General features: G+C 63.0%; 50 protein-coding genes (1 of these 50 running past the window's edge). 16 read left to right on the top strand and 34 right to left on the bottom strand.

What is annotated here, in order from left to right:
- From BTH42_RS24350 to BTH42_RS24315, 8 genes are all read left to right on the top strand, one after another.
- Nucleotides 1–289 carry the final stretch of a serine hydrolase gene (locus BTH42_RS24350; protein WP_075303725.1) on the top strand. Its footprint begins 767 nt before the window's first position, so the window shows 289 of its 1,056 coding nt (coding positions 768–1,056); its start codon lies off the left edge, out of view; the stop codon is at nucleotides 287–289.
- 689 nt (nucleotides 290–978) lie between these two features.
- Nucleotides 979–3,384: a type VI secretion system tip protein VgrG gene (locus BTH42_RS24345; protein ID WP_083654891.1), complete on the top strand. Its 2,406-nt coding sequence runs from the start codon at nucleotides 979–981 to the stop codon at nucleotides 3,382–3,384.
- A gap of 4 nt (nucleotides 3,385–3,388) precedes the next feature.
- Complete coding sequence (locus BTH42_RS24340; protein ID WP_075303723.1) at nucleotides 3,389–5,356, top strand: DUF3274 domain-containing protein; 1,968 nt, start codon at nucleotides 3,389–3,391, stop codon at nucleotides 5,354–5,356.
- On the top strand, nucleotides 5,346–6,077 hold the full coding sequence (locus tag BTH42_RS24335; protein ID WP_075303722.1) for a hypothetical protein: 732 nt from the start codon (nucleotides 5,346–5,348) through the stop codon (nucleotides 6,075–6,077). Before BTH42_RS24340 ends, BTH42_RS24335 begins: the two co-directional genes overlap by 11 nt.
- A 15-nt stretch (nucleotides 6,078–6,092) precedes the next feature.
- Nucleotides 6,093–6,824, top strand: coding sequence for a hypothetical protein (locus tag BTH42_RS24330; protein WP_083654890.1), 732 nt, complete (start codon nucleotides 6,093–6,095; stop codon nucleotides 6,822–6,824).
- Nucleotides 6,821–7,078, top strand: coding sequence for a PAAR domain-containing protein (locus BTH42_RS24325; RefSeq protein WP_075303721.1), 258 nt, complete (start codon nucleotides 6,821–6,823; stop codon nucleotides 7,076–7,078). The genes BTH42_RS24330 and BTH42_RS24325 overlap by 4 nt, the downstream gene beginning before the upstream one ends.
- Nucleotides 7,075–8,502: a hypothetical protein gene (locus tag BTH42_RS24320; RefSeq protein ID WP_075303720.1), complete on the top strand. Its 1,428-nt coding sequence runs from the start codon at nucleotides 7,075–7,077 to the stop codon at nucleotides 8,500–8,502. Before BTH42_RS24325 ends, BTH42_RS24320 begins: the two co-directional genes overlap by 4 nt.
- A 490-nt stretch (nucleotides 8,503–8,992) precedes the next feature.
- Nucleotides 8,993–11,077, top strand: coding sequence for a translation initiation factor IF-2 associated domain-containing protein (locus BTH42_RS24315; RefSeq protein ID WP_075303763.1), 2,085 nt, complete (start codon nucleotides 8,993–8,995; stop codon nucleotides 11,075–11,077).
- Between the two features lie 426 nt (nucleotides 11,078–11,503).
- Here the strand turns inward: BTH42_RS24315 and BTH42_RS24310 are convergent, their stop codons facing one another.
- Nucleotides 11,504–12,379, bottom strand: a complete 876-nt coding sequence (locus BTH42_RS24310) for a LysR family transcriptional regulator (RefSeq protein WP_075303719.1) — start codon at nucleotides 12,377–12,379, stop codon at nucleotides 11,504–11,506.
- Nucleotides 12,380–12,468: 89 nt separating this feature from the next.
- Here BTH42_RS24310 and BTH42_RS24305 point away from each other — a divergent pair, with 89 nt between their 5' ends.
- Complete coding sequence (locus BTH42_RS24305) at nucleotides 12,469–12,762, top strand: YciI family protein (protein WP_075303718.1); 294 nt, start codon at nucleotides 12,469–12,471, stop codon at nucleotides 12,760–12,762.
- A gap of 158 nt (nucleotides 12,763–12,920) precedes the next feature.
- Here the strand turns inward: BTH42_RS24305 and BTH42_RS24300 are convergent, their stop codons facing one another.
- Nucleotides 12,921–13,931 carry a quinone oxidoreductase gene (locus BTH42_RS24300; RefSeq protein WP_075303717.1) on the bottom strand — a complete coding sequence of 337 codons (1,011 nt, stop codon included), beginning with the start codon at nucleotides 13,929–13,931 and terminating at the stop codon, nucleotides 12,921–12,923.
- A 78-nt stretch (nucleotides 13,932–14,009) separates the two neighbouring features.
- Here BTH42_RS24300 and BTH42_RS24295 point away from each other — a divergent pair, with 78 nt between their 5' ends.
- Nucleotides 14,010–14,939 carry a LysR family transcriptional regulator gene (locus BTH42_RS24295; protein ID WP_075303716.1) on the top strand — a complete coding sequence of 310 codons (930 nt, stop codon included), beginning with the start codon at nucleotides 14,010–14,012 and terminating at the stop codon, nucleotides 14,937–14,939.
- Between the two features lie 158 nt (nucleotides 14,940–15,097).
- On the opposite strand, the gene BTH42_RS24290 is transcribed toward BTH42_RS24295, so the two are convergent.
- The 13 genes from BTH42_RS24290 to BTH42_RS24230 form a co-directional block, all read right to left on the bottom strand.
- The gene (locus tag BTH42_RS24290; protein WP_075303762.1) at nucleotides 15,098–15,634 is read right to left on the bottom strand and encodes a DNA-binding protein; all 537 of its coding nucleotides are present in this window, start codon (nucleotides 15,632–15,634) and stop codon (nucleotides 15,098–15,100) included.
- 219 nt (nucleotides 15,635–15,853) lie between these two features.
- Nucleotides 15,854–16,507 carry a methyl-accepting chemotaxis protein gene (locus BTH42_RS36480; RefSeq protein ID WP_372237285.1) on the bottom strand — a complete coding sequence of 218 codons (654 nt, stop codon included), beginning with the start codon at nucleotides 16,505–16,507 and terminating at the stop codon, nucleotides 15,854–15,856.
- A gap of 979 nt (nucleotides 16,508–17,486) precedes the next feature.
- On the bottom strand, nucleotides 17,487–19,220 hold the full coding sequence (locus BTH42_RS24280; RefSeq protein ID WP_075303714.1) for an IlvD/Edd family dehydratase: 1,734 nt from the start codon (nucleotides 19,218–19,220) through the stop codon (nucleotides 17,487–17,489).
- Nucleotides 19,221–19,514: 294 nt separating this feature from the next.
- Nucleotides 19,515–19,952, bottom strand: a complete 438-nt coding sequence (locus BTH42_RS24275; protein ID WP_075303713.1) for a DUF1801 domain-containing protein — start codon at nucleotides 19,950–19,952, stop codon at nucleotides 19,515–19,517.
- 122 nt (nucleotides 19,953–20,074) lie between these two features.
- Nucleotides 20,075–20,446 carry a BON domain-containing protein gene (locus BTH42_RS24270; RefSeq protein ID WP_075303712.1) on the bottom strand — a complete coding sequence of 124 codons (372 nt, stop codon included), beginning with the start codon at nucleotides 20,444–20,446 and terminating at the stop codon, nucleotides 20,075–20,077.
- 29 nt (nucleotides 20,447–20,475) lie between these two features.
- Nucleotides 20,476–21,621, bottom strand: a complete 1,146-nt coding sequence (locus BTH42_RS24265; protein ID WP_075303711.1) for a porin — start codon at nucleotides 21,619–21,621, stop codon at nucleotides 20,476–20,478.
- Nucleotides 21,622–21,765: 144 nt separating this feature from the next.
- The gene (locus BTH42_RS24260) at nucleotides 21,766–23,394 is read right to left on the bottom strand and encodes a 3-(methylthio)propionyl-CoA ligase (protein ID WP_075303710.1); all 1,629 of its coding nucleotides are present in this window, start codon (nucleotides 23,392–23,394) and stop codon (nucleotides 21,766–21,768) included.
- A gap of 39 nt (nucleotides 23,395–23,433) precedes the next feature.
- Entirely contained in the window at nucleotides 23,434–23,790 is a 357-nt protein-coding gene (locus BTH42_RS24255; RefSeq protein ID WP_075303709.1) for a Rieske 2Fe-2S domain-containing protein, read from the bottom strand.
- Complete coding sequence (locus BTH42_RS24250) at nucleotides 23,756–24,403, bottom strand: alpha/beta hydrolase (protein ID WP_083654889.1); 648 nt, start codon at nucleotides 24,401–24,403, stop codon at nucleotides 23,756–23,758. Before BTH42_RS24250 ends, BTH42_RS24255 begins: the two co-directional genes overlap by 35 nt.
- Before the next feature lie 11 nt (nucleotides 24,404–24,414).
- Nucleotides 24,415–25,263, bottom strand: a complete 849-nt coding sequence (locus BTH42_RS24245; protein WP_075303708.1) for a TauD/TfdA family dioxygenase — start codon at nucleotides 25,261–25,263, stop codon at nucleotides 24,415–24,417.
- Nucleotides 25,264–25,273: 10 nt separating this feature from the next.
- Nucleotides 25,274–26,254 carry a quinone oxidoreductase gene (locus BTH42_RS24240; RefSeq protein ID WP_075303707.1) on the bottom strand — a complete coding sequence of 327 codons (981 nt, stop codon included), beginning with the start codon at nucleotides 26,252–26,254 and terminating at the stop codon, nucleotides 25,274–25,276.
- 97 nt (nucleotides 26,255–26,351) lie between these two features.
- Entirely contained in the window at nucleotides 26,352–27,674 is a 1,323-nt protein-coding gene (locus tag BTH42_RS24235) for an MFS transporter (RefSeq protein WP_075303706.1), read from the bottom strand.
- 24 nt (nucleotides 27,675–27,698) lie between these two features.
- Nucleotides 27,699–28,754, bottom strand: a complete 1,056-nt coding sequence (locus BTH42_RS24230; RefSeq protein ID WP_075303705.1) for a 3-keto-5-aminohexanoate cleavage protein — start codon at nucleotides 28,752–28,754, stop codon at nucleotides 27,699–27,701.
- Between the two features lie 234 nt (nucleotides 28,755–28,988).
- On the opposite strand from BTH42_RS24230, the gene BTH42_RS24225 reads away from it, so the two are divergent.
- Nucleotides 28,989–29,990, top strand: a complete 1,002-nt coding sequence (locus BTH42_RS24225; protein WP_075303704.1) for an AraC family transcriptional regulator — start codon at nucleotides 28,989–28,991, stop codon at nucleotides 29,988–29,990.
- A 112-nt stretch (nucleotides 29,991–30,102) separates the two neighbouring features.
- Here BTH42_RS24225 and BTH42_RS24220 read toward each other — a convergent pair whose 3' ends face one another.
- From BTH42_RS24220 to BTH42_RS24195, 6 genes are all read right to left on the bottom strand, one after another.
- A complete protein-coding gene (locus BTH42_RS24220) occupies nucleotides 30,103–31,842 on the bottom strand; it encodes an alpha/beta hydrolase (RefSeq protein ID WP_075303703.1) in 1,740 nt (579 codons plus the stop codon).
- 15 nt (nucleotides 31,843–31,857) lie between these two features.
- A complete protein-coding gene (locus tag BTH42_RS24215) occupies nucleotides 31,858–32,328 on the bottom strand; it encodes a MaoC family dehydratase (RefSeq protein ID WP_075303702.1) in 471 nt (156 codons plus the stop codon).
- Between the two features lie 83 nt (nucleotides 32,329–32,411).
- Entirely contained in the window at nucleotides 32,412–33,347 is a 936-nt protein-coding gene (locus BTH42_RS24210) for an electron transfer flavoprotein subunit alpha/FixB family protein (RefSeq protein WP_075303761.1), read from the bottom strand.
- A 22-nt stretch (nucleotides 33,348–33,369) separates the two neighbouring features.
- Nucleotides 33,370–34,119, bottom strand: a complete 750-nt coding sequence (locus tag BTH42_RS24205; protein WP_075303701.1) for an electron transfer flavoprotein subunit beta/FixA family protein — start codon at nucleotides 34,117–34,119, stop codon at nucleotides 33,370–33,372.
- Between the two features lie 73 nt (nucleotides 34,120–34,192).
- Complete coding sequence (locus BTH42_RS24200; RefSeq protein WP_075303700.1) at nucleotides 34,193–35,995, bottom strand: acyl-CoA dehydrogenase; 1,803 nt, start codon at nucleotides 35,993–35,995, stop codon at nucleotides 34,193–34,195.
- A 230-nt stretch (nucleotides 35,996–36,225) separates the two neighbouring features.
- Nucleotides 36,226–37,230 carry an AraC family transcriptional regulator gene (locus tag BTH42_RS24195; protein ID WP_075303699.1) on the bottom strand — a complete coding sequence of 335 codons (1,005 nt, stop codon included), beginning with the start codon at nucleotides 37,228–37,230 and terminating at the stop codon, nucleotides 36,226–36,228.
- A gap of 147 nt (nucleotides 37,231–37,377) precedes the next feature.
- Between BTH42_RS24195 and BTH42_RS24190 the strand changes: the two genes are divergently transcribed.
- Together BTH42_RS24190 and BTH42_RS24185 are read left to right on the top strand one after the other, a co-directional pair.
- The gene (locus BTH42_RS24190) at nucleotides 37,378–37,821 is read left to right on the top strand and encodes a glyoxalase/bleomycin resistance/extradiol dioxygenase family protein (protein WP_075303698.1); all 444 of its coding nucleotides are present in this window, start codon (nucleotides 37,378–37,380) and stop codon (nucleotides 37,819–37,821) included.
- A 304-nt stretch (nucleotides 37,822–38,125) separates the two neighbouring features.
- Nucleotides 38,126–40,345, top strand: coding sequence for a phosphocholine-specific phospholipase C (locus BTH42_RS24185; protein WP_075303697.1), 2,220 nt, complete (start codon nucleotides 38,126–38,128; stop codon nucleotides 40,343–40,345).
- A 48-nt stretch (nucleotides 40,346–40,393) separates the two neighbouring features.
- Here the strand turns inward: BTH42_RS24185 and BTH42_RS24180 are convergent, their stop codons facing one another.
- From BTH42_RS24180 to gltS, 4 genes are read right to left on the bottom strand one after another with little or no spacing between them, the layout of a single operon-like run.
- Nucleotides 40,394–40,855, bottom strand: coding sequence for a hypothetical protein (locus BTH42_RS24180; protein ID WP_075303696.1), 462 nt, complete (start codon nucleotides 40,853–40,855; stop codon nucleotides 40,394–40,396).
- Between the two features lie 36 nt (nucleotides 40,856–40,891).
- Complete coding sequence (locus BTH42_RS24175; protein ID WP_075303695.1) at nucleotides 40,892–41,752, bottom strand: class I SAM-dependent methyltransferase; 861 nt, start codon at nucleotides 41,750–41,752, stop codon at nucleotides 40,892–40,894.
- A 48-nt stretch (nucleotides 41,753–41,800) separates the two neighbouring features.
- A complete protein-coding gene (locus tag BTH42_RS24170; protein WP_075303694.1) occupies nucleotides 41,801–43,504 on the bottom strand; it encodes a dihydroxy-acid dehydratase in 1,704 nt (567 codons plus the stop codon).
- A 54-nt stretch (nucleotides 43,505–43,558) separates the two neighbouring features.
- The gene (gltS, locus tag BTH42_RS24165; protein ID WP_075303760.1) at nucleotides 43,559–44,761 is read right to left on the bottom strand and encodes a sodium/glutamate symporter; all 1,203 of its coding nucleotides are present in this window, start codon (nucleotides 44,759–44,761) and stop codon (nucleotides 43,559–43,561) included.
- A 168-nt stretch (nucleotides 44,762–44,929) separates the two neighbouring features.
- Between gltS and BTH42_RS24160 the strand changes: the two genes are divergently transcribed.
- Nucleotides 44,930–45,349 carry a DUF6232 family protein gene (locus BTH42_RS24160; RefSeq protein WP_075303693.1) on the top strand — a complete coding sequence of 140 codons (420 nt, stop codon included), beginning with the start codon at nucleotides 44,930–44,932 and terminating at the stop codon, nucleotides 45,347–45,349.
- Nucleotides 45,350–45,359: 10 nt separating this feature from the next.
- Here BTH42_RS24160 and BTH42_RS24155 read toward each other — a convergent pair whose 3' ends face one another.
- Nucleotides 45,360–47,819 carry a glycogen/starch/alpha-glucan phosphorylase gene (locus tag BTH42_RS24155; protein WP_075303692.1) on the bottom strand — a complete coding sequence of 820 codons (2,460 nt, stop codon included), beginning with the start codon at nucleotides 47,817–47,819 and terminating at the stop codon, nucleotides 45,360–45,362.
- Between the two features lie 814 nt (nucleotides 47,820–48,633).
- On the opposite strand from BTH42_RS24155, the gene BTH42_RS24150 reads away from it, so the two are divergent.
- Entirely contained in the window at nucleotides 48,634–49,992 is a 1,359-nt protein-coding gene (locus BTH42_RS24150; RefSeq protein WP_178392232.1) for an MFS transporter, read from the top strand.
- 96 nt (nucleotides 49,993–50,088) lie between these two features.
- On the opposite strand, the gene ltaE is transcribed toward BTH42_RS24150, so the two are convergent.
- From ltaE to BTH42_RS24135, 3 genes are all read right to left on the bottom strand, one after another.
- Nucleotides 50,089–51,096 (bottom strand): low-specificity L-threonine aldolase, encoded by a 1,008-nt coding sequence (gene ltaE, locus BTH42_RS24145; protein WP_075303690.1) that lies wholly within the window; start codon nucleotides 51,094–51,096, stop codon nucleotides 50,089–50,091.
- Nucleotides 51,097–51,280: 184 nt separating this feature from the next.
- Nucleotides 51,281–52,066, bottom strand: a complete 786-nt coding sequence (locus BTH42_RS24140; RefSeq protein WP_075303689.1) for a peptidoglycan DD-metalloendopeptidase family protein — start codon at nucleotides 52,064–52,066, stop codon at nucleotides 51,281–51,283.
- A gap of 170 nt (nucleotides 52,067–52,236) precedes the next feature.
- Nucleotides 52,237–52,548, bottom strand: a complete 312-nt coding sequence (locus tag BTH42_RS24135; protein ID WP_075303688.1) for a cupin — start codon at nucleotides 52,546–52,548, stop codon at nucleotides 52,237–52,239.
- Nucleotides 52,549–52,776: 228 nt separating this feature from the next.
- Between BTH42_RS24135 and BTH42_RS24130 the strand changes: the two genes are divergently transcribed.
- Nucleotides 52,777–53,097 (top strand): hypothetical protein, encoded by a 321-nt coding sequence (locus BTH42_RS24130; protein ID WP_075303687.1) that lies wholly within the window; start codon nucleotides 52,777–52,779, stop codon nucleotides 53,095–53,097.
- A 222-nt stretch (nucleotides 53,098–53,319) separates the two neighbouring features.
- On the opposite strand, the gene BTH42_RS24125 is transcribed toward BTH42_RS24130, so the two are convergent.
- The 5 genes from BTH42_RS24125 to BTH42_RS24105 form a co-directional block, all read right to left on the bottom strand.
- Complete coding sequence (locus tag BTH42_RS24125; RefSeq protein ID WP_075303686.1) at nucleotides 53,320–53,661, bottom strand: DUF4148 domain-containing protein; 342 nt, start codon at nucleotides 53,659–53,661, stop codon at nucleotides 53,320–53,322.
- A gap of 299 nt (nucleotides 53,662–53,960) precedes the next feature.
- Nucleotides 53,961–55,370, bottom strand: coding sequence for an NADP-dependent phosphogluconate dehydrogenase (gene gndA, locus BTH42_RS24120; protein WP_075303685.1), 1,410 nt, complete (start codon nucleotides 55,368–55,370; stop codon nucleotides 53,961–53,963).
- A 110-nt stretch (nucleotides 55,371–55,480) separates the two neighbouring features.
- Nucleotides 55,481–56,089: a DUF938 domain-containing protein gene (locus BTH42_RS24115; protein WP_075303684.1), complete on the bottom strand. Its 609-nt coding sequence runs from the start codon at nucleotides 56,087–56,089 to the stop codon at nucleotides 55,481–55,483.
- A 32-nt stretch (nucleotides 56,090–56,121) separates the two neighbouring features.
- Nucleotides 56,122–56,739 (bottom strand): pyridoxamine 5'-phosphate oxidase family protein, encoded by a 618-nt coding sequence (locus tag BTH42_RS24110; RefSeq protein WP_075303683.1) that lies wholly within the window; start codon nucleotides 56,737–56,739, stop codon nucleotides 56,122–56,124.
- Between the two features lie 76 nt (nucleotides 56,740–56,815).
- On the bottom strand, nucleotides 56,816–57,671 hold an 856-nt coding region (locus BTH42_RS24105), incomplete at its 5' end, for an NAD-dependent protein deacetylase (protein ID WP_372237281.1).

The raw sequence follows: 57,671 nt of genomic DNA, 5'->3' as shown, positions 1-57,671 counted from the left end.
CGATGGTGTCGCGAATGGGCGGCGGGTGTTGTCGTCCGAGTGGATTGCGCGGATGCGCACGCCGTGCGGGATCGCGCCGTTTTATGGGTATCTCGTGTGGCTCAATACGGAGCGCAAGGTGTTTCCCAATGTGCCGGAGTCGAGTTATTTCGGGATCGGCGCGGGGAGTTCGTTTACCTGGATCGAGCCGCAGCGGCGGATGACGGTGGTCGTGCGTTGGCTCGATCCGGCGGCGGCGAATGAGTTTTTTGGGTTGGTGATTGGGGCGGTGGATGGGGGGCTGCGGTAGTGGGTCGGGTTTTATCTCGATAAGCATGAGCGAGCCCGTCATGCCGGGTAGATCACTACCCGGCGTTCCTGATAGACCCATATTCCCGACTGTCTGCGCGGGTTTGCCAGATCCCCTCCTCTACGCGTGTTCACTGGAGGAGGCCCCTGCTCGTTGATCCATTCGTCGATTGCGAGCAACTTAGTTCATCATTTTTAACAAGTACTTTCGGGACCTTGATTCCCGAAAGACTCAGCGACATCGCACGGCGATGCGATGCGCCACATCCCTCCAGGAAATCCCTCCGTTTAGCCCGGTCAAGGGCGTCCATAGCGCATTTGCGCTAAATCTCCACCACCCGATTCGAGCATTTCTGCGCAAATCTCGGCCGTGCTTTCCGGCTCGCGACACTCACTACAACCCCTCAAAAATCGCGGCATCGCAGGCAGGTCCAGGAATAGTCCGCTTGCACTGCGCGCCCCACTCGCCATACCGTGTTTCGCTGCGATGGCGAGATTGTTGACGATGTGTCGCGCGCCAAGGCTTAGCTTGAACCGAACGAACGGGCGTTGCTGGTCTTCATGAGAATGGTCCGGTAACGGGCTTTGCCGCCGACGCTTTATCACTGGTCTTTTTTCAGGGGAGCAGGAGTGGCAGAGTTTGATCCGTTCAGCCGGACTATCACGGGGCGCCAGGCGTGCTGTCTGACGGTGCCCGGCACTGATAGCGCGGCAGCGTTATCGGTCGTGTCTTTCGACGCAACCGAAAAGATGGGTGCACCGACCGAAGTGCGGATCAGGTTGACCCACCCGCAGCAGCTTCGCCGTACTGACTATCTGAATTTCGATGCGGTTTTCAGCGTTGAGGCCGAGGAGGGAAGCGTGCGAAAGTTCTCGGGCTACATCGAGCGACTTTCAACGGTACAAACGACGAAGGATTTCGTCGCTTATGAAATCGTTCTGAAGTCGCACTTTGGACGGCTTGAGGCCGTCACGAATACCCGGCCCTATCAGCACCAGACGACACCGCAGATCATTCAGGCCATTCTGCGCCGGCACGGCATACCGGATCACCTGATTGCACTTCGCCTGAGACGCCCGTATCCGGTTCATGCGTGGCGCTTCCAGTATCAGATGAACGATCTGGCTTACGTCCAGATGCTGATGCAGAAGGCGGGCATCTACAGCTATATCGTGGAAACGGAACATGGCGACATGACCGTTTTCGCCGACGACATTGACCACTACCTTTACGACGAACCGCAACGGATCGTGCCGTATCGCGAAGCCGCGGGACTCGAAGCGGACGGTGTGGAAGCGGTGACGGCCATCAGGACCCATACCGTGACGGTGCCGCAGTCGGTGATGGTGGCGGACTACAACCCGGAAAGCGCGTGGGAGCGGTTGCGCGACACGGCCAATGTTTCGCCGGACGATCCGACTACCTACGGCCAGCCCTATATCTATGGCACGAACCACCTCGACCAGGCGGGGGCAAAGTGGGAAGCACAGCTTCGGCACGAAGCGGCGCTCGCGCGTCAGGTCGTGTATGAAGGCGAAAGCAACGTGCTCGCGTTGCAATGCGCCACCGTGCTCGAAACGGATATTGTCCTGCCCGATGCGCCCAAAGGTCAGGTGATCATCGAGATCACACACCGCGGTGCGCGCGACCTGGCCTACTCGAATACCTTCAGGGCGATTCCAGCCGACCGCCGTTTCCGGCTGGAACTGAAGCCGGAAACCTGGCCAAAAATTCCGGGAACACTCTCTGGCCGTATTTGCAGCCCGGACAAGTACACGTATGGCTACCTGAACGCGGCGGGCTACTACGTGGTCCGGCTCGATGCCGACTTCGGCGCGTGGCCCAAGGGCGGTGAGAGTGTGCCGCTGCGGCTGGCCAAGCCGTTCGCGGGCAAGCTTCAGACCGGCATGCACTTTGTCGCGCTGGATAACGACGAAGCCGTCATTTCGTTCCGGGACGGCGACCCGGACAAGCCTGAAATTGGTGGGTTTCATCACCACAGCCAGGCGCGCGATCTGGTGACGAACGATCGTCGCTGGCTCTCGCGCAACATGATCCGCACGCAGAAGAACAACAAGCTGCGGATGGAGGACTGGGAGGGCCAGGAAGGCATCAAGCTGAGTACGGATCACTCGGGCAAGTCTCAGTTGAACCTCGGCTATCTGGTCAACCAGAAACTCGAATATCGGGGCGAAGGCTTCGAGCTTCGCACATCCGGCTACGGCGCTATCCGCTCAGGAAAGGGGCTGCTGGTCACGACCTGGGATCAGCCAGCGGCTTCCGGCAAGCAGCTCGATATGGACGGCGCCGTGAGCCAGTTGCGCACGGCGGTGGCACAGGCGGAAGGACTTGCACAGGCGGCCGCTGTGGCGAAGGCGGAAATCGCCGACCTGAAGGCCGAGAACGAATGGCTCAAAAGCAGCGTGAACGAACTGCGGGAAGCCGTCATGTTGCTGTCGTCGCCTAAAGGCATTGCGCTTGCCACACCGGATCGCGTGTCGGTGTCGGCGGGCAAGGATGTGAACACTACGACCAGCGCAGGATTCAACGTCAGTGCGATGAGAAACGTCGTGATGGCTGCCGCCGGCGCGGTGTCGCTATTCGCGCAGCGCCTGGGCGTGAAGCTGATCGCGGCGCGCGGCAAGGTTGTCATGCAGGCGCAATCGGACGCAATGGACATCGTTTCGCAACTGAACATGGAACTGTGCAGTGCGGGCGGCACGCTCACGGCCCACGCTGCGAACGGCGTGGTGCTTCAGGGTGGCGGGAGTGCCTATATCAAGATCGTGGGGGACAACGTGGAGATTGGCGGCATGTCGCTAGTGCTGAAGGTTCCGCTGGTTGACAAGCAGGGTCCCGGCTCGCTGTCGTTGCCGTTGCCCAAGTTCGGACAGCTGAATACGCCCAGCAAAGAACGCTTCGTTCTCACCGACGAACTGACCGGGCGGCCCCTTGCAAACAAGCCGTACAGGATCGAGCTGGCTGACGGCAGCATCAAGGAAGGCTTGACCAGTGATAACGGTGAAACGGATCTGACCCAGAACGATATTGCCCAGGGCATGAAGATGTTGCTTTCGAAGATCAAGGGAACCTGAGTCGATGAATAACAAGAACAGCAGCCACGACGATGCTACGCAGTCCGATGCACAACCTCAGCGGTATCAACATGACACGGCGACCAATGTCGTGCCGATGCAGCGAGATCATCTGGGGCGGCCGTACTGGGAGTCGTATATGTCGCCTGCCAGCTATCAGGTGCATGCGGAGGCGCGGGTGCCGCCGCATATGCCGGGGGTGATTATTTTTGTTCACGGAGTGAACTCTGAGGGGGAGTGGTATGACGATGCGGAGATAGCACTGTGCGACGGTTTGAACGAGCGGCTTGGTCGCAAGGGCACATTCGAGCTTTCTGCCAATGAATATGCGAAGACCAAAGATAAAAAGCCATCGCTACGGCGGATGACCAAATATGGTTGTTCCCCAGTAATCCGCTTCTATTGGGGCTACCGTGCCGAACCCGGCACGGAACGCAAGTGGCGTATTCCAATGCAGAATCCGCGTGGTGCGAGTTTCTGGGACCCGGAGAGCAGCAATGAAAAGGGGCCGTGGTATTGGGGCGGCGGTCCATTCCAGAACGGCACCAACAATCTTCAGCAGCTATGGAGTAATCAGGGCTTCGCGCGGCATATGTCCGGCTTCGATTTGCAGGACCTGAATACGGAAATGGATCGCCAGCTTGACGATGCTCCCCCGCGCCGGTACTTCTCGCATGCCGCACAGAGGCTTGCGGATCTGATCGACAGGATACGGACGACCTGTCCTCAGGATACGGTGTCCGTCATGTCCCACAGTCAGGGCACGATGGTGGCGCTGGCTGCAACGGCGATGTGCAAGACACGCGCGCCGGACGCGCTGTTCGTGATGAACTCGCCCTATGCACTGGATGACAAGGTCACTGATGCTCTTACCTGTGGAATGGAATATCCGACGCAGGACGCCCGCATCAAAACCTTCCGCAACATTGCGCAGCGTATCAGGAAGGACAAGCACGTCTTCACGGAAGCAGAGCTGAAACAGCTTCATTGTGGCGCCTCGGAGGACATGAACTTCTGGCGACCTGATAACAAACGCAAGTCGGGCGTGAACGAGCGCGACAATCATGGGCGGCTCTATGTGTACTTCACGCCGCACGACCGCGTGATGGGCATCACGACGTTGCAGAGCATTGGCTGGCAGGGTGTAGATGACAAGCTGCTTGTGGAGTTGGGCGACACGGTGAAGCAGCGCATGCTGGCACGCGGCACGCCGGTAGGTGACGATCCAGGCACGAAGCCGTTTGGCAGGTTGCCACCGATCCAGAATCCGGTTCCGGGAGTCAACCCCACGGAATTCTGGAACGGCAACCGGGGCGCGTTCGGGAACACCCTCAAGTTATGGGCAACCCCTGATCTGAACAAGATGGTCACGATTAACGCGGAGAAAGTCCCGCATCCGCTGACTGCCTCTGAGATGAAGACTTTCGAGGACTCACGGGCCGAGGCCCCGAAGATGGGTGAGATGAAGCCGGACCCAGATCGTCCTGGAAAATTTCGATATAAGGACGAGTCGTATCGATTCTTCCGGTCGCTTTACGAGCCTCAACTCGCATGGGTGGCCAATCCTTTGAGTCCAATTGGCGCAAGCGTGGTCCGTCAGTCACGCAATGAGACGCTTAAGGCACATGATGACTACCATGCGGAACCGACCAATCATAGTACGTTGCCCATGAGCCATGAGTTCATGCGCCGGGTGGCGGCTTATGATCTGCCGGTCGGATTCTGTGAGGCCTACGCTAATCGGGACTTCTGGTTCAGTCTCATCAAACGCGCAGACTGGACGTTGGGGCTGGACCCGTATTTCGAAACGAGCAAGCTCGAAGTGATTCCCCGGCCGACGCTAATAGACTGGAATATCACTTCCACCAAGTTGAGCCTTCTTGCCATTGAGCAGTTTAAGGAGGAACAAGAACAACTTAAGCAGCTCAATTCGCAGCGGTCTTGGAACAGGGATGTCATCTATGGCGATTAAAGGCATGCGGTGCACAGTCATCGCCCTGCCTCTGCTTGCGCTGTTACAGGGCTGTACGGGAAAAAAATCAGACGAACCATATGTGTTCATGCTGAGTGATTTCATGGCAGCGAAGGAGCTACCCTACGATTCGCCACCACAAGTTATCTATCGCATTGACGATCACAGGTTCGTGACACTGGAGCGCTATCGCGATTGCTACCACGGTGATACCTGGTACAACGATACGCGTACACACATCCGGAAATATCTCGGCCGGGCAGGAATCGAAGGGTATCAGGGAATGCTCTTCAATGCTGACCCGACTGGTAGAAATCTTGTTTTCCCGTCTGGGTCTCCCCCAAATATAGCCACCATAGATCGCGGCTGGACTGTTGAAATGATGTACTCGACGGACGGTGGGAAAACCTTCGATGCTCTGGACTATATGCCACATAGTTTCAATCCATTCAGCGAATCGAAGAGATATGCAGTGTATGTCGATCGCGATCGTGTATATGTTGAGAAGCGACGAAATACAGATTCGTACGTGGAGTCTTATCCGTTGATTCCCGGTTTCATCTACGACGGAAAGAGCGATATACCGGATAACAAGCACGTCGAAGAAGACACGATGGTTCCTAGCGGCCTGCGCACACCTTCCGGCGACGACCGCATCCATTGCGATGCATCTATCAAGCCGACCAACCCTGACGCTCCGCTGATCAGCGGCGACAGATGAAGAGGCTGACCTGAGATGATGACTAAAGGAACAGGGTGCACAGTCATCGCGCTGGCCCTACTCGCGACGTTGCAAGGCTGCAAGGAAACGAAGCCAGACGAGCCGTTCATTTTCATGCTTAGTGATTTCATGGCGGCGAAGGAGCTTCCCTACGATTCGCCGCCGCAGGTCATCTATCGCATTGACGATCATCGGTTCGTGACGCTGGAGCGCTATCGCGACTGCAATTATGGGGAAACCTGGTACAACGATACGCATTCAGGTATTCGACATCAGCTCGGGAGAGGTGGGTACGAGGATTATCAGGGGATGTTAATCAATGCTGATCCGACTGGACGTAACCTTGTTTTTCCGTCGGGCGCTCCCCCGGGGCTGGTCACGAATGAGCGCGGCGTAAGCGTGTACCTGGCGTACTCAACAGACGGCGGCAAGAATTTTCATTCGCTGGAGTACATGCCTCATAGCTTTGATCCGTTCGAGGATTCGAAGAGATATGCGGTTTATGTTGACCGGGAGCGTGTATATGTCGAAAAGCGACGAAATACAGATTCGTACGTGGAGTCTTATCCGTTGATTCCCGGTTTCATCTACGACGGAAAGAGCGATATACCGGATAACAAGCACGTCGAAGAAGACACGTTGGTTCCTAGCGGCCTGCGCACACCCTCAGGCGACGACCACATCCATTGCGATGCATCTATCAAGCCAACCAACCCTGACGCCCCGCTGATCAGAGGCGACCGATGAAGAAACCTGTCTGTGAAGGCGACCCCACTACGCACGGTGGCGTCGTCAAACAAGCGACCTCGACTTTCCGTCTGAATGGCCGCATGGTCGCGTTGCATTACGACATCGTGACCTGTCCCCTGCACGGCGACAACCAGATCATCGAGCACGGCGAAGGCTACAGCGAGGGCGGTCGCAAGTGGGTAGTCGATGACTGCGCGACGGAATGCGGTAGCCGTGTGATCGCGAAGACTAAAGGAATGAAAATCCGATGAAGCTGGACTGGCGATATCACGAGCGAAAGGAGCTCGAACACGAAAAACCACCGTCTGCGTGGATCGCTGTCGCGATTGCGGTTCTCGTGTTCATTATCGCGTTCGCAGTGACGGTGCTGACCTGGGAAAAGGGGCAGCCGGTTGTCTCCCCCGCCTTTGCCACTCGCGCGTTGCTGGTTCCACTGCTGGTGAGCGGGCTCCTGTGCGCCTTCTGCTACCTGGGGTATGAGGACTGGGCAGACACCGTGGATGTCTGGAACTTCCTGTGTGCGCGTGCGCGGGTGCGCTGGCAGGCGTGGTCACAGGGATGCGTGGCGATACTCGAAAGCGTGACATTCACGCCGGAGAGCGACCTTGCTGAACGTATGCTCGGCCTGGAAGGCAGCGAACCGCGCAATGAAGGAAAGTTGCTGCCGTTGTCCGCAGACCATGAGGCCGACGCGGGAGACGAAAGCCGCGACCTGGTGTTATCGGCTTCGCGTCTGGATGCGACGCTCGAAAAGCTCCTCACGCCCTTTGTGCCCTTCATGGCGCGCTTTGCCGCCAGACACTCCTTCGTCATCATCCTTCAGTCGGAGGATGATGACGGAATCAGCGCGGTGCGTACGATGCTGCAAAATCTCGACCTGCCTGCTGCCGACCGGATGCGCGTCGAGCGGGCCGAAGGACCTATCGACGCGGCCCTGGTCCATCGGTGGCTGAACGAAGGGAACATGCCGGACCTCTGCCTTCTACTCGCCTGCCAGCTTCATCGGGAAGGACAGGATGCCAGGTACTCGGAAGTTGCGGTGGGAATGCTCGTTGCCTCCGAGGACTTCATCGGTAGGTATCCGCGCGAATTCAGGCCACAGGCCTACGTGTTCCAGCCGATATCGTCGGCGCCGGATTCCGTGACGCCGGCATTGCGGGACATGCTGACGGCACAGCGGATGCCGCCAGAGTATGTCAGACACCTCTGGCTCAGTTCGCTGCCGAAGCAGGCCCGGCATGCGGCAGAAGCCGCATCGGAAGCGGCGGCGCTGAAGGCCGCCGCTCATGATGTGGACCTCGCCATTGGCAAAGCGGGACCTGCGGGTGCGCTTCTGGCCCAGGCACTCGCGGCGGAAATGGTGCAGCACGGTCAGGGCACGCAGCTCATTGCCACATCGGGTGGCGCTGGTGTCCTGCTTAATCTGACTGGCACGCAGGCGGTTCCGGTACCCGTCGTGCGGAAGTATGAGTTACGTCATCTGCGGCCATTCAGGGTTGTCGCCTATGCCTGCATATGCGGCCTGCTCGGAGTTGTTTTGGTCGCCACCGAGGCTCCCGGTGCAATACCTCTGCTGGCTCCTATCCTGCTTTTCGGGTTTGTCTTTATTGAAGCACTGTGCGCGCCGCTCCGCTTTGAGGATGTCGAGGAACTGTACGATGGCCGTGACGAATAGGTGGAGCGGCGTATGGGACAAACGGCGGCGGTCGGCCCTTTGCTGCCGGTCATCGCTGGGTGATTTCGCCGACCGCTCCATACTAGCAACTGCCATCCGCGCAGTCTGGTTCTCATCTGTCCGGGGAGCGACGTTACGAGAGACGAGAGCGAAGGTACGTGCGCGCCCCGGAAAAGTCCTTCGGGCTCACGGCAACCCAAAGATCCGCGGCAACAGCGGTACGTCGGTTGCAGGTTGCTCTGCCGCCGTTCTTACAGTCGCGTTAGCAAATCAAGGCGACCCGAGGCGATCGTCCTGTCGAAGGCTCACTTGCCGATAGGCGCTCACATGCAAACTCCGTTCCTATCTCGAACTCACCGGTGCACGGACTCCGTTATAATCCAAGCACCAAAAATGATGCGATCGGCGAATCACTTCGAGAGCAACACTCTCATTGCATTCAATACGAGAGACGCGAGAATTCTCCAAAAATTAAAATACGGTGCTGAAAATGAGTAGTAATACAGTGGGGAAGTTTGCTGCTGAGTTGCGTATGCCTGTGGAGGTCCTGATCGAGCAGCTAAACGCCGCCGGGGCAGTGAAGGAATCCGCTAGCGACGCCATCTCGGAGGCAGACAAATCAAAGCTGCTTGCGCATTTGCGCGCAATGAATGGGATCTCAGATTCAAAGATAGAACTGACCAGGCGACATGCTTCTGAGTTCGCTCAAAAAGGATCTGACGGCAAGGCTCGTACAATCCAGGTTGAAGTCCGGAAAAAAAGAACCTTTGTTCGCAGTCAGCCGCCCGTGCAGGTGCCGGTCCCAGAGCCTGCAGCCGTAACGAATATTTCTATCGACCAACTTAGCCCGCAGCTAGACACGAAGGCAAAAAAGCTACGCTGGACCAAGCTTGCTTCAGTCGAAATTACCAACTTCAAGGCAGTAAGAAACCTTCAGGTCCCGCTGTCCGACGTTACTATATTGGTCGGTCCGAATGGATCGGGCAAGTCATCAGTGTTACAGGCAATTCACTGGGCAACACGTGCGGCGAGCTACATACCTCCCCGGAGTCAATCAGAAGTCGTCTCGTTCGAAAGACTGGATTACTCGCCATCTAGCGAGCCTTTGACGACAGCTCACAGAGGGGAATTATCAACTGATCAATCCAGTCAACCAACGTCGGTTGCATTCAGGCACGCCGGCGCCGGGGACGAAACGTCTTCAACTGCAACAGTCAGAATCTGGGCAGCGCGCAATCGCGGTGGAATTTCTGTACATATTGACGGGGGAAGTGCTGTAAGCCCTTTCAAACAACGTGAAGAGCTAATTACTACATATATTCCGGGTCTGGCGGGTCTGTCTGAGAAGGAAACGATTCTCGTAAAACCCCTGCTAAGGAGGCAGGCTGCTGGCGGTGATGCGGGGGGCGTGTTGCGCAATGTGCTGTTTAACATCGCCAGCCGTCAGGCAGCGGAGACAGACAATCGCATGGCCGAAGAGCGTCTCCAGCACTTGAACCGTCTCGTTCAGATGGTGCATCCTAATGTGCGGGTCGAAGTAAGTTTTGACGAACGAGAGGACGTGCACATCCAGGCATCGTTTGACGATCAATTGCTGTCTGGCGTCAAGCGCCCGCTAGAGGCTGCCGCGACTGGCGTCCTCCAGATCATTCAGATTTTTGCCTACCTCATTTTATTTCGGCCGAAGCTGATTCTGATCGATGAGCCTGACGCGCACCTGCACCCGGACAAACAAGAGCGACTGATTGAGGCTTTGGAATTTGCCGCGGATGAATTTGATGTGCAAGTGCTTCTGACTACCCACAGCCCCCACATCGCAAGAGCGGCTTCTCCGGCCGCAAGCTTGCTGTGGGTGAACAACGGTCAAGTAGTTGAAGATCAGGACGAGGCGATTCGCTCGTTGTTGGGATGGGGAGGACTCGACCGAAAGATACTATTCTTCGTCGAAGATGAGAACGATCACGCAATTCGAGCGATACTGCGGCAGTGGCCACAGCTGAATCGGCAAATCACAATCTGCCGCTGTTTTGGCGTCGACAATTTGCCCAAGAATGCGCTACTGAAGGGATTGCTAGGAGAACAGGCTTTCGACGTTAGAGTCGTTATACATCGTGATCGTGATTTCATGACGGAGCAGGAGAGCGAAAGATGGGGGGAGCGATATACGACCAATGGCGTAGCAGTGTGGGTAACGCGGCATTCTGATGCAGAAGCATACTTTTGCACACCGGCGTACCTGTCATCGCTTTACGGAGTGTCTGAACAGATCGCCAGCGACTGGGTCGATACCGCGGCTCAATCATGTACTGATGGCAGGAAAGTTTTTTTCGATAAAAGAAAACACATTAATCGCCTCCTTTACGAGGACGGAGGTTCGCCTGCATCAGAGAAACTTTGGAATGTCGACGCAAGCGATCTGCCGAAAAATATACTTGGCAAAAAGCTTCATAAATCGCTTAAGAACATCGTCAAGACTAATGGCTACGATGAAAAAAAACTCGACAGATTTTCCGTGCCATCGGAGCATGAGCTAGCTCCAGAGCTTCGTCAAGCGATCGAACGGCTCTTGCAATAACGTGCAACGTTAGCGACGGAATCTTCCTCTGGTCGCCCAGACTTGCAGGGAATTCCCGACTGTAAACCTTTGCTTTGGTCCGCTCGGGTCTGGAAACTTACCGGGGGTCGACTTTCGCCGGCACCTCTTCGTGAATGTCGGCGAAGCGCAGGGCAGTTGCTGGACATCGGCAACCATCAGCTAAACCCGACTCCTGAGCGTTCGTCGTTCGCGAATGGATGGCGGGTTTCGGGTTGTTGCTAACATTTGAGTGCCCGAGCGACGCCGTACCTGAACGGCTGCTAGTGGCCGACCAGAGTCCGACGACCGAGCGCAAGGATAATCTCCGTGTCCGTCGATGCAAGACACATAGCTCGACCCGCCTCGGTCGCTCAGATTTTTCGAAGATAGTCGCCTATGGGCTGATCACCAGGCTCGCCGACGAGGCTACACTGCGCCGCCTGCCAGCGTCGCTTCGATCCACGCCAGTACTGCGGATACGCGCGCGAGGTGTCGTACATCCGGATGGATCAACGTCCAGATTTCCCGCTCCAGCAGCGCTGGGCCGCGATAGTCGACCCGCGCAAGCCCCGCCGCATGATCGGCGACGATACATGGCAACAACGATCGCCCGAGCCCGGCCTGAACGCATTGCAGGAGCGACTCCGCATCATTGACTGCCGCGGGCGCAAAGCCGCCCGTTTGAGCAGCTCTATTGATCCATTGCGCCGGCGGAAATGTACCCATCCTGGCTTCGTACGCAACCCACGGCAGAGTCTGCGCATTTTGCTTGTCGGCCTCCCGCGTATACACGGCGTAGCGAAGCAGGCCGATTCGCCGGGCGAATATGCGGCTACCGACCGCGTCTTGAGGTCTCGCAAGACGCACGGCGACGTCAGCGTCGCGTCGATTCAGATTCAGGTCTCGCCCGTCGCCGATCAGTTCGATTCGTAAGTCGGGGTGTGACGTGAGCAATGTCGGCAGGGCCGGGACCAGCACGCGATTAACGAGCAATGGCACGGCAGTCACTCGCACCAAGCCGCTTACGGCACCGTCGACGCGTTCCACGACCTCGCTCAAGCCACCAATCTCCGCCTCGACCACTTGCGCTCGCGCAATCACGACCTCGCCGGCTTCAGTCGGACGCATCTGGCCATCCGTCGCGCGCTCGAACAATTTCACATGCAGCGCGGACTCGATGGCACGCACCCGTCGCGCGACGGTTGTCGGATCCGTCCTCAACCGTCGCCCGGCCGCAGCGTAGGCACCGTCACGGGCAACCGCAAGGACGTACTGAAGGTCGTTCCAGTCGAGAGCGGACATTTTTGCAGTTTTAACCGGCGATTTTGTGCATTGGCACGGCAATGATGCCGCACTAAGCTGAGCGCATCCACCCAACAGGAGATACAAAGATGCTGTTCGCCGTTCTATTCGAAGACAACGACAATTGCGGGGTCGACGTGCGCGACCTGCATATGCAGGCGCATCTGGACTTTCTCGGCAAGCATGCTTCGATGATCAAGGCGGCCGGCCCGCTTCGCGACAACCAAGGCTCGGGCGCGGGGGGACTCTGGCTGGTTGAGGCGGACACGCCGGAGGCGGTAGATCGATTGGTTCGGACTGATCCGTTCTGGCCGACAGGCTTGCGTCGATCTGTTCGGGTGTTGATCTGGAAACAGGTCTTCGCGGCAGGGGCTCGAATTTGAGGTTGCGCCTGTGACCTTGCGGGATTGTCAGCAATTCTGGTCGGCGGCTCGAACGTCCCTTTCTGGCGACTGCTGCCCGCCCCGGAAGGCCGTGGTCGACCCGAAACGGTCCTTTGCCCGTCTTGATAACGGCCCTTCGATGGCACCATCCGGCTTGCTCAGGGCCGCAATATGATTGAACCGCTCGTTTCACCGGACTCGAGTCGACGTTGCGCTTCAGCTGCCTGAGCCAGAGGAAGCATCGCTCCAATTTTTGCCTCCATCCCGTTGCGCAATTGCTGGAACGTGGACAAAACTCCTTCCCGATAGCGGGCGGGATCGGCCACGAACTGGAATACGCTTGGCCGGGAAATGGCAATCGAGCGTGCTGGACCAAGGAGAGACAGGTCGATCGGCCCTGAATCGCCACTCACCTGACCAATGCTGGCGACCGTTCCGAAAGGGCGCACAGTGCCGAGCGTCTCCACGAGTGTCTTGCCACCGATCCCATCGATTGCATAGTCGACGCCACGACCGTCAGTCAATGCCTGTATCCTGGCCACGAAATTCTGTTCGCGATAAAGAATCGCCTCGTCCAGGCCATGTTCTTTTGCCAATTCCGCCTTGGCAGCGGACCCGACGGTGCCGATAACACGTGCGCCCAGTGCTTTAGCCCATTGCACCAGGACGAGACCAAGGCCGCCTGCCGCCGCGTGGATCAATATCGTGTCGCCAGCTTTGACGGGATAGACATAAGAACAGAGCATGTGAGCGGTGATACCTCGCAGCAGCAGACTGGCCGCTGTGTCGTCGTGGATATCATCAGGCAGTGGCAGAACGCGGGCGGCCGAAATATTTCTGGCGCTGGAGTAGCTGCCTACAGGCGGGCCAGCGTAGGCAACCCGCTGGCCGGGGTGCATTGATTCTACGCCGGCACCGACGGCGTAGATGACACCGGCAGCCTCGACACCCAACGCCGCGGGAAGCGCTGGTAGGCGGTAGAGGCCAGTGCGGTGATAGATGTCGACGAAATTGACGCCGATAGCAGTGTGACGAATTTGAACCTCCCCCACTGCGGGCGGTGGAAGCATGGTTTCGCTCAGCCTCAGCTTCGAAGTGTCGCCGTATTCCTCGATCATGACGTGGACCGCATGGAGCGCAGACGTTTCGGGCGCGGTTTTAAAATTCATGCTGTTCTCCTGGTGATTGATCTGGCAAGCTGATGTTGCACTGGGAAATTTTCCTGAACAATTCCAGATAAATCATCAATGAGTGTGCAAAAAAACACAGGCAAAGCGCCGCTGGAAAACCCGCCTCTGCATTGGGACGACATCCGGTATTTCTTCGAACTGGCGCGTGTGGGAAGTCTTTCCGGGGCAGCACGCAAGCTATCAGTCGAGCATTCGACCGTTGCCCGGCGGGTCGACGCATTGGAGCAGTCTTTGGCGGTTAGACTGTTTGATCGCTTGCCGAAGGGCTGGGCGCTTACACCTGAGGGTGAGGCATTGGCGAAGCTGGCGACGCGCCTCGATCACGAAGCACAAGCTTTTTGCCGAGCGGCCGCAGGCGTATCGTCGTTGAAGGGTACGGTCCGTATCTCGGCGCCTCCTGTATTGGCGAGCCATCTTCTGGTGCCAGGTCTGGCTGCGATACGATCGCAATGGATGAACATCGATCTTGAAGTAATCGGCGAAACACGTGACGCAAACCTTGCTCGCGGTGAGGCGGATCTGGCAATTCGCTTGTCAAGGCCAACTGCTCCAGGCCTGGCGACGCGATGCATCGGTGAGATGGGCTATGGCGCTTACGCTGCCAATGGGTATGCGGAGCGACCACAGTCGGAATGGGAGTTTCTGGGCTATGACGAGAATCTCAGCCAGGTGCCGCAACAGCGCTGGCTTAATCAGATTGCCGCCGACCGTCGCTTTGCCTTCCGAAGCAACGACCTGGCCGCACTACTTCACGCAGCTCGAGCAGGGTTAGGGGTTGCAGCGCTTCCGTGTTTTCTTGCGGCGAACGACCCAGCGCTTTGCCTGATACCAGATCACACTTGTTCAACTGTTCGCCAACTGTGGCTCGTGATGCATCCGGACGTCAGGCGTTCACCCCGTGTCCGGTTAATCGCCGATCTGGTTGTCGATCTGATTGGCAAAACCCCCGGGCTTGTCGCAAAACTACAAGCAACCTTGGAGGATTGAACGACAGGCCTTCCCGGTCGTCCTCGCCCAAAGGGGAAATTCCGCTTGACTGGATTCGATCGCTCGCTTTCGAGCGATCTGATGTTGCCGCCACTGTCTCTTCCTGGGCTTGGCACAGCCGGTCGAGATTGCCGTCGTGAACTGCGCCGATCGACTCGTCAGAGTCTCGCAGACGCTGCGATTTGTGCGAGCACGAATGCGTACACCGCTGTGAGTTCAGAAACGATTTTCGTGCCATCCGGTACGCTACCAAAGGCGTCCATTGGACCGACGCAGATCAGCGGTTTTGAAAAGCGTGTCGCCAGCCGAATTTCATCGAGGGTGCCTTGACTACCTGGCAGTGCGATCACCACATCGCTCGTCAGCACGTTGACATAGTTTCGATTCAGAGCATCATCCGGCGCATCAGCCTGTTTGCGCGGCAGCGGTGTCAGGATCGGCAAATCGATATATGGATTGGGATAACCGGAGATCGGTGCGAAGCCCAATGTGGAATGCACTTCACTTGGCACAATTCCAATGGAACGGCCGGTGCGCCCGTCTCTGGTCGAGAACGCGCGTGCGGTTGCGAGCATTACGCCGAGGCCTGCTCCAGTGAGCAAGTCGAATCCACGATCGGCAATCCATCTTCCGAGCGGTATCGAGAAATCTGGCCATTCTGCTTTGCCCGAACCCATGACTCCGACAATTGACAATTCGTCCTCCTGCTTCGTGATCAGCGCAATAAAGGGGAAATTGTCGACGATCTTCACTGCGAAGTCGACCGGCCGTATATGGCCGCACCAAGACAGCCAATCTGACATCGTCTATCCGACCAAGTCGTGCTGTCTCCAGCTTATGCACATCAAGGCAGTCAGATAATCCCGACGCTAGTCCACGTATCGCATTGCCCTCGCACCAATTCCGCCAACACCTCACCCCTTACCGCCCCCCTCCCCCTCAACAACAAACACCGCCATAGCCCCCACCAAAGTCCTCGCCTGCTCCCGCAAATCCCCCGACGCCGACGCCACCCCCTTCACATTCCCCACATTCCCAGCCAGCGCCGCATCGATCCGCTCCACCCCTTCACTAAACCGATCAACATCACGACTCTGCGCATCACTAACCGCGCTGATCTGTTCGATCAACCCCACCACCTCTTCAACATGCCCAACGACCCGTTGCATCGTGTCACCCGCACGCGTCGCGAGCACCGACCCGCGTTCGACACGTTGCAGCGAATCCGCAATCAGCTGGCGTATCTCGCGCGCGGCATTCGCGCTGCGCTGAGCGAGCGTGCGCACCTCCCCCGCCACCACAGCAAAGCCACGTCCTTCATTACCAGCGCGTGCCGCTTCAACCGCCGCATTCAGCGCAAGAATGTTCGTCTGAAACGCAATCCCCTCGATCGTCGCGATCATGTCGCCCATCCGCTGCACCGCGGTGTCGATCTCGCTCATCGTGCCGACCAGCTCGCCGACCGCCGCGCCGCTTTCCCGCACCACCACCGAGGTTTGCCGCGACAACGCATTCGCTGACGCCGCCTGTGCCGCGCTCTCACGGATATTGCGCGCGATATCGGCCATCGCCGCATCGGTCGCTTTCAGTTCGTCGGCTTGCGCGGAGATCTGTTCGAGCAGCATCTGATTGCCGCTGGCAATGTGCTCGGACGACGCCGCCATTTGCGCGGTAGTCCGCGTGATTTCGCGCAGCGCGTGATGAATCGCATCGAGCGTGCCCTTGAACGCGCGGCTGCTCGCGCCCTGCAACGGCATCTGCGTATGGCGCAGATCGAACTTGCCGGCCTCGCGCGCGAGCCCTTCGCCGAGTAGCGTCAGTTCGCCGCCGGTCCGCGCATCGGCCCGCATGTGGAGCGCGATGTAAATCAGCAGCGCCGCCTGCACCACGACGTAAATCGCGTGCGCGAGCACCGTGACGAGCGACGGTTCGGTGAAGCAATAAACGCCGAGTCCGGCGATCTGCAGATAGTTGAAGCTCAGATGGTGCAGCGCGATCACCACGGCCGCGCACGCGATCGGTCGCCAGTCGCGATACGCGAGCAGAAACGACATCAGCACGAACACCCCGAAGTGCAGCTCGGTCACGCCATGCACCTGATGAATCTGCAGCGCGGCAAACGTCATCAGGCTCGCGGCGAGAAACAGCCGCGTGACGAGTGCGCCGGACCAGCGCCACACCAGCACCGAAGCAATCAGCGCGACCGGCAGGCCGATCATGCGCACCGCCGGCCACGTGTAATAGCGGCTGGCGAGCGCACACGACACGCCGAACAGCATCCACACCACGCCGATCATCAGCCGGTCCCCGCGCTGATAGATCGCCCGCAATAGCTCGTCGCTCGCTCTCATGTCGGGCCTCTTCTCTCTCGTATCGTTATTGTTCGAGTTCGACGGCGACTGCCGCGCAGCGACGCTTAGCGTGCGAGCGGCAAACACGTGACCCCGCAATGCCGGTTTACGGCAACGGCGTCACGCGACTTGAGCAAATAGAAGCGGCGCTCGAAAAGCGCCGGTCAGAAAAGATGAGAAGAACCGTCAACGCATCTCAATGCGAATGGCGCGGCACCTCGGAGCCCCGGCAGCCGACCAGAAAATCGAGGTCGCAACCTTCGTCGGCCTGCAATACGTGATCGATATACAGGCGCCGATAACCGCCGCCCTCCGGCGGCGCCGGCGGCTCGTGCCGTTCGAGACGGCGAGCCAGTTCCTCGTCGCTGATGTCGAGATGCAGCGTGCCGGCGTCGCAATCGAGTTCGATCCAGTCGCCGTCCTGCACCGCCGCGAGCGGGCCGCCGTCTGCCGCTTCCGGCGTCACGTGCAGCACCACCGTGCCGTACGCGGTACCGCTCATCCGCGCATCCGAAATCCGCACCATGTCCTTCACGCCCTCGCGCAGCACTTTCGGCGGCAGGCCCATATTGCCGACCTCGGCCATTCCCGGATAACCCTTCGGCCCGCAGTTCTTCATCACGAGCACCGAGTTCGCATCGACGTCGAGCGTTTCGTCGTTGATACGCGACTTGTAGTGCTCGAAGTTCTCGAACACCACCGCGCGACCGCGATGCTTGAGTAGTTCGGGCGTTGCCGCCGACGGTTTCAGCACCGCGCCGCGCGGCGCGAGATTGCCGCGCAGCACGCGAATGCCGCCATCGGCGACCAGCGGTTTGTCGAGCGGACGGATCACTTCGTCGTTGGTGTTCGGCGCATCCTTCACGTTGTCCCACAGCGACTTGCCGTTGACCGTCAGCGCGTCCGGATGCGGCAGCAGGTTCGCTTCGCCGAGCCGGCGCAGCACCGCCGGCAGACCACCCGCGTAATAGAACTCCTCCATCAGGAAGCGGCCCGACGGCATCAGGTCGACGATCGTCGGCGTATCGCGGCCGATGCGCACCCAGTCGTCGAGTTCCAGATCGACGCCGATGCGTCCGGCGATCGCCTTCAGATGGATCACCGCATTGGTCGAGCCGCCGATCGCGGCATTCGCGCGGATCGCGTTCATGAACGCTTCGCGCGTCAGAATCTTCGACAGCTTCAGATCCTCGTGCGCCATCTGGACGATTCGGATCCCTGACATATGCGCGAGCACGTAACGGCGCGAGTCCACCGCCGGAATCGCCGCGTTGTGCGGCAGCGAGGTGCCGAGCGCTTCGGCCATGCAGGCCATCGTCGACGCGGTGCCCATCGTGTTGCAGGTGCCCGCCGAGCGCGACATGCCGGCTTCGGCCGACAGGAACTGATGCAGATCGATCTCGCCGGCCTTCAGCGATTCGTGCAGTTGCCACACCGCGGTGCCGGAGCCGATGTTCTTGCCGTCGAGCTTGCCGTTCAGCATCGGCCCGCCGGTCACGACGATTGCCGGCACGTCGCAACTCGCCGCGCCCATCAGCAGCGCCGGCGTGGTCTTGTCGCAACCGGTCAGCAGCACGACCGCGTCGATCGGATTGCCGCGGATCGCTTCCTCGACGTCCATCGCCGCGAGATTGCGCGTGAGCATTGCGGTCGGCCGCAGGTTCGACTCGCCATTCGAGAACACCGGAAACTCGACCGGAAAACCGCCCGCCTCGTAAATGCCGCGCTTTACGTGCTCGGCGAGCTTGCGAAAGTGCGCGTTGCACGGCGTCAACTCGGACCACGTGTTGCAGATGCCGATCACGGGGCGCCCGTCGAATTCGTGATCGGGAATGCCCTGATTCTTCATCCAGCTTCGATACATGAAGCCGTTCTTGTCAGCTGTGCCGAACCATTCGGTCGAGCGCAATTTCCGCTTTTTTTCCGACATGCTATGTCCTTGATGCATGTGCCGGGACACCATCACCGGCCAGTTAGTCCGAAGCGGCGCGAGCGGCGCTACGACGCAAGGCAGTCGCTCAGATTCGAGGGATGGTGAAGTGTACGAAGCGGGTCGATATCTTTCCAATCATATTTTTGGTGATATCGATACCAGTTCTGGTATCAAGCTGCGGGAGTGGCCTGTGGCGCGGGGCGCGGGCCGTGGTGGGAGGTACTGCGGGGTGTGCGGGGCCTGGAAACGCCCCCGATGCGGATCATGTTTGAGGCTCGCTTCCCGCTCGCCTCATGCGTCGCTCTTTGCCGCGCCGGCTGCTTTCTTACTTTCAGCTTTCGGTTGCGCGGCTCGCGCGTTCTTCTTCAGATGCTTCTGGTTATAGTCGATCGCCGCGCGCACTAGTGCCTTTAGCGCGCGCTCGTCGACCTTGTCGTCCTCGAAAAAATCGATCGCGCGCCGCGCGTTACCTTCGAGGCCGGCGTTAAAAAGGCCATCGGGATCGGCCAGCCCCGCGCCGTGCGCAAAGGTCAGCTTCACCTTGCCCTTATGCGCGTTGGCGACCGCGATCATGCCGTCGCGCGACCAGACCGGGCTGCCCATCCACTTCCATTCTTCGATGATTTGCGGATCCGCCGCGAGTACGCACTTGCGGATCCGCGCGAAGGTCGCGCCGCGCCAGTCGGTGATTCCCGCTATCAGTTCGTCGATACGTTCGGATGCATTCATCGGAGCGGCGGCCTCGTAGACGGTGGACCCATAGGATGCCGTAATAACCGGTCGATGGGAATCCCGCTTGATGCCGCCGCGTTGCGGGCGCATGCAACACTGCTGCATCCGCCCGCGGCCTGTTACATGCCGCCCAGCGGCTTGCTCACGGTCAGCTTGTTCGTGACCGAAGTGACGCCCGGAACGCCCTTCGCAATTTCGGCCACGCTACTGATCTGAGCGGTATCGGTGACCGTGCCCGTGAGCGTCACCGCACCGCCTTTCGCGCGGACGCTGATATTTCCAGCGTCGATCTCCTTGTGCTTGCCGATTGCCGCATAGACCTCGCGCCGCAGCGCGCGGTCGGCTTTCCTGCCGCTGACCGGCGCGCTCGCGCCGGCCCCGTTGCTGGAACCCGCGCTAGAGCTCTGGCCGCTTTGCGCACGTGTGTCGAAAGACACGGCGGCGATCAAGGTGGCAATCGCCACTACTACGTATAACTGAATCTTTTTCATCGAATATCCCTTTGAACTTATTAACGTAATCAGAAGCTATGACGGATGCCGACCATCGCGGCGGTAGTGGACGTGCCGGGCGCGACCGGCGCGCCATACACGATGGTCTGGTTCATGGTTCCGTTGTTGTCGACATAGCCGACCTGCGCATACGCTTTGGTTCGTTGCGACAGGTTGTACTCCGCGCCCACCGCGACTTCACTCGAATGGTTCGCCGAGTGATTGCGGTCTTTCAGGTAGTAGTACCCGGACGTGACCTTGAAACGCGGATTGAACTGGTAGCCGAGGCCGCCCGAGATCATTTCGAAATCGGCGTTGCTGCTTTGCGCCGGATTCTTGCCCTGCCCGTACGACGCCGAGATCGAAAAGCCGGCAATCGTGTACATCGCGCCGAAATAGACGAGGCGGTTGTTGTTCACGCCTGTCGCCGGTATTGCGGGCGCCGCCGGGTATGTCAGCGGGTACGGATTGGTATCGTGGCCGTTGTAGTAGACCGCCGCCAGATTCAGCCCGTAATTCGAATACTTGAGCACCGCCGACTCGCGCGTGCCGCCCTGGAAGTGGCCGGCCGTGCCGCCCGGCGCATACTCCAGCGCGAGCGACGCGCCATGGAACTTCGGCGAGTTATAGACCAGCGCATTGCTGTCATACAGCGCGCCGATCGGCGCATTGGTGCTGGTGCCCGGCCAGCCGGCCGCCTGGTTGATACCGAGCCACGCGGTCAGAATACTGCCGAAGTACTGCGCGCCGCGCACGTCGGTCTCGGCCATCGCGTAGATCATCGGCACGATCTGCCGGCCCGCGTCGAACGTACCGAACGGCCCGGAGACGCCAACGGTCGCGAACTGGTTGAAGATCGCGGTGACGCCCGGCGTGTCGGACAGACCGAACCTGCCGTTGGTCGTGTTGAACGCGCCCTGCAGCTTGAAGTTGATCTTGTAGCCGCCGCCGATATCCTCGCTGCCCTTCAAACCCCAGAAGCTCGAATAGATACCGCCGTCTTTCATCTGATAAACGTGGCCGAGATTCGGAGCGTGTGGCAGAAACGTCGCCGCCGACGTGCTCTGATAAAGAAATCCGGTGTCGACCACCCCGTAAAGCGTGACGGACGATTGCGCTTGCGCGGCCGTCGCGAACATCGCCAACGCGATGACGCAGCATGACTTCATTTTCATTGTGTCTCCAATGCAAACCCGAGTTCGCGCAATGCGCTGTCTGGTGGTCGCTTACAAAAAATGGTTGGTTGTTCTGAACACCGGGCACCCGGGCCCGGCGTGTTGCACGAATAAAAGATCCTGCTTATGACTGCGCGCTGCGTATCAAACCGTCAGGTAGTAGCTGCCGAACCGGTCCCGCAACTGGTTCTTCAGCACCTTGCCGGTTGCGCCGATCGGCACCGAATCGACGAACACCACCGCATCGGGCGTCCACCAGCGCGCCACCCGGCCGTCGAAGTACGCGAGCAGTTCGTCGCTGGCGAGCGTGCTGTCCGGCTTTTTCACCACCAGCAGCAACGGCCGTTCGTCCCACTTCGGATGCCGCGCGGCAATGCACACCGCGGTGCTGACGTCCGGATGCAGATACGCGACGTTCTCGATCGCCGACGAGCTGATCCATTCGCCGCCCGACTTGATCACGTCCTTGCTGCGATCGGTGATCTGCATGAAGCCGTACGCGTCGATCGTCGCGATGTCGCCGGTCGGGAACCAGCCGTCGCACAGCGGCGACGCGTCGTCGCTCGCGAAGTACTGCTGCGTGACCCAGTGACCGCGCACCATCAGATCGCCGGCGCTCTTGCCGTCCCACGGCAATTCTTCGCCTTGCGGGCCGACCACTTTCATATCGATCCCATACAGCGAGCGGCCCTGCTTCGCCTGCACCTCCAGTTGCTGCGGCATCGGCAACGACTGCTGATATCCCTTGAAGCTGCAGATCGTGCCGATCGGGCTCAGCTCGGTCATCCCCCATGCGTGCAGCACTTCGACCCGATGACAGTTCTGGAACGCTTCGGTCATCGCGGTCGAACAGGCCGCGCCGCCGATCACCGTTCGCCGCATCGACGAGAACGTCGCGCCGAGCGCATCGACGTGCGCGAGCAGCCCTTGCCAGACGGTCGGCACGCCGGCCGACATCGTCACCTGCTCTTCCTCGATCAGTTCGTACAGCGACTTGCCGTCGAGCGCGGGACCCGGAAACACCAGCTTCGCGCCGACCATGCAGGCGATATACGGCAGGCCCCATGCGTTCACATGGAACATCGGCACGACCGGCAGGATCGCGTCGCGCGCGGAACAGTTCATCGCATCGGGCAGCGCCGCCGCGTAGGTATGCAGCACCGTCGAACGGTGGCTATACAGCACGCCCTTCGGATTGCCGGTGGTGCCCGACGTGTAGCACAGCGAAGAAGCGCTGTTCTCGTCGACTTGCGGCCATTCGAACGCGTCGTCGTGCAGATTGATCAGGTCTTCGTAGCACAGCAGACGATCGGCCAGACTCGACTCCTGCGGCATGTTCGCGCGATCGGTCATCGCGACGAATACCTTCGGGCTCCTCACCAGCGGCGCGACGCTTTCGATCAGCGGCAGAAACGTCATATCGAAGAACACCACGCGATCCTGCGCGTGCTCGATGATGTACGCCAGCTGATCGACGTGCAGCCGCGGGTTCAGCGTATGCAGCACCGAGCCGGAGCCCGACACCGCGAAATACAACTCCATGTGGCGATAGCCGTTCCATGCCAGCGTGCCGACGCGCTCGCCCGGCTGCACGCCGAGGGTCGCCAACGCATTGGCCATGCGGCGCGCGCGTTTCGCGAGTTGCCGGTACGTATAACGGTGCACGTCGCCTTCAACGCGGCGCGACACGATCAACTGTTCGCCGTGATGGCGTTCCGCGTGGGTGAGCAGCGAAGCGACTACCAGAGGCTGCTGCATCATCAAACCTTGCATTTCCAAATCTCCTGATTGCTGTAGAGTCCGCCCCGCGGCTCACGTCGCCGCGCCACACGGACGCGCCTGCGAAAGCGGCGCGTCCGGCTGGTCGAGACTCACGACCAGCTTCGAATCCACTATGGCGACCGGAAAGGTCGTCACTTTCAATCCACCTGCTCCCGCCATCGCGCCGCTGCGCACATCGAAGCGCAGGCCGTGCGCCGGGCAGCGCAGCAGGCAACCTTCCAGTTGTCCGCCCGCCAACGCGGCGCCGTTATGCGGACACGCGTTATCGAGCGCGTAAATCGTGCCGTCGAGGTTGAACAGCACGATGCTGCGACCGTCGACGAAGGCCAGCTTGCGCTCGCCGACCGCTATCTCACCCGCGACACCCACCACCTGCCGACGCGACATCGCAGCCTCCGTGTTGCTGATTCGCCGCGGGCCGGCGCGACCAGTACAGGCGGCAAATCAGCGTTTCGGCCATCGGCCATTCGCCGAAACCGGCGGCCGGGTTCAGGTGCCCAACGTCGCCGAGATCGACGAAGTTGCTGCCCCAGTCGTTCGCCATCGCCTGCACCCGTTCGAAGCGCGCGAGCGGATCGTTGCGGCTCGCCGCGACGATGCTCGGGAACGGCAGCGGCTGACGCGGCACCGGCAACCAGCCGTTCTGCGCGAGTTGCTCGTGAGTCGGATAACCGGCCGGCAGCGGCGTTTCGAGGTCCGCCGGCGCCGCCAGCAGCGCGCCTTCGATCCGGCCCAGATGACGCCCTTGATGGCGCGCCGCCCAATGCACGGTGGTCATCACGCCCGCGCTGTGCGCGACCAGGATCACCGGGCCGTCGATCTTTGCGAGCGCGGCATCGAGTGCCGCCACGCGTGCTTCGCAACTGAGCTTGTCGTGCTCGAGCGGCTGCACCGAGGCCGCTTTCGGCAGTCGCTGCTCCAGCAGCGTTTGCCAATGCTCCGCGACGTGGTCGCGCAGCCCGGGGACCATCAGAATGGTCGGTGTCGTTTCGAAACTCATGGCCAATTCGCTCAGTAGGGCTTATCACCGATAATGCCGGCCCGCTCCATCTTGCGATGGCACGGCGGGTAGTCCATCACCGCGTAGTGCTGCGTGCTGCGGTTGTCCCAGATCGCGATGCTGTTTTTCTTCCAGCGCCAGCGCACCTGGTACTCGGGGATGTACGCCTGACTGATCAGATAGCGCAGCAATTCGCCCGCGCCCGGATTCGCGTCCTGCCCGAAGCGCACTCGTGCCGGCGTGTGGTAGTTGGTGAAATGCGTGGTGAACGCATTCACGAACAGCACCTTCTCGCCGGTCTCCGGATGGGTGCGCACGACCGGATGCTCGGCATCCGGAAACTGCGCCTTCAGCGCCAGACGCTTTTCGATCGGCATCACCGCGCCGAAGCTCGCTTCGATGCTGTGGCGGCCGCGCAAGTCCGCGATCTGCGTCTTCACGTGCTCCGGCAGGTTCTCGTACGCGAGGACCATGTTCGCCCACATCGTGTCGCCGCCGACCGGCGGACACTCGACGCAGCGCAGCACCGCGCCGAACTGCGGCGCCTCGCGCCAGGTCGCATCCGCGTGCCACGCGTTTTCATAGCGGTCGTTCGGCTGCTCCGGCGTCTTGTAGATCCGCACGAGACCCGGATGCTCCGGATCGCTGCCCGCGACCGGATGGTCTTCCAGTTCGCCGAAGCGGCGCGCGAACGCCACGTGCTGCTCGCGCGTGATGTCCTGATCGCGCAGGAACAACACCCGGTGTTTCATCAGCGCCTCGCGGATACCCGCGAACAGGCCATCGTCGTGCACCGCGTCGGCGAGCTTCACATCGGTGAGTTCCGCGCCGATCGAGTAAGTCAGTTGTTCGATTCGCATCGCCGGCTCCTTAGATCACGAAGACCGACGAACCGGTCGTCTTGCGCGACTCCAGATCGCGATGCGCCTGCGCCGCGTCCTCGAGCGCATAGCGCTGATTCAGTTCGATGCTGATCCGCTTCGATGCGATCAACCCGAAGATCTCGCCAGCGAGATCGTTCTTCTCGGCCGGGTCGGCGATATAGTCGGCCAGCGCCGGGCGGGTCAGATACAGCGAGCCCTTCATCGCGAGAAGCTGCGGATTGAACGGCGGAATCGGACCGGACGCGGTGCCGACGCAGACCATCAGGCCGCGGCGCTTCAGCGAATCGAGCGAGGCTTCGAAGGTATCCTTGCCGACGCTGTCGAACACCACGTTCACGCCCACGCCACCGGTCAATTCGCGCACCCGTTTGGCGACGTCTTCGCGGCCGTAATACACGACGTGATCGCAACCATGCGCACGGGCGATCTCGCCCTTCGCTTCGGTCGAGACCGTGCCGATCACGGTCAGGCCCAGCAGCTTCGCCCATTGCGAAACGATCAGACCGACGCCGCCGGCCGCCGCGTGCAACAGAATCGTGTCGCCGGGCCGGAACTCGTGAATGCGGCGCATCAGGTACGCGGCGGTCAAACCGCGCATCGTCATGCCGGCCGCCGTTTCGCAGGAAATCGCGGAGGGCAGGCGGATCAGCGGCGCGGCCGGAATCAGCCGTTCGGTGCTGTACGCGCCGAGCGTGTTGACGAAGCCGGTGTAGGTCACGCGGTCGCCGACCGACACGTTCGTGACGCCCGCGCCGACTGCCTCGACCACGCCGGCCGCTTCCACGCCCATCCCGGCGGGCAGCGGTACCGGATACAGGCCGCTGCGGAAATACGTGTCGGCGAAATTCAGACCGACTGCCTCGTGGCGCAGGCGCACCTGGCCGGGGCCGGGCTCGCCCACTTCGACGTCCTCGTACCGCAAGACCTCGGGGCCACCGGTTTCATAAAAGCGAACTGCCTTTGCCATCTTGACTCTCCAATTCTTCAGGTGTTCTGATCAATCGCCGCGCGTCTCGCGCACAGCACGTTCCATTCGGTGCGCCGCACTCGCGGCGCGTATCACTTCAGCGTGCGGCCTCGTCGCGCAATGCGTTCAGCCGGTCCACGTCGCCCGCATAACCGCGCTTGCCGATCACGAACGCGACAGCCGCGATGAGGGGCGCGAACGGCACCAGTTGCAGCGCGCCCAGCAAACCGATCCGGTCGGCGAGAAGCCCGGTGAGCACCGCCGCCGGCGCAAGGCCCAGCAGGTTGTTCGCGAGCGTCAGCGTGGCGAAGGCCGACGCGTGAATCGAAGGCGGCGTCAGGTTCGCGACCATCGCGCCGGACGGACCGCTGGCGCCGGCGCAGAAGAACATGCCGAGGCCAATCACCACCAGTTGCGCCGGACCCGCGGGCATCCGGAAGCCGATCGCGAGCAACACGAAGCACGCGAGGCAGAACACGATTGCCGCCGTCCACTTCCTTTGCCGCGAATGCTTCGCGAGCCGGTCGGCGACGTTGCCGCACACCACCATGCCCACCCCGGTCACCAGCACGAACACCGCCGCGCACATCGCCGCCTTGCCGGTCGCCATCCCGTAGTAACGGTTCAGGAAACTCGGCAGCCACGCCCACACCGCGGCGGGCACCAGCAGATGAAGTCCGCTGCCGACATACGCGCAGATCACCGAGCGGGTCGAAAACAGTCCCTTCATCAGCGCGCGCAGACTCATCCGCACGCCGGGCCGCTCCGCCTGCCGGCCGGCACCGGCCGGTTGCAACGGTGCGAGCCGCTTTTCGGTGACGACGAAGCGATAGATGATCACCAGCACGATCCCCATCACCGCCATCGCGCCGAACGCCGCGCGCCAGCCCAGATGGGCAGCCACCGCGCCGCCGAGCGCCATGCCGAGCACCGAACCGAACGCGCCGCCCGCCATGAAGGTGCCGGTCAGCGTGGCGCGCAGCCGTACCGGGAAAATGCTCAGTACAACTGCGATTCCGACACTGCCGTACGCCGCTTCGCCGATCCCGACGAACGCTCGCGCCAGCAGCAGCTCGCCGAAATTCGTCGAGATCGCGCAGCCGAGCGTCGCCAGACTCCACATCGCCGCCATCAGCACGATGCTCTTCACGCGGCCCCAGCGGTCGGCCAGCACCGACAGCGGAAACGTCAGCAGCCCGACCATCAACGCGACCACGCTGCTGAGCGAACCCAGTTGCGCGTCGGACAGGTGCCATGCGTCCTTGAGCAGCGGAAATACCGCATTGAGCACCTGCCGCGACATGTAGTCGGACAGCAGCAGTCCGACCGTCAGCGCAAATACCACCCAGGCATACCCGCGCACGTCTCCGCGCGTTGCCGTTACCTCTCCCGTCGCGGGCCCTGCATGCTGCATAAGCATGGTTTGTCTCCTCCAGCTCTGCTATCAGGCCGCGCGCAGCGGCAGGTTTCTCACGCCGGCTTCGCGGTTCGGCGCCATGCCATTGGCGACCAGCGTTTCGTCGATCGTGTCGTACTGCACGCCGATCCGGTAAATCTCGCGCGCTTCCTTGCCGGTGGCGATCTCGCGGCCCAACTCACGCGCCACCCGCACGCACTGCTCGATCTGCTGCACCGACGTGAAGCGCTGGCCGCGTTGATCGATGATCGTGTCCTCGATCCCGCAGCGCGGATGCAGGCCCATCGACATCGCCATCATGTTGAACGGCAGCACGTTCTTCAGTAAGGACTCCGCGGTAAGCGTGCAGCCATCCGGCGCGCGATGCACGAAGTTGAAGAAGTTGAACGGATTCGGACCGTCGAAACCGCCGCCGATGCCGATCCACGTCAGATTCAGCGGGCCTTTGTACACACCCTTGCGCACCAGCCGCTCGAGCGTTTCGAGCGCATGGATGCCGGTCAGCTGAAAGTGCGGCTGGATGCCGGCGTTCTGCAAACGGCGCAGATGTTCTTCGACCCAGGCCGGACCCGCCGGCACCGTCATTTCGCTATACGCGGACATGAACGCCGGGTTCGCGAGCGACGTGCCTTTCAGGTATTCCGGATAGAGCAACTCCATGATGTTCATCTGCGTGGTGTTGATCGCGACCGTCACCTGATCGGGCTTCGGTTCGAGATCGGCCAGCATGTGACGGGTGTCGTCGGACAGCCACTTCGCGCTTTGCCCTTCGTCTTCCGGCGCGAACGAAATCGAACCGCCTACCTGGATGATCATGTCGGGCACCGCGGCGCGCACGCCGGCGATCAGTTCGTTGAACTTGGAAAGCCGCTTCGAACCTTTGCCGTCCAGCTCACGCACATGCAGGTGCAGTACCGTCGCGCCCGCGTTGTAGCAATCGACCGCTTTCTGGATCTGTTCGTCCATCGTCACCGGGATGTCTTCCGGGAAATCTTCCGGCATCCATTCCGGACCGTACGGCGCGGTGGTGATAACAACCTTGTCCTGGTTCTCCGGGTGCAGGGAATCGTCGAGAAATTGCATTTACTCCTCCATTCAGATTAGTGGCTAACGACAGTTCTGAACTCACGCTTTGTCTGGCTTGCTAGAACTTGTCGACCGATGTACCCACGATACGGCAATCGCGCGCTACACTTTTAGGATCACGCGCCAGCTTCTTATGCGTTCATGCCACTGCGTGTTAACACCAGTATTTCTGTGCGGCCTACATTGAATGGTTGAAGGTGTCACTTACATGAAACGTGCGGAGACACAGCGATGGAAACGATGCTGACGTCGGTAGCAATGAGCGGCTATTTCGACGTGACGCGGCGGCTCGGACTGAATCCGGTCGAACTCGCGAAGCAATGCGGCGTCGACGCGGGCGAGCTCGCGAATCCGAATGGCCGCGTGCCGACCGGCGCGTGCTGCCGGCTGCTGGAAGTGACGGCCGAAAAGGCCGCGTGCCCGACCTTCGCATTGCAAATGGCGGACACGCGCCAGACTTTCGGCACCGGCATCATGAATGTATTGCTCGCGCATAAGCGCACGCTGCGCGAAGTACTGCTGGCCGCCGCGCAATACCGTCATCTATTGAATGAAGCACTGGCGATCTACGTCGAGGACACCGACCAGACCGTAACGATCCGCGAGGAAATCGTCGTGCCGCCGGGCACGCCGACCAGGCAGGCAATGGAACTCGCACTGGGCGTACTCGGGCGCCACTCGCACTCGCTGCTCGACAACTACTGGAAACCGCGCGAGTTGCACTTCACGCACGCGGCGCCCGCGGATCAGACTTTCCATCGGCGCTTTTTCGGCTGTCCGCTGGTATTCGGCAGCGACTTCAACGGCTTCGTCTGCACGAGCTCCGATCTCGACTATCCGAATCCGCTTGCCGACCTCGAACTGGTGCGCTACGCGGAGAGCCTCGCAACGCCGCTGAACGTCAGCGATACCGAGTCCGCCGCGCTCGAAGTGCGCAAGGCGATCTATCTGCTGCTGCCGCTGGAGCAGGCAACCGTCGAACTGGTCGCGCGTCATCTGTGTGTGAGCGTGCGCACGATGCAGCGCCAGTTGAGCGCGGCCGGCACCAGCTTTTCCGATCAGGTCGAGCAGGTGCGGCGCGAACTCGCGGTCCGCTATATGAGCAATCCGACCTATCCGATCGGACGCGTGTCGGCGCTGCTCGGTTATGCGCAGCAGGGCTCGTTCACGAACTGGTTCGTGTCGCGCTTCAGCATGACGCCGCGGGACTGGCGCGCGAATCATCCGCAGTGAACGGCCACAGCAAGAATTGCTGGCTGCGCGACTGAAGGCCCATAAAACAACAAGGGGTGATGTCCGAATGAACATCACCCCTGTTTAAACCACCCGCATTAGCGCCGGCTCGTTACGCGGCGCGCACTTTCACATACCGGCCCGGCGCGCTCTCGATTGGCTTGTACTGCTTGTTGCCGAGCGTCGTGCGCGCCTTTCTCTGGTCGCCGGAATGCCGGCCGACCCACTCGATCCAGTGATTCCACCAGCTGCCCGGTTGCTGCACCGCACCGGCGCGCCACTCGTCGGCACTACCGTCGCACGACACGTTGGTCCAGTAGCTGCGCTTGTTTTTCGACGCCGGATTGATCACCCCCGCGATATGGCCGCTCGCGCCGAGCACGAATTCGTTTTCACCGCCGAGCAGTTGCGTCGAGCGATACGCGGATTGCCACGGCACGATGTGATCTTCCTCGGCCGCCAGCAGATAGGTCGGCATATCGACGTTGCCGAGATCGACCGGCGTATCGCACAGCGTCAATCTGTTCGGCACGCACAGATTGTTCTCCAGATACATGTTGCGCAGATAGAAGCTGTACATCGGGCCCGGCAGATTGGTCGTGTCCGCGTTCCAGTACAACAGATCGAACGCGGCCGCGGATTTGCCTTTCAGGTAGTTGTTCACTACATACGGCCAGATCAGATCGTTCGCGCGCAGCGTCTGGAACGCGAAGCCGAGTTCGCGGCCCGGCAGCAGCCCGCCGCGCCCGATCGTCTGTTCGCGCAACGCGACGCCCACTTCGTCGATAAACACACCGAGATCGCCCGGTTCGCTGAAGTCGAGCAACGCGGTCAACAGCGTCGCGCTCGCGACCGAATCGTCGCCACGCGCACGCAGGATCGCCAGTGCCGATGCGAGCATCGTGCCGCCGACACACCAGCCGAGCACATTGATCTTGTCCGCGTTGCCGATTTCTCGCGCGACGCCGAGCGCCTCGATCACGCCCTCTTCCAGATACGCGTCCCACGTGACGTGCGCGCTGTCCTGCTCCGGATTGCGCCAGGACACGACGAACACCGTCAGCCCCTGCTCGACCGCGAAACGCACGAACGAGTTTTCCGGCTGCAGATCGAGAATGTAGAACTTGTTGATGCACGGCGGCACGATCACGAGCGGGCGTTCGGCGACCTTCGGCGTCAGCGGCGCGTACTGGATCAGCTGGAACAGTTCGTTCTCGTAGACCACCGAGCCGCTGGACGCGGCAACGCTCTGTCCGACTTCGAACGCGCTCCGATCGGTGATCGAAATGGAGCCGCTCTTGATGTCTTCGAGCAGATGCGTGACGCCCGCGAGCAGACTCGTGCCGCCCGATTCGACCGCGTCGCGCAGCGCCTCGGGATTGGTCGCGGCGAAGTTCGCCGGGCTCGCGCAGTCGATCAACTGCTGCGTGAAAAAGCGCAGCTTCTGCTTGTCCTTGTCCTCGAGAACCGTCGCCTCGACCATTTCACCGAGCATCCGCGAATTGATCAGATAGCTCTGTTTCAGCAGGCTGTACCAGCCGTTGCTGGACCAGTCGTCGGCCTGGAAGCGCCGGTCGCCGGCCGCGGGTTCGGCGACCGACTTCAGCCGCGCGCGGGCGCAGACCACGCCAGCGAACACGTCGCTCCACAGTTCCGTGTGTTGTTGCAGGCAGGCGGCGCTCGCCTGCATCGCGACACAGCGCTTGCCGGACGGAGCGACATCGCTATCGTCGCCGGCGGCGGGCGCCGTCATGAAGTCTCCATCGATCACCGGCGCAACGCGCCAGAAGTCGAAACCGGTCTTGAGCCAGCCGAGCGAAAGCTCGTGCGGCATGTTGAAGGGCATTTTCATCGCGGGACCTCGCCGTTAGCCGTTGCTGGCGGTGGAACCCGCGGTTGCGTCGGCACGATTGCCGGACGACGTCGGCAACACGGTCGCGTCACCGTCGATCACGATCTTGCCGTCGACCTTGCACACGGTGCTCAGCACCACGCGGCGCTTGTCGTGCAGCAGTTCCTTGACCGTCACTTCGGCCTGCACGGTGTCGCCCGGTCGAACCGGCGCCTTGAAGCGCAGGTTCTGACCGAGGTAGATCGTGCCGGGACCGGGCAGCCGTCCCGCGATCGCCGCGGAAATGATGCTGGCGGTCAGCATGCCGTGCGCGATGCGCCCTTTGAACGGGGTCGTTCGCGCGAACTGTTCGTCGATGTGAACCGCGTTGAGATCGCCCGACGCGCCCGCGAACAGCAGGATGTCCGCCTCGGTGATGGTCTTCGCGAACCGCGCGCTCATGCCCGGTTGCAGGTCTTCGAAATCGTATCCATTAAGCTCATTCATGATTCTTCCACTCGCCGGGCAGCCGTTGGCTCCCGGCACAATTCGTTACCGCGCGTCGTTATCGAAGCGACGCGCGCAATGCATTAGCCCAGCGCCTGCTCGAGTTCCGGCACCAGCGTGAACAGATCGCCGACGAGGCTGTAGTCCGCGACGCTGAAAATCGGCGCTTCCTCATCCTTGTTGATCGCGACGATCACCTTCGAGTCCTTCATCCCGGCAAGGTGCTGAATCGCACCCGAGATGCCGACCGCGACGTACAACTGCGGCGCGACGATCTTGCCGGTCTGGCCGACCTGGTAGTCGTTCGGCACGAAGCCCGCGTCGACTGCCGCGCGCGATGCGCCCAGCGCCGCGCCGAGCTTGTCCGCCAGCGGCTCGAGCACCTTCGTGTAGTTCTCGCCGTTGCCCAGACCCCGGCCGCCCGACACGATGATCTTCGCGCTCGTCAGTTCCGGACGATCCAGCTTCGTCACTTCACGGCTGACGAACTGCGAGATGCCGGTGTCGGCTGCCGCTTCGATCTTCTCGACCGCCGCGCTGCCGCCTTCGGCTGCAACCGGGTCGAAGCCGGTCGTACGCACGGTGATGACCTTGACCGGATCAGCCGATTGCACGGTGGCGATTGCGTTGCCCGCGTAGATCGGGCGCTCGAACGTGTCGGCGCTGACAACCGCCGTGATGTCGCTAATCTGCGCGACGTCGAGCTTCGCGGCGATGCGCGGTGCGATGTTCTTGCCGGACGCGGTAGCCGGCGCGAGGACATGCGAGTAGTCCTTAGCAATTTGCATAAAAGTTGCTGCGACGTTTTCCGCGAGGCCTTCGGCCAGTTGCGGCGCGTCGGCGAGCAGCACTTTCGACACGCCGGCGATCTTCGCAGCGGCGTCCGCTGCGGCTTGTGCGTTGTGACCCGCGACCAGCACGTGAATATCACCGCCGATCTTCTGCGCCCCTGCGATCGTGTTCAGCGTCGCGGCCTTGATCGACGTATTGTCGTGTTCCGCCACGACCAGGTTAATCAGATTCGTCATTTTCAGCGTCTCCTTACAGCACCTTGGCTTCGGTCTTCAGCTTCTCGACCAGCGTCTTCACGTCCGGCACCTTCACACCGGCGGAGCGCTTCGGCGGTTCCGCGACCTTCAGCGTCTTCAGACGCGGCGCGACATTCACGCCGAGGTCTTCGGGTTTGATCGTTTCCAGGGGCTTTTTCTTCGCCTTCATGATGTTCGGCAGCGTCACGTAGCGCGGCTCGTTCAGGCGCAGGTCGGTCGTCACGACTGCCGGCAACGTCAGCGACAGAGTCTCCGAACCGCCGTCCACTTCACGCGACACGGTAGCTTTACCGTCAGCAACAACAACCTTCGACGCAAACGTCGCCTGCGGCAGATTCGCGAGAGCCGCGAGCATCTGGCCGGTCTGGTTCGAGTCGTCGTCGATTGCCTGCTTGCCAAGGATCACTAACTGAGGCTGCTCCTTGTCGACCAGCGCCTTCAGCAGCTTCGCAACCGCCAGCGGCTGCAAATCCTCATTCGATTCGATCAGGATCGCGCGGTCCGCGCCGATCGCCAGCGCGGTGCGCAGCGTTTCCTGCGTTTGCGCGACGCCGGCCGACACGGCGATCACTTCGGTCACGATGCCCGCTTCCTTCAGACGAACCGCCTCTTCAACCGCGATTTCGTCAAACGGATTCATCGACATCTTCACGTTCGCGATATCGACACCCGTGTTATCCGACTTCACGCGAACCTTCACGTTGTAATCGACCACACGCTTGACTGCTACAAGTACTTTCACAACCGTCTCCTCCTAATCACGGCAGCGCCGCGGCGCTACCGCTTCCAATCAGATATGTACTGCCGTTGCCGTATCAGAACTGGTCTTCACGCAACGCCAGCATCCCTTCGTCCTGTCGCGCGCCGAGCAGCGCCGCTTCGAATGCGACCGCGCGCGGCAGCACCTGGGTCGCGTAGGTGTGCGCGGTCGCGATCTTCGTGTCGTAGAAGGCCGGATCTTCTTCGCGCTTGTCCGCCGCGATCAGCAGCGAGCGGGCCATTTGCCAGCCGCCGAGCACGACGCCCGCCAGCATCAGGTACGACACGCCGCCCGCGAACACCGCATTCGGTTCGTTCTTCGCGTGCTCGACGACGTAGCGCACCGCGTTGTCCAGCGCGTCGCGGCCCGCCGCGAGACGCCGTTGCATCGCCTGAAACGCCACGCTCGAGCGGTACGACGGATGCGCATCCAGCTCCGCGAGCGTCGCGTCGATCTGCGTGAGCAGCGACGCGGCGACCGCGCCGCGATCGCGCAGCGTTTTGCGGCCGATCAGATCGTTCGCCTGAATCGCAGTCGTGCCTTCGTAGATCGGCAGAATCCGCGCATCGCGGTAGTACTGCGCGGCGCCGGTTTCCTCGATGAAACCCATCCCGCCGTGGACCTGTACGCCCAGGCTCGTCACTTCCAGCGACATCTCCGTGCTCCAGCCCTTCACGATCGGCACCAGATACTCGTAGATCGCCTGATGAGTCGCACGCGTCGCCTCGTCCGGGTGACGATGCGCGAGGTCGCTCTGCGCCGCCGCGACATACGAAAGCGCGCGGGCGCCTTCGGTCAGCGCGCGCATCGTCGACAGCATGCGGCGCACGTCCGGGTGCTGGATGATCGTGACCGACTGCTTCGCCGAACCGTCGACCGGGCGGCTCTGCACGCGCTCCTTCGCATAACCGACAGCCTGCTGGTACGCGCGATCCGAGATCGCGACGCCCTGCACGCCGACCGCGAAGCGCGCGGCGTTCATCATGATGAACATGTATTCGAGGCCGCGATTCGCTTCGCCGACCAGCTGGCCGATCGCGCCGCCGTGATCGCCGAATTGCAGCACCGCGGTCGGGCTCGCCTTGATGCCGAGCTTGTGTTCGATCGACACGCAATGCACGTCGTTGCGCTCGCCGAGCGAGCCGTCTTCATTGACGAGGAACTTCGGCACGATGAACAGCGAAATGCCCTTCACGCCCTCCGGCGCATCCGGCGTGCGAGCGAGCACCAGATGCACGATGTTCTCGGTCATATCGTGCTCGCCCCACGTGATGAAAATCTTCGTGCCGAAGATCCGGTACGTGCCGTCGCCCTGCGGCTCGGCGCGCGTGCGCACCAGCGCGAGGTCGGAACCCGCTTGCGGCTCGGTCAGGTTCATCGTGCCGGTCCACTCGCCGGAAATCAGCTTCGGCACGTAGCGTTGTTTCTGCTCTTCGCTGCCGGCGGTCAGCAGCGCTTCGATCGCGCCGTCGGTCAAGAGCGGGCACAGACCCAGCGACAGATTCGCCGCGTTCAGCATTTCGATGCAGGGGGTGGACAGCAGCTTAGGCAATTCCTGACCGCCGTAATCCGCCGGGTGTTGCAAACCCTGCCAGCCGCCTTCGACGAACTGGCGAAACGCGTCCTTGAAACCGGGGGTCGCCGTGACCGCGCCGTCCTGCCACGCGCTGGGGTTGCGGTCGCCGTCGTGGTTCAGCGGCGCGAGCACGCCTTCGTGCAGCCGGGCGGCCTCTTCGAGCACCGCGCGGGCGGTGTCGGAGCCGGCTTCCTCGAAGCCGGGCAAGCCTGCCAGGCGGTCGATTCCGGCCAATTCCGTAAGTGCGAAAAACATGTCTTTGAGAGGCGCGACGTAGCTCATTGCGATTATTCCGATCAGAGAGTCAGAGTGGGATGTCGCCCTTCTGACCTCAGTCCGGCAGGGGCAACCAGTGGGAGCATCGTAGCCGCGCACGAGCGCGCGCGGCTGTCCAAACAGGACGATCGATTGACATCTTTGGCCACAGCGGAAAAGTGCCGGATGGCGTCGAGACCGCGTGGATGGGGGCCGGAATATGGCTCGCGGCGGTTCGCTATGACCGGATCGGCCGCTCAGCCGCCGCGGCGATAGGCGGCCGGCGTGCTGCCGGTCCAGTGCCGGAACGCGCGGTGAAAGGCGGTGGGGTCGCCGAAACCGATATCGCCGGCGATCACGGCGATCGCGTCGCGCGTACCGGTCAGGCGCTGGATCGCGATATCGCGGCGCAGCTCGTCCTTCAGCAGCTGGAACGCGGTGCCCTCGGCGGCCAGATGACGGCACAAGGTTCTGACCGAGCAGTGCAAGCCGTCGGCGGCCGCTTCGATGGTCGGCACGTCGGGTAGCCGCGACGCCACATACTCGCGCACCCGGTGACTGAAAAGCTGTTCGTCGAACGAAACGAACACCCAGTCTTCCGGCGCGCGCGACAGAAAGCGGCGCAGGTTGGCCTTGCGCTGACGCACCGGCAGATCGAAATAGCTGCTGCTGAACTGCATCGAGGTCTGGCCGCAGTCGAACTTCGCCGGTCCCGGAAACAGATACAGGTATTCGAGCGCGTGAGCCGGACGGGCAAACGCGAACTGCACCTGCAATAGCGGAATGCGCTGGCCGATCAACCACGAGGCGACGCCATGCGCGAGTTTCAGCATCAGCTCCTGGCCGAGCACGCTGGCCCGCATGCCGGTGGGCCCCGGTTGCAGCGTCAGGCTCGCGACCAGTTCGCCGCGGCGCGATTCGAACAGGAAGTCGTCGACGACGATATGAAAGAACTGGCCGAAGCGGTGCATCGCGGTTTCGAGATTCGGCGCATCGAGCAGGCTCAGGCACAAGAACTTCAGCGTGCCGCTGCGCAGCGGCCGCGCGAACACGCCGGGCATTTCATCGTCGAGTTCGATGGCGAGCGAGCGGTACAGCGTCGAGAACTGTTCCTCGGTGACGCGCGCGCCGGGCTGCACGAGCAGCTCACGCGGAATCGTCGCGCCCGCCAGATGCCGGTCGACGATGCCCGGCTGCGTCTCGACGCTGGCGAGAAAGCCATTGACGAGCGAGATCGGGACGGTGGCGCCGGGAGCGTGCATGGAGTGGTTTCAACGAGCGGACACGCGTGAGCATAGCGCGTCCGCCTGGCTATTGGCGAGGCCCGGCGAGTGGGGAGCGGACCAGGATCGCGAAGCACACGCCCGGCGTTTCTCCGATAATGATTCACCGCTAGAACGGAGGTGACGATGAGCACGATTCACGAGGTCTATCCGTACCTGCGCGTGCGCAACGCCGCGCAGGCCATCGAGTTCTATACACGGGCGTTCGGCGGCGTCGAACAGTTTCGCCTGACCGAGCCCAGCGGCCGGATCGGTCACGCGGAGGTGAAGATCGGTCCGGCGACCGTGATGCTGTCCGACGAATATCCGGAGCACGGGATGCTGGGCCCGAGCGCCGACAGTCAGACCAGCGTGCTGCTGCACATTCATTGCGACGACGTCGACCGGTTGTTCGCGCAAGCAGTGGCCGCCGGCGCCACCGTGATCCGGCCGCTGACCGATCATTTCTACGGCGAACGCTCGGCGACTGTGCTCGATCCGTTCGGCCATCAATGGATGCTCGGCGCGCAGATCGAAGCGCTGACGCCCGAAGAAATGCAGCGGCGCTATACCGCGCTGTTCGACGAGTAGCGCTCGCGCGGGTCACGCCCGCCCGTTGCAGCGCACCAATCCCACCGATCGCACCAATCCCACCACTGCCTCGCGGGGCGAGCACTACCCCGCGCGATGTCCTCGCCTTGCCCCGCCCAATCCCCCTCGCAAACGTTTTTATGCGCATTCGCACAACCGTCAACGTGACGACACAAAGCCCGCATACATTGTTCGCGCACCTCGCCGGTCGCGCTCCGTTGGGCTCCTCGTCAGTCCGTCGCGCGGCCATGCGTGGCCGCCTCGATAACAAAGGCAACCGCCGCCCAGACAAGGACCCCCGAAGATGACTACCACCCCTTCATCGCGTCGCCGCTTTCTGATCCAGTCGGTCAAGGCCGCCGGCGCGGCCGCCTCGCTCTCCGTGCTGCCGCCGTCGATCCAGCGTGCGCTCGCGATTCCCGCGCACTTTCGCACCGGCACGATCGAGGACGTCGAACACATCGTCGTGTTCACGCAGGAGAACCGCTCGTTCGATCATTACTTCGGCGCGATGGCCGGCGTGCGCGGCTTTGCCGACCGCTTCCCGATCCCGGTGCCGGACACCACGGCGCTGAACAAGAAGACCGTCTGGTATCAACGCAACGACGGCGCGACGCCGGCCACGCAAACGTTTCAACACAACGATACGGTCGCCAACTTCAATCTGATCCGCACCAAGGACACCCCGCACCTGTACCCGGATGCGCAGCAGGCGTGGGACGGCGGCCGCATGACGAGCTGGCCGGTCGCGAAAGGCAGCGCGTCGATGGTCTACTACACCGGCGCCGACATCCCGTTCCAGTACGCGCTCGCGAACGCATTCACGCTGTGCGACCACAATCACTCGGCGTTCACCGGCGGCACCAATCCGAATCGCTGCTACATCTACACCGGCACCAATCACGGCCGCGACAACCCGAACCAGCCGGGCGTGTTCAACGGCCCGGCGCTGAACAACGACTACAACAACATCGCCAACTACACGAGCGGCGAGCCGACCACCGGCTACACGTGGACCACCTACGCCGAGCGCCTGCAGGCCGCCGGCGTTACCTGGCAGGTGTACAAACCGGCCGCGCAGGACTACTCGCTCAATCCGCTGCTCGGCTTCAAATCGTTCCGCGACGCCAACACGACCAGCGCCGCCGCGCGCACGCCGCTCCAACAGCAGCTGTACACGCGCGGCATCCAGACCCGCGAGCTGACCGATCTGAAGAACGACGTGCTGAACGGCACGCTGCCGCAGGTCTCGTGGATCTGCGCGACGTCGACCGGCTCCGAGCATCCGAGCGCGTCGAGCCCGCTGCAGGGCGCGAACTACATCTCCGAAGTGCTCGATGCGCTGACCGCGAATCCGGAAGTGTGGAGCAAGACGGTGCTGATCATCCACTTCGACGAGAACGACGGCTTCTTCGATCACGTGCCGCCGCCGGCGCCGCCGTCGTACGCGACGTACAACGCGAACCCCTCGCTCGCGCAACTGGCCGGCAAATCGACCGTCGATACATCCGACGACTATCTCGGCGAGAACACCGCGAACGTCGCCGGCACCAGCGTCTGGACCCATCATCCGTACGGAATGGGCCCGCGCGTGCCGATGTATATCGTGTCGCCGTGGAGCAAGGGCGGCTGGGTCAATTCGCAGGTGTTCGATCACACGTCGACGATCCGCTTCATCGAGAAGCGCTTCGGCGTGCAGGAGCCGAACATCAGCCCGTGGCGCCGCGCGGTCGCCGGCGATCTGAGCTCGTGCTTCGACTTCCGCAATCCGGACAATCGCGCGTTCTATCCGTCGCTGCCGGATACGACGGCCGGCGACACGAAGAGCCGCGCGCTGGCCGGCACCACCGCGCCGGTGCCGCCGAGCACGCCGGTGCTGCCCGCGCAGCCGGGTGGCGTGCGTCTATCGCGCGCGTTGCCGTATGAGTTGCATGTGAGCGCGGCGGTGCCGCTCGGCAGCCCGAGCGTCGAGCTGACGTTCGCGAACACCGGCACGCAAGCGGCCGTGTTCCATGTGTACGACCGCCTGCATCTGGACCGTCTGCCGCAGCGTTATACGGTCGAAGCGGGCCGCCATCTGAGCGACGAGTGGAACGTGGTCGCCGACGGCGGCAAGTACGATTTGTGGGTGCTAGGGCCGGCCGGTTTCCACCGGCATTTCACCGGCGTGCGCGCGACGGCGGGCGGCAATCCCGAAGTAGAAGTCGTCTATCAGCGCAACAGCGGCGCATTGCGCGTGAAGGTGCACAACAGCGGCAATGCGCCGGTCGAAGTGAACCTCACCGCGAACGCGTATGGCAAGGATCCGCGGCGGGTCGCGCGCGTCGAGCCGCGCGGCGAGATGTTCTTCGAATTGCCGGTGCAGTCGTCGGGCTTCTGGTACGACTTCACGCTGAACGCGAAGGGGCTGACCGGCTTCACGCGACGCTTTGCGGGCCGCGTCGAAACCGGCCGCGACGGCATCTCCGATCCGGCGATGGGCGGCGCCGCGATCGGCGATCAGCTGGCGATTTCGTTCAGTTAAGACGAGGTGATAACCGCTTGCCGGCGCGCTGCCGGTAAGCGGCGAGCGTCACTGCGCCGATGCATGCGAGCGCAGAAACGGCAGATAGCCGCTTTGCGTCTTCAGAATCTTCTCCGCGCATTCATCGTAGTCCGAACCCTTTTCGCTGTTCTGGCCGTACATTCCGCGGCACTGCGCGAACAGCGACAGCGTCGCGCCGCCGCTGGCCTTCGGCGCGCGCGTCGCCGAGAACGACGCCTTGCCCGAATCGTCGGGGACGTCGGTGTCGATCGAGACCGCGTCGGCGTGAATCACGTGGGTATCGGAATGCTGCTCGATGTAGCGCTTGGTCAGCGCCCAGGCGGCATCGCAATTCTCAGGCGTGCAATCGATCGTCGCGTCGCGTTGCGCGGCGGCGAGATTCGGTTCGCTGTGAAGGATTTCCTGCTGGACCTTGCGCGCCTGCTTTTCTTCGGACGAGCAGGCGGCGAGCGTGAAAGCAACGAGTGCGAAGACTGCGATCTTTTTCATGAATCAATCCGTGGCCGTATTCGAGCGCGATTATAGCTAGGTACTCGCGACCAGCAACTCTTCCGCGTTCGCCGGCGGGCGCAAGCCATCCGTTCTGCCTGCGAAGTAACGCTCGCTCAGATCGGCTGCCGACACATGCCGTGCGTCGGCAAAGCCCGCTTCACGCGCGAGCGCGGTGATCTGCGGCGGCGTGAAGAAACTGATGAACGGCGTGCCGCTCGCCCGCGCGCCCTTCTCCGCCATTTCGAGCCCCGGCCGCACGTCGGGGTCGGCCATTTCCAACGGCAACAGGAACGTCATCGCGAACGTCGAACCGGGCGCGAGCCCGGCCACCTCGCGCAGCGTCGCCGCGTTCGCCTCTTTGCTCAGATACATGCTGACGCCGGTCGACACGACGACCGCCGGTTTAGCCGGATCGAAACCCTCGTCCACGAGACGCTCGCGCCAGTTATCGCCCGCTTCGAAATCGACCGGCACGAAGCGCAGCCAGTCCGGCACGCCGAAACCCAGCTCAAGCAAACGGCGGCGCTTCCACCTCTGCGGCCCCGGCGGATCGACCTCGAACACGGTCAGCCGCGCGGCCAGATCGGGCCGGCGCTGCGCGAAGCTGTCGAGACCCGCGCCGAGAATCACATACTGCGCGACGCCGCGCCCGACCTGCTCGACCACCAGGTCCTCGATAAAGCGTGCGCGCGCCACGATCGACGCGCGAAACGGCCGCGTGAATTGCGGGTCCATGTCGCCGCGGCTGCGCCAGTCCTCGGCCGGCGCCAGCAGTTGCAGGCCGACCTCGTCTTCGAGCACGTGCGGCGGCGCATCGGCCTGCACGTGCAGCGCGCGCCACAACGCGACGCGCGCGGCGGTGCTGTCGGGAGCCGCCGCTGGTTGATCGTTCATCACTGTCCGCTCCGTTGGTTCGACGCGACCCGCGCCAGAAGCGCTACCTTACTTCAGGAAGCGAAAATCGCAGCCTTCGTCGGCCTGCAGAATTTCCTGCTCGTACAGCTTCGCATAGCCGCGCCTGGCCGGCGCGTGGCTGCGCGGCGGCAACGCGGCGCGGCGCTTCTCGAGTTCCTCGTCGGACACCAGCAGTTCGAGCGCGCGATTTTCGACGCTCAGGCGAATCCGGTCGCCGTTGCGCACGAGGCCGAGCGGCCCGCCCGACGCCGAATCCGGCGTGATGTGCAACACGATCGTGCCGTACGCGGTGCCGCTCATTCGCGCATCGGACATCCGCACCATGTCCTTCACGCCGGCGCGCGCAAGCTTGCCCGGAATCGGCAGATAGCCGGCCTCGGGCATCGCCGATTCACTGGTCGGGCCGGCGTTTTGCAGCACCAGGAAATCGTCGGCGTTGACGTCGAGATCGTCGCTGTCGATCCGGTTCGCGAGGTCTTCGAGCGATTCGAACACGACCGCGCGCCCTTCCTGCTCGAACAGCTTCGGGTCGGCCGCCGAGCGCTTCAGGATCGCGCCGCGCGGCGCCAGATTGCCGAACAGCGCAACGAGGCCGCCGGTATCGCGCACCGGTTGCGCGTACGGCCGCACCACTGTGTGATCGACCCAGCTGACGTCGTGCAGACGGTCGCCGAGCGTTTCGCCGGTCACCGTGCGGCAGTCCAGATGCAGCAGATGTTTGATCTCGCGCAGAATCGCCGGCACGCCGCCGGCCGCGTACAGGTCTTCCATGTAGTGATCGCCGGTCGGTTTCAGATTGACGAGGACCGGCGTCGTGTCACTCAGTTCGTTCACGCGCCGCAGATCGACGTTCACGCCGACGCGGCCGGCGATCGCGGTCAGATGGATCATCGCGTTGGTCGAGCCGCCGATCGCCAGCAGCACGCGCAGCGCGTTTTCGACCGACTGCGCGGTGATGATCTCGCTCGGCAGGATCGGCTTCGCGATCAGCTCGAACGCGACCCGGCCCGTTTCTTCCGCGATCCGCAGACGGTCCGCGTCGACCGCCGGACACGCGGCGCTGTTCGCCGGCATCATGCCGAGCGTCTCCGCGATGATCGCCATCGTGCTCGCGGTGCCCATCACCGCGCAGGTGCCGGCGGTCGAAGCCAGACGCCGCTCCACGGTATTGATTTCCTGCGCGTCGATCTCGGTCGCGCGGAATTTGGCCCAGAAGCGGCGGCAATCGGTGCACGCGCCGAGCCGTTCGCCGCGATGGCGGCTGGTCGACATCGGTCCCGCGACCAGTTGCACCGCCGGCAGATTCGCGGACGCCGCGCCCATCAATTGCGCGGGCACCGTCTTGTCGCAACCGCCGAGCAGCACGACCGAATCCATCGGCTGCGCGCGGGTCATTTCCTCGACGTCCATCGACATCAGATTGCGAAACTTCAGGCTGGTCGGCGTGAGGAACGTCTCGCCGAGCGAGATGGTCGGAAACTCGATCGGCAAGCCGCCGGCCGCGAGCACGCCGCGTTTGACCGCGTCGATCATCTCCGGGAAATGGCGATGGCAATTGTTGAAGCCGCTCGCCGAATGCGCGATGCCGACGATCGGCCGGTCCAGCATCTCGCGGCTATAACCCATCGAACTCGCGAACGTGCGGCGCAGATAGACGCTGAATTCGCGGTCGCCGTAATTGGTCAGTCCTTTCGCGAAACCGACCGGCTTTTTACTGTGTTGATCGCTCATGAGGTGTGCTTACTCTCTTTGCCTGTGTGCCTGTGAATGCAGCGAAACCGACCGTCAGTGCAAAAACGGCAGCGCGAGAAACAGCTTGATCACGATCGCATTGACGAGGTCCATGAAAAACGCGCCGGTCATCGGCACGATCAGAAACGCGATATGCGACGGACCGAAACGGTTGGTGACCGCCTGCATGTTCGCGATCGCGGTCGGTGTCGCGCCGAGTCCGAGACCGCATTGCGCGGCGCACAGCACGAGCGCGTCGTAGTCGCGGCCCATCGCCGGGAACGTGATGAACACCGCGTAGAGCGCCATCAGCAGCGTCTGCGCGGCGAGGATCGTGACGATCGGCACCGCCAGCGCGGCCAGCTCCCATAGATCGAGGCGCATCAGCGCCATCGCGAGAAACAGCGCGAGGCTGACGTTGCCGACCAGCGCGACCGCCTGCTGATCGAGCCGTACGCGCGCGAGCGCGAGCCCGTTGTTCAGGATCACGCCGATAAACAGCACGCAGACGAAGGTCGGCAGTTCGAACACGCTGCCGGCGAGCCAGTCGGCCAGCACGTCGCCGCAGGTAAGGCAAATTGAAATCAGCGCGAGCGTGGTGATCAGCGCGGCGGGGGTGGTCGGCTGCTGCGCCTTCGGTTCTTCGAACACCAGCGTATCTTCCGCGCGCTGCGCGGCGCGCCGCAATTCGTCGGCGCTGAGCCGGCGCAGCAGCAGCCTCGCGATCGGGCCGCCGAGCACGCCGCCCATCACGAGCCCGAAGGTCGCGCAGCCGATCGCGATCTCGGTCGCCGCCTCGATCCCGTGATGCTCGGTGAACACCTGGCTCCATGCGGCGCCGGTGCCGTGGCCGCCCGACATCGTGATCGAGCCGCCGAGAATGCCGAGCAGCGGATCGACGCCGAGCGCGAACGCGAGCAGGATGCCGATCACGTTCTGCAGGATCAGCAGCCCGCTGACCAGCGCGAGAAAACGCACCAGCACCGGGCCGCCCGCTTTCAGATTCGACAGATGGGCATTCAGACCGATCGTCGCGAAGAACGCGAGCATCAGCGGGGTTTGCAGCGTCGGATCGAAGCGCACTTCGAGATGAGCGGTGACGCGTGCGAGCAGCACGCCGATCGCGACCACGAGGCCGCCGGCCACCGGCGCGGGAATCGAATAGGTCCGCAGCACGCCGATCCACTGGATCAGCTTTTCGCCGAGCAACAGCACGAACGATGTGGCGACCAGCGTGGCATAGATGCCGATAGTCATGAATGAATGGCCTCCGGCGCGGCACGCGCAGCCATCCGCCATCTTAGCCAATCCGCTCGCGCAAAGTATGCATTTCCTTGATGCGCTGCAAGCCGCGCATGACGCCGTGTCACTGCCGCGCGGCGAACTCTGCTACGCTGCCCGCTTCACCAACCTCGCATTGAAACGATGGAAACTCCTTTCAACGATCGCGGCGTGTCGGTCACGCGCAATGCCTTGTCGGCTGCTGGCCAGGTCTTTCCGCTGCGCGATATCGCCGGCGTGCAGGTGGTCACCGTGCAGAAGAACAAGGTCGTGCCGCTGGTGATTTCGATCGCGGGATTGATCGGCGCGATTGTCGGCGGCGCGATGCAGTCGGCGTCGGGAATCGTGTGCGGCGTGATGCTGATCGTGGTCGGCTGGCTGACGTGGGTCACCCAGGACGTGACCCACCGGCTGATGGTGAAGACCGCCGACGGCGAACGCGAGGCGCTGATGAGCACCGACCGCGAATTCGTCGAGCGGGTCGGCACCGCCGTCGAGCAGGCGAAGGCAGCGGCAGCGGCAGCGGCAGCGGCAGCGGCGGCGGCCGCCGCGCCGAAGGCTTGACGCCCGCCCGCTACCCTTGCGCGAGATCGAGCGGACTGACGCGCCAGATATTGCGCGCGTACTCGCCGATCGTCCGGTCCGACGAAAACTGCCCCATTCCCGCGACGTTCTCGATCGCGCTTTCCGCCCACGCGCGCCGGTCGACAAAACGCGCATCCACTTCGTTCTGCGCCTGCGCGAACGCCGCGAAGTCCGCCAGCACCATGTAGTGATCGCCCCAGTCGACCAGCGTGTGGAAGATATCCGAGAAGCGCAGCGGGTCGTCCGGCGAGAAATAACCCGAACGGATCTGGTCGAGCGCGGTGCGCAACTCTTCGTTCTCCTCGTAAATCTGCCGCGGCCGGTAGCCGCTCGCGCGCAGGCTGTCCACTTCGTCGGCGGTGTGGCCGAAGATGAAGATGTTCTCGCGCCCCACCGCCTCGCAGATTTCGATATTCGCGCCGTCCATCGTGCCGATCGTCAGCGCGCCGTTCAGCGCGAGCTTCATGTTGCCGGTGCCCGACGCCTCGGTGCCGGCCATCGAAATCTGTTCCGACAGATCCGCGGCCGGAATGATCAGTTCGGCGACGCTCACCCCATAGTTCGGCACGAACACGACCTTCAGCCGGTCGCCGATCAGCGGATCGTGATTGACCTTCTGGCTCACGTCGCCGATCAGCTTGATGATCGTCTTGGCCATCCGGTACGCGGACGCGGCCTTGCCGGCGAACAGCACGACGCGCGGTACCCAGTCGCGCTCCGGATTCGCGCGAATCTGGTTGTAGCGCACGATCACGTGCAGCACGTTCAGCAGCTGCCGTTTGTACTCGTGAATCCGTTTGACCTGCAGATCGAACAGCGCATCCGGATTGAACTGCAGCTTGGTGTGATGCGCGAGCCGCTGGACGAGCCGCTGCTTGGCCTGGCGCTTCGCGTCGCGGAATGCATCGACGAACTCGCTGTCCTTGCGCAGATTGCGCAGCTGTTCGAGCTCGAACAGATTGCTGCGCCAGTGCTTGCCAATGCGCGAATCGATCAGCGACGACAGCGACGGACTCGCCTGCGCGAGCCAGCGGCGCGGCGTGATCCCGTTGGTCACGTTGGTGAAGCGCTCCGGATAGATGCTCGCGAAGTCGGCGAAGATATCGCGCGTCATCAGTTGCGAGTGCAGCTTCGACACGCCGTTCACCTTGTGACTCGCGACGATCGCCAGATACGCCATCCGCACGCGCCGCTGGCCGTATTCGTCCACCAGCGAAATGCGCCGGATCATCTCGGCGTCATGGCCCGACTGCTCGCTCACGTGCTTGAGGAACTGCGCGTTGATCTCGAAGATGATCTCCAGGTGACGCGGCAGCAGCCGCGCCAACATTTCGACATCCCAGGTTTCGAGCGCCTCGGGCATCAGCGTGTGATTGGTGTACGAGAAGATCTGCGTGACGTGCTTCCAGGCCTTGTCCCACGGCAGATGATGAACATCGACCAATAGCCGCATCAGCTCCGGAATCGCCAGCACCGGGTGGGTGTCGTTCAGATGCACCGTCACCTTTTCGGAGAAGCGGCCGAACGTGCTGTGCGTGCGCTGATAGCGGCGAATCAGATCCTGCATCGTCGCCGATACGAAGAAGTACTCCTGGCGCAGCCGCAACTCGCGGCCGGCGGGCGTCGAGTCGTCCGGATACAGCAGACGCGATACGTTCTCCGACATGTTCTTCGTATCCACCGCGTTACGGTAGTCGCCGCGATTGAACGCGCCGAGGTCGAGTTCATCGGTCGCGCGCGCGGACCACAGGCGCAGCGTGTTGGTCGCGTCGGTCGCGTAGCCGGGGATCACCGTGTCGTACGCGGTCGCGTTCACGTGCTCGGTGTCGATCCACTCCGTCTTGTCGCCGCGCTGCACGGTGCGCCCGCCGAAATGCACCATGTACTTGATCTCGGGGCGCGGAAACTCCCACGGATTACCCGCGCGCAGCCAGTAGTCCGGCGCCTCGACCTGCTCGCCGTTGACGATCTCCTGACGGAACATTCCGTACTCGTAACGGATTCCGTAGCCGAAGCCCGGAATGCCGAGCGTCGCCATCGAGTCGAGAAAACACGCGGCGAGCCGGCCGAGGCCGCCGTTGCCGAGCGCGGCGTCGGGCTCGATCTCGATCAGCGCGTCCATATCGACGCCGAGACTGGCGAGCGCCTCCTTCATCTGATCGTGGATGCCGAGCGCGAGCAGCGCGTTCGAGAAGGTCCGGCCGATCAGAAACTCCATCGACAGGTAGTAGACCCGCTTCACGTCCTGCTCGTATTGCAGGCGCGTGGTCTTCATCCAGCGCGCGACCAGCCGGTCGCGTACCGCGAGCGCGGCCGCGTGCAGCCAGTCATGCGGGTGGGCGGTAACGGCGTCCTTGCCGACGCCGTACATCATGCGATTCGAAATTGAGCGCCGTAGCGCGTCGACGGTACTGTTGAGCTGGTCGAATTCCAGATCGACGGCTGTCATCGAAGCCTCCGGTTAGTTCGACATGGCAGACGCGAACCGCACTGGTGACGGACGGGAGGCGCGTGCCTGTCGGAGCGGTTAAAGAATCAGAGTAGGACATTTTAAGACCCGCGCACAACGGCACGCGTGAGCGGAGCGGGACGCACATGCCGTGCCCGCGGGTTCAGGCCGGTGCGCCGCGCGGCGCTGGCGACGGGCGCGCGAAGACGGTGCAAAGCCGCGCGGGCGCGGCACTCGCGAGGTGCATCGATGCCTGTCATGACGCGACGCGTGTCGCCGGCTAAATATCGCAATGTGATGCATGCCGATTATTTTTTCGTCGCGTGACGAGACGATGACGCAGCGAATTGCTGCGCAATGCGGTGCAATCGGGGGACGCTTTGTGCCAGCGGGTTTGGGCGAACACGCGTAGAACAGCCGCCGGTCGTTCCAGTTTGCGGACGCCGTAAGGGCTTGACCGTTAGTTGCGTACAACTCGCGTATTAACGTCGACACACAGCGACCCTGTCCACGCTCCGCTCTGCCCACCTCCGAGCACGATCGCCGCGTCTCTGCAACAATCGCTGCGTTGCGCCGCAAGGGCCGCCACGCTTTCATTTCGTAAGCACGAAAGCGAGGATGGCCGCGCGTTCACGCGCTACCCGCGACGCGACAGCAACACCCGCATCCCGATCAATCACAACGTAGCCGCCGCCCACGCGCCGCCCGTTTTCCGGCCGGCCGCCGCATCGGTATGCCCAACCCGACGAGCCACGCCTTGTCCGATAAGCTCAGTACCCCAGTCAGCCCCGCCGCCTTTCCCGCCGACGTGCCGATGTCCGCCGCGAACCGCCGCGCGATGGGCGCGATCATGCTCGCGGTCGCGCTCGCGACACTCGATACCGCGATCGCCAACACCGCGCTGCCCGCGATCGCCACCGATCTGCACGCGGCGCCGGCCGCATCGGTGTGGATCATCAACGCGTACCAGCTCGCGATGGTCGCGACGCTGCTGCCGCTCGCCGCGCTCGGCGACATCGTCGGGCACCGGCGCATCTATATCGGCGGAATCGCGCTGTTTACGCTCAGCTCGCTCGGCTGCGCGCTCGCGCCGACGCTGCCGCTTCTAGCCGCCGCGCGCATCGTCCAGGGCCTCGGCGCGAGCGCGATCATGAGCGTGAACACCGCGCTGATCCGCTATCTGTATCCGCCGCACCGGCTCGGCCGAGGCCTCGGCACCAATGCGCTGATCGTCGGCGTATCGTTCGCGGTCGGGCCGACGGTGGCGTCGCTGATTCTCTCCGTCGCGACGTGGCCGTGGCTGTTCGCGGTCAACGTGCCGCTCGGCGTGCTGGCGCTGAGCTTCGCGCTGCCGGCGCTGCCGCACACCGCGCACGGCAAGCATCCGTTCGATCCGCTCGCCGCGCTGCTCAACGTGGTCACGTTCGCCGCGCTGATCTTCGCGCTCAGCGAGGCCGCGCAGCGCGCCTCCATGCAGATCGTGCTGAGCGCCGCGGCCGTCGCGCTGCTGTTCGGTCTGCTGCTGATGCGCCGCGAAGCGGGTCATCCGTCGCCGATGCTGCCGGTCGATCTGTTCCGGCGGCCGGTGTTCGCGCTGTCGGCGGTGACGGCCGTGTGCTCGTTCGCGGCCCAGGGGCTCGCGTTCGTGTCGCTGCCGTTCTATTTCGAGGATGTGCTGCTGCGCAGCCAGGTCGAGACCGGCTTTCTGATGACGCCGTGGCCGGTCGTCGTCGCGCTCGCCGCGCCGCTCGCGGGCGGACTGTCGGACCGCTATCCGCCGGGGCTGCTCGGCGCGATCGGCCTCGCGGTGCTGGCCGCGGGGATGGCTTCTCTTGCGATGTTGCCCGCGCATCCGCACGTGCTCGATATCGGTATCCGGATGGCGATCTGCGGCGCGGGGTTCGGTTTCTTCCAGTCGCCGAATCTGAAGGCGCTGATGGCGAGCGCGCCGCCGGAGCGCAGCGGTGGCGCAAGCGGGATCGTCGCGACCGCGCGGCTGCTCGGTCAGGCGACCGGCGCGGCATTGGTGGCGTTGTGCTTCGGGATTGCCGGCCGCCAGCATGGGCCGACGCTGGCGCTTGCGACCGGCGCGTTCTTCGCCGGCGCGGCGAGTCTGGCGAGCGGCTTGCGGCTGTTCGCGCCGTCGCATCGCGCGGGGACGCGGGCGTCGTGAGCGATGCGGTGCGGTGGCTACTGCTACTGCTACCGCACGCTCACGCCATGACGTTCAACGCGCCGCCATCGCCGCGGCGCGCTCACTGCGGCACGCTCAACGCGCGGCGAAATACGCCTTCACCGCCGCGATAAACGTATCGATATCCGCGCGCGACACGTCCTTGTGCGTGACGAAGCGCGACGCATACAGCATCTGCGTGAGGATCCCGCGCTCCTTGAGCCACGCTTCGAGCGGCGCGCAATGCTGCTGCGGAAACTGCGCGAACACCATGTTGGTCGCGACCGACTGCACCTTCACCTGCTCGATCGATTCGAGTCCGGCCGCCAGATGGGCCGCGTTCGCGTGGTCGTCGGCGAGACGCTCGACGTTGTGATCGAGCGCGTACAGGCAGGCCGCCGCCAGCACGCCGGCCTGGCGCATGCCGCCGCCGAGCACCTTGCGCCAGCGATGCGCGACATCGACGATTGCGCGGCTGCCGACCAGCACCGAGCCGACCGGCGCACCCAATCCCTTCGAAAAGCAGATCGACACCGAATCGAACGGCTCGCACAGCGCGGCGACCGGCTGACCCGACGCGACCGCCGCGTTGAACACGCGCGCGCCGTCCAGGTGAGTGGCAAGGCCGCGCTCGCGCGCGAGCCCGGTGGCGTCAGCGACATAGCTCGCCGGCAACACCCGCCCGCCGATCGTGTTCTCCAGCGCGAGCAGACGCGTGCGCGCGAAGTGATTGTCGATCGGCTTGATCGCGGCGGCGATTTTTTCGAGCGGGATCGAGCCGTCGGCGGCATTTTCGAGCGGCTGCGGCTGGATGCTGCCGAGCACCGCGGCGCCGCCGCCTTCGTATTTGTAGGTGTGCGCGAGCTGGCCGACGATGTACTCGTCGCCACGCGCGCAGTGCGCCATCAGCGCGGCGAGGTTGCTTTGCGTGCCGCTGGGGAAGAACAGCCCCGCTTCCTTGCCGGTGCGCTCGGCCAGCGTGGCCTGCAGACGCAGTACGGTGGGGTCGTCGCCCCAGACGTCGTCGCCGACTTCGGCCGCCGACATCGCCGCGAGCATCGGCGGAGTCGGACGGGTAACGGTATCGCTGCGCAAATCGATCATTGTGGGTTCCTGTGCGTCGATGAAGGTAATGCCTACGGCAAACCGGCCGCGCGTGCGTTCCGCGAGGAACACACGCGCGGCCGGCAATCGAACCACACAGTGTATGCAATTAAAGCGACGCTGAAAATCGGCGCATCCCCGAGAAAGCGGGAATGGACGCCGTCCGGCCGCTAGCGCCCCGTACTCAGCCGCCCGGCTTCGGCAGCCACGCGAGCGGATCGACCGGCTGGCCGTTCTGGCGCACTTCGAACTGGACCGATGCGGCGCCGCGGCTATCCACGCCGACTTCGCCGATGGTCTGCCCTTGCGCGACCGCGTCGCCTTCCTTGACGAGCAACTGGCTGTTCTGACCGTACGCGGTGATCAGCGAGTCGTTGTGCTTGATGATGATCAGCGGCCCGTACGCTTCGATACCGGTGCCCGCATAGACGACGCGGCCGGTCGCGGCGGCCTTGACCGGATCGCCGGGGTGCGCGCCGATCACGATGCCGTTGGACGAGCCCGGCGCGAAGGTGCGCAGCACCGGGCCACGCACCGGCCATTGCAGCACGCCCTGCTGCGGCCCGCTGGTGGCGGCCGGCGCGCCCGGCACCGCACCCGGCGGATTCGGCCCGGCGCCCGGCGCGACCGGTGCGACCGCGACCGGCGGCGTCACCACGCTGCCCGAGCCGAGCGGCGGCGACACCCGCAGCACCTGACCGGGGGCGATTGCCGCATTGACCGGCAGACCGTTCCACGCGGCGATCTCCTGCGGCTTGCGGCCGTACGCGGACGCGATGCCGGACAGCGTGTCGCCCGGATTCGCGCGGTAGTAGCCGGCCGGCACCGAGACCGTCGCGAGGCTGGTCGCGCTGGACGGCGCATTGCTGTAGAACGGCGTGTTGTCCCACGTCGTGCAGCCGGCGACCATCGCGCTGAGCGCCGCCAGCGTGATGAGCCGCATCCCCGTCAGTTGCCAATGTCCTGTCATGTGATTTTCCTCGACGTGTTTCTCAAGCGATTCAACTCAAGCGGATTCAATCGACCGCGCCAGCATTTGCCGTGCCGCGCGCGTGCGCCGACGCTGTTCCACAGCGTGCCTATTATGCGCGAGCCCCACACCGGTGCCGCTGCGCGCGCACCGTCAAACTGCCGTGCTCTTCAGACGCTGCCCGCGCTTTCGACCACCAGCACGCGCGCCACGCCGAGCGGATGCGCGACGTGCTCGGTGCCGACCGTCGCGTGGAACACGTCGCCGGTCTCCAGCACGGTCGAATGCTCGACGCCGTTTTCGCGGTAACGCATCTCGACGCGGCCGTCGAGCACCGCGAACACTTCCTCGCCGTCGTTCACATGCCACCGGTAAGGCTGGTCGGTCCAGTGCAAACGCGTGGTGATGCCGTTCATGCTGGCGATGTCGAGCGCGCCCCACGGACGCGTCGCGGTAAAGCTTTTGCTGCGGATGATCTTCATGGTCGATGAGTTCGGGCCGGCGCGGGATCGCGCGACCAAACCGCCGCGCCCTTGGGCGGCGGCGCTCGCGCGACTGGCCCTATTATAGGTCGCGCGGCAGGCCTGGCTGCCCGGACCCGCGCCGCGGGCGTATCGTATGACCATTGCAAGCACCAGGGCGTCGCCTATACTCAACCAGGCCGCACGCCACAAGTTACGAAAACGTCTGGATTCTGGGAGGAGTCGAGGATGAACAAAGCCACCTTTCTGGCCGTGCAACTGAACGTCGACGATGTCGCGGCGTCCGCCGGCCTCGTCGAATTGCTGAACACGCATCTGATCTTCGCCGCCGACGTCGCCGAGGCCGCCGATGCGCTGGTGCAACTGGCCAGCATCGCGAAACTGTCGAGCGGGGTCGAGGCGAGCGTCGAGCTGCCCGCGGTCGCGATCGAGCGGCTGCGCGAGGCGCTCGACAATCTGAGCGGCTACGACGAATCGTGGCTGCTCGCGCTGGAGCCGAGCCGCGCGTTATTCGACGACATCGGCCGGCGCCAGCGCACACTGCATTGATTCGATGCCCCGCGCACCCGAACCGGTGCCGTAAACGACAAAACGCCATCCGATCGAACTGGATGGCGTTTTTTCTTGCCCGCCGCCCGCGCTGTTCTGCGAGGCGGCGTCCACAGCTACTTCAACTGCGACTTCTTCCACTGTTACTTCTTGCTGCGAACTGCTACTTCCACTGCTGACTGCTACTTCTACCACCAACTTCCAGACACCCCTTCGTGATGCTTAGTTGCCGAAGTAGATCGAGTTACGATCAGCCTTGGCCGGCAGGACCGGCGCGGCGTGGCCAGCTTGCGAGGTGCCGGCCGCCGGAGCGCCGTAACCGCTGGTGTCGGCCTTGCTCGCCACCGCTACCGTGCCGTGTTCCGCATCGACCCGCGCCTGCGCGGCCTGGATGTTCGCCGGGTAGTTAGCGTGGTCGCCCACCGGGTTGTAGCCGGCCTTTTCCAGTTGCACCAGTTCGGCGCGTACTTCTGCTCGGGTCACCGGCTGGCTCGCTTGTGCGAACGCGGCGGCCGGGACGATGAGGGCGGCGGCGACTGCGACTGCGGAAATCAGCTTCTTCATGATGAACCTCCTATTGAACTTGTTGGACTCTTGCGCTTGAGGTCTGGTGTTTCTTCCTCTGCGCTTGAAAACAAGTTTAGGAGGGTTAACCCCTAGGGTAAACCCCTAAGTCACGGATACTCTATTTCCTATCTTGAAAGAATCTTTTGGGAATTCGAGCGCGACGCCTAATTCACCGATAGGTTTTGGTAATAATGAAGAAACCGTTTCGTACGGCTTGCCGGGCTTCAAACGAACGATCGGCCCGGTTCGCGCGATACCGCCAGCGCGCCGGGCCGATTTTCAAACACTCGGACCGCTCAGTTCCACTGCGCGTGGAAGCTGCCCGGCTTGTCGACGCGCTCGAACGTGTGCGCACCGAAGAAGTCGCGCTGGGCCTGCACGAGGTTGGCCGGCAGGCGCTCGGAACGATAGGCGTCGAAATACGCGATCGCCGACGAGAAGGCCGGCACCGGCACGCCCGCGTTGATCGCCGCGACCACCACTTCGCGCAGCGCCGCCTGGTAGTTCTTCGCGATGTCGCGGAAGTACGGATCGAGCAGCAGGTTCGCGAGCGCCTTGTCCTGCGCGTACGCGTCGGTGATCTTCTGCAGGAAGCGCGCGCGGATGATGCAGCCGGCGCGGAAGATCTTCGCGATGGTCCCGTAGTCGAGATCCCACTTGTACTCTTCCGACGCCGCGCGCAGCTGCGCGAAGCCCTGCGCGTACGAGATCACCTTGCTGAAGTACAGCGCGCGGCGCACCGCTTCGATGAACGCGTCCTTCGAACCTTCGAGCGGCTTCGCCTGCGGCCCTTCGAGCACCTTGCTGGCGGCCACGCGCTGCGTCTTCAGCGACGACAGCACACGCGCGAACACCGCTTCGGTGATCAGCGGCAGCGGCGCGCCGAGGTCGAGCGCGTTCTGGCTGGTCCACTTGCCGGTGCCCTTCTGCGCGGCGCGGTCGAGAATCACGTCGACGAGGTCCTTGCCGGTTTCGTCGTCTTTCTTGCCGAAAATCTTCGAGGTGATTTCGATCAGGTAGCTGTCCAGCTCGCCCTGGTTCCACTCGGTGTAGACCTTGCCGAGTTCGTCGTTCGACAGACCGACCACCTGCTTGAGCACCGCGTAGCTCTCGGCGATCAGCTGCATGTCGCCGTATTCGATGCCGTTGTGGACCATCTTCACGAAGTGGCCCGCGCCGTCCGGTCCCATGTAGGCGACGCACGGTTCGCCGTCCGGCGCCTTGGCGGCGATCTCGGTGAGGATCGGCGCGACCAGGTCGTACGCGTCGCGCTGGCCGCCCGGCATGATCGACGGGCCTTTCAGCGCGCCCTCCTCGCCGCCCGACACGCCGGTGCCGATGAAGTGCAGGCCCGCTTTAGCCAGTTCCTGGTTGCGGCGGATCGTGTCGGTGAAATGCGTGTTGCCGCCGTCGATCAGGATGTCGCCTTTGTCGAGCAGCGGCTTGAGCGACGCGATGGTCGCGTCGGTCGGCTCGCCGGCCTTGACCATCAGCAGAATGCGGCGCGGCTTCTCGAGCGAGTCGACGAACTCTTCCAGCGTGAAAGCCGGCACCAGCTTGCGATCCGGATATTCGGCGATGAGTTCGTCGGTTTTCTCGCGGCTACGGTTGTAGACCGACACCGCGTGGCCGCGGCTCTCGATGTTGAGCGCCAGATTGCGACCCATCACCGCCAGCCCTACCACGCCGATTGCCTGTTTGCCCATGTGAATTCTCCAGAGTCCAAAAATGTCGTGACGCCGCGCGCTGCGATGCGCCAGCGCGGCGTCGAGGGTGAAAGGATAAAAGAAATGCGCGCGAGGCGCTTGGCGGCCCGCTATTGCGAACGCTTGCGGAACACCAGACTGAAATTGTTGGCCGGCATCGCCACCACCTGCTCGCACACGAGCCCGGCCGTCTCGCCGAGCGCGACCACCGCCTCCATATCGCGCACGCCCCATTGCTCGTCACGGCTTTTCAGCCACTGCTCGAATGCTTCGTTGCTCGGCGCGGTGTGCACGCCGCCGCGTTTGTATGGACCGTACAGAAACAGCACGCCGCCGTCGACCAGCCGCCGCCCCGCGCCGTCGAACAGCGCCTGCGCCGCGCTCCACGGCGAGATATGGATCATGTTGATGCAGACCACCGCGTCGAGTGCGTCGACGCCCCAGTCCGGTTGATGCACGTCGAGCGCGAGCGGCGCGCGCAGGTTCGCCAGGCCCGCGTGCGCGGTCCACGCGGCAATCGACGCGCGCGCGTCCGGATCGGCATCGCTCGGTTGCCAGTCGAGGCCGGGCAGCGCGCCGGCGAAGCACACCGCATGCTCGCCGGTGCCGCTGGCGATTTCGAGCACGCGGCCGCTGGCGGGCAGCGCGTCGCGCAGCACCGCGAGGATCGGTTCGCGGTTGCGTTCGGCGGAAGGCGAATGTTGCCGGGCGTCGGTCATGGTTGGGTCAGTGGATGGTTAGCGGTGGACGGTCAGTACAGCGTGGCGCGCACGCGGGCCGGCAGTTCGCGGTCGTAGGCGACGGCGTCGAACTGCTCGCCGTCGCCGGCGGCAAAGATGTGCTGCAGGATCTCGCCGGCGCTCGGCAGTCGCGAACGCTCGACATGACTCGCCGGATCCCACAAGCGCGAGCGCACCAGCGCCTTCGAACAGTGGAAATACACCGCGTCGACGTCGATCAGCAGCACGGTGCGCGGCAGTTTACCGTCGACGGCGTAACTGTCCAGTAGCGCCGGGTCCGCCGAGATGCGGCCGCGGCCGTTCACGCGCAACGTCTCGCCGACGCCGGGCACGATCAGCAGCAGCGCGAGCCGCGGGTCGGCGATGATGTTGCGCAGGCTGTCGAGCCGGTTGTTGCCGGGCCGGTCGGGCAGCGCGAGCGTGCGTTCGTCGAGCACCCGCACGAAGCCCGGCGCGTCGCCGCGCGGCGAACAGTCGAGGCCGGCGGGACCGCTCGTCGCCAGCACCGCGAACGGCGCCGCTTCGACGAACGCGCGATAGTCGTCGTTCACGTAGCCGATTTCCTTGCGCAGCGCGCGCTCGGCGGGTTGCGCGTAGAGAGCTTCGAGCTCGTCGATCGTCGTCAGCATGGGACCGTCCTGGAACGTGGGTTGGCCGGGGCCTTTCGTGTTCGGTGTTCGGTGTTCGGTGTTCGGTGTTCGCTCTTCAGCCGCCCGCCAGCCGGCCGGCGAGCGCGCTCAGCGTGTCGCCGCACGGCGCGGCGACCTTCAGCGACAGCAGCGGATCGGCACGCGTGCGGCCCAGGTTGATCGCGGCGATCGGCTTGCCCTGGCGCTGCGCCCATACGCAGAAGCGATAGCCGGAATACACCATCAGCGACGAGCCGGCCACCAGCACCGCGTCGGCCGCCTCCAGCGCGGCCGCGGCAGCATCGACCCGGCTCTTCGGCACGTTCTCGCCGAAAAACACCACCGCCGGCTTCAGCAATCCGCCGCAATTCGTGCAGGCCGGCACGCGAAAACCGCCGAGGTCGTGCCATTCGAGATGCGCGTCGCCATCGGCGGCGGCTTCGGCGGTCACGTCGAGCAGCGCGGGGTTGTCGGCTTCGAGCGTCTGCTGGATCGTCGCGCGCGCGTGCTGGGTGCCGCAATCGAGGCAGATCACGCCGTCGATCCCGCCATGCAGCTCGATCACGTCGCGGCTGCCGGCGCGCTGATGCAGGCCGTCGACGTTCTGCGTGACCAGCGTCGGCACATGGCCGGCCGCTTCGAGCCGCGCGAGCGCGACATGCGCGGCGTTCGGCTGCGCGCGCGCGACCAGCGGCCAGCCGACCATGCTGCGGGCCCAGTAGCGTTGCCGCATCGCCTGGGTGCCGAGGAATTCCTGCAGCGTGATCGGCGGCGAGCGCTTCCATGCGCCGTTGTCGTCGCGATAGCCGGGGATGCCGGAGTCGGTGCTGATACCCGCGCCGGTCAGCACGAACAGGCGCGGATGGCGCTGGACGAAACGGTGCAGGTCGTCGAGCGAGTGGGAGTCGGGTTGCGGGGCGGCTTGCGGGGGG

Origin of the sequence: Burkholderia sp. SRS-W-2-2016 (assembly GCF_001931485.1) — a bacterium.
Classification (GTDB): domain Bacteria; phylum Pseudomonadota; class Gammaproteobacteria; order Burkholderiales; family Burkholderiaceae; genus Paraburkholderia.
Note: the sequence above shows the minus strand (reverse complement) of the source record. Positions and strands in the feature narration are given on the sequence as shown.

Bases quoted from the DNA above. Each gene is read 5' to 3' on its own strand.
- BTH42_RS24340 (WP_075303723.1), top strand. From the start codon at position 3,389: ATGAATAACAAGAACAGCAGCCACGACGATGCTACGCAGTCCGATGCA.
- BTH42_RS24335 (WP_075303722.1), top strand. From the start codon at position 5,346: ATGGCGATTAAAGGCATGCGGTGCACAGTCATCGCCCTGCCTCTGCTT.
- BTH42_RS24330 (WP_083654890.1), top strand. From the start codon at position 6,093: ATGATGACTAAAGGAACAGGGTGCACAGTCATCGCGCTGGCCCTACTC.
- BTH42_RS24325 (WP_075303721.1), top strand. From the start codon at position 6,821: ATGAAGAAACCTGTCTGTGAAGGCGACCCCACTACGCACGGTGGCGTC.
- BTH42_RS24320 (WP_075303720.1), top strand. From the start codon at position 7,075: ATGAAGCTGGACTGGCGATATCACGAGCGAAAGGAGCTCGAACACGAA.
- BTH42_RS24315 (WP_075303763.1), top strand. From the start codon at position 8,993: ATGAGTAGTAATACAGTGGGGAAGTTTGCTGCTGAGTTGCGTATGCCT.
- BTH42_RS24310 (WP_075303719.1), bottom strand. From the start codon at position 12,379: ATGTCCGCTCTCGACTGGAACGACCTTCAGTACGTCCTTGCGGTTGCC.
- BTH42_RS24305 (WP_075303718.1), top strand. From the start codon at position 12,469: ATGCTGTTCGCCGTTCTATTCGAAGACAACGACAATTGCGGGGTCGAC.
- BTH42_RS24300 (WP_075303717.1), bottom strand. From the start codon at position 13,931: ATGAATTTTAAAACCGCGCCCGAAACGTCTGCGCTCCATGCGGTCCAC.
- BTH42_RS24295 (WP_075303716.1), top strand. From the start codon at position 14,010: ATGAGTGTGCAAAAAAACACAGGCAAAGCGCCGCTGGAAAACCCGCCT.
- BTH42_RS36480 (WP_372237285.1), bottom strand. From the start codon at position 16,507: ATGGCCGATATCGCGCGCAATATCCGTGAGAGCGCGGCACAGGCGGCG.
- BTH42_RS24280 (WP_075303714.1), bottom strand. From the start codon at position 19,220: ATGTCGGAAAAAAAGCGGAAATTGCGCTCGACCGAATGGTTCGGCACA.
- BTH42_RS24275 (WP_075303713.1), bottom strand. From the start codon at position 19,952: ATGAATGCATCCGAACGTATCGACGAACTGATAGCGGGAATCACCGAC.
- BTH42_RS24270 (WP_075303712.1), bottom strand. From the start codon at position 20,446: ATGAAAAAGATTCAGTTATACGTAGTAGTGGCGATTGCCACCTTGATC.
- BTH42_RS24265 (WP_075303711.1), bottom strand. From the start codon at position 21,621: ATGAAAATGAAGTCATGCTGCGTCATCGCGTTGGCGATGTTCGCGACG.
- BTH42_RS24260 (WP_075303710.1), bottom strand. From the start codon at position 23,394: ATGCAAGGTTTGATGATGCAGCAGCCTCTGGTAGTCGCTTCGCTGCTC.
- BTH42_RS24255 (WP_075303709.1), bottom strand. From the start codon at position 23,790: ATGTCGCGTCGGCAGGTGGTGGGTGTCGCGGGTGAGATAGCGGTCGGC.
- BTH42_RS24250 (WP_083654889.1), bottom strand. From the start codon at position 24,403: ATGAGTTTCGAAACGACACCGACCATTCTGATGGTCCCCGGGCTGCGC.
- BTH42_RS24245 (WP_075303708.1), bottom strand. From the start codon at position 25,263: ATGCGAATCGAACAACTGACTTACTCGATCGGCGCGGAACTCACCGAT.
- BTH42_RS24240 (WP_075303707.1), bottom strand. From the start codon at position 26,254: ATGGCAAAGGCAGTTCGCTTTTATGAAACCGGTGGCCCCGAGGTCTTG.
- BTH42_RS24235 (WP_075303706.1), bottom strand. From the start codon at position 27,674: ATGCTTATGCAGCATGCAGGGCCCGCGACGGGAGAGGTAACGGCAACG.
- BTH42_RS24230 (WP_075303705.1), bottom strand. From the start codon at position 28,754: ATGCAATTTCTCGACGATTCCCTGCACCCGGAGAACCAGGACAAGGTT.
- BTH42_RS24225 (WP_075303704.1), top strand. From the start codon at position 28,989: ATGGAAACGATGCTGACGTCGGTAGCAATGAGCGGCTATTTCGACGTG.
- BTH42_RS24220 (WP_075303703.1), bottom strand. From the start codon at position 31,842: ATGAAAATGCCCTTCAACATGCCGCACGAGCTTTCGCTCGGCTGGCTC.
- BTH42_RS24215 (WP_075303702.1), bottom strand. From the start codon at position 32,328: ATGAATGAGCTTAATGGATACGATTTCGAAGACCTGCAACCGGGCATG.
- BTH42_RS24200 (WP_075303700.1), bottom strand. From the start codon at position 35,995: ATGAGCTACGTCGCGCCTCTCAAAGACATGTTTTTCGCACTTACGGAA.
- BTH42_RS24195 (WP_075303699.1), bottom strand. From the start codon at position 37,230: ATGCACGCTCCCGGCGCCACCGTCCCGATCTCGCTCGTCAATGGCTTT.
- BTH42_RS24190 (WP_075303698.1), top strand. From the start codon at position 37,378: ATGAGCACGATTCACGAGGTCTATCCGTACCTGCGCGTGCGCAACGCC.
- BTH42_RS24185 (WP_075303697.1), top strand. From the start codon at position 38,126: ATGACTACCACCCCTTCATCGCGTCGCCGCTTTCTGATCCAGTCGGTC.
- BTH42_RS24180 (WP_075303696.1), bottom strand. From the start codon at position 40,855: ATGAAAAAGATCGCAGTCTTCGCACTCGTTGCTTTCACGCTCGCCGCC.
- BTH42_RS24175 (WP_075303695.1), bottom strand. From the start codon at position 41,752: ATGAACGATCAACCAGCGGCGGCTCCCGACAGCACCGCCGCGCGCGTC.
- BTH42_RS24170 (WP_075303694.1), bottom strand. From the start codon at position 43,504: ATGAGCGATCAACACAGTAAAAAGCCGGTCGGTTTCGCGAAAGGACTG.
- gltS (WP_075303760.1), bottom strand. From the start codon at position 44,761: ATGACTATCGGCATCTATGCCACGCTGGTCGCCACATCGTTCGTGCTG.
- BTH42_RS24160 (WP_075303693.1), top strand. From the start codon at position 44,930: ATGGAAACTCCTTTCAACGATCGCGGCGTGTCGGTCACGCGCAATGCC.
- BTH42_RS24155 (WP_075303692.1), bottom strand. From the start codon at position 47,819: ATGACAGCCGTCGATCTGGAATTCGACCAGCTCAACAGTACCGTCGAC.
- BTH42_RS24150 (WP_178392232.1), top strand. From the start codon at position 48,634: ATGTCCGCCGCGAACCGCCGCGCGATGGGCGCGATCATGCTCGCGGTC.
- ltaE (WP_075303690.1), bottom strand. From the start codon at position 51,096: ATGATCGATTTGCGCAGCGATACCGTTACCCGTCCGACTCCGCCGATG.
- BTH42_RS24140 (WP_075303689.1), bottom strand. From the start codon at position 52,066: ATGACAGGACATTGGCAACTGACGGGGATGCGGCTCATCACGCTGGCG.
- BTH42_RS24135 (WP_075303688.1), bottom strand. From the start codon at position 52,548: ATGAAGATCATCCGCAGCAAAAGCTTTACCGCGACGCGTCCGTGGGGC.
- BTH42_RS24130 (WP_075303687.1), top strand. From the start codon at position 52,777: ATGAACAAAGCCACCTTTCTGGCCGTGCAACTGAACGTCGACGATGTC.
- BTH42_RS24125 (WP_075303686.1), bottom strand. From the start codon at position 53,661: ATGAAGAAGCTGATTTCCGCAGTCGCAGTCGCCGCCGCCCTCATCGTC.
- gndA (WP_075303685.1), bottom strand. From the start codon at position 55,370: ATGGGCAAACAGGCAATCGGCGTGGTAGGGCTGGCGGTGATGGGTCGC.
- BTH42_RS24115 (WP_075303684.1), bottom strand. From the start codon at position 56,089: ATGACCGACGCCCGGCAACATTCGCCTTCCGCCGAACGCAACCGCGAA.
- BTH42_RS24110 (WP_075303683.1), bottom strand. From the start codon at position 56,739: ATGCTGACGACGATCGACGAGCTCGAAGCTCTCTACGCGCAACCCGCC.